We start from the raw sequence: 56,467 nt of genomic DNA, 5'->3' as shown, positions 1-56,467 counted from the left end.
CCGCCGTGTACCCACTTCACCGGCCGAGGCGTCTGCGCACGACGCCCGCCATGCGCCGCCTGGTCAGCGAGACCGAGGTGCGCCCGAGGCAGCTCGTGCTGCCGATGTTCGTCAAGGAAGGCCTGGCCGAGCCCGCGGAGATCGCGAGCATGCCCGGCGTCCTGCAGCACACCCGTGAGTCGCTGCGCAAGGCCGCGGTCGAGGCCGTGCAGGCCGGTGTCGGCGGCATCATGCTGTTCGGCGTCCCCGCCGAGCGCGACGCCGTCGGTTCCGGTGCGACCGACCCGGACGGCATCCTCAACGCCGCGCTGGGCGACCTCCGCGCCGAGCTGGGCGACAGCACCGTGCTGATGTCGGACTGCTGCCTCGACGAGTTCACCGACCACGGCCACTGCGGTGTGCTCGCCGCTGACGGCACCGTGGACAACGACGCGACGTTGGAGGTCTACGGCGAGATGGCCGTGGCCCAGGCGCGCGCCGGTGCTCACGTGGTCGGCCCCAGCGGCATGATGGACGGTCAGATCGGCTTCATCCGCAACGCGCTGGACGAGGCGGGCCTGCAGGACACCGGCATCCTCGCCTACTCGGTCAAGTACGCCTCCGCGTTCTACGGCCCGTTCCGCGACGCCGTCGAGTCGCAGCTCTCCGGCGACCGCAAGACCTACCAGCAGGACTCCGCGAACGGCCGTGAGGCTCTGCGGGAGGTGCAGCTGGACCTCGCCGAGGGCGCGGACATGGTCATGGTCAAGCCGGCGCTGCTGTACCTGGACGTGCTGCGCTCGGTCGCCGAGGTCTCGGACGTTCCCGTTGCGGCGTACCAGATCTCCGGCGAGTACGCGATGATCGAGGCCGCCGCCCAGAACGGCTGGATCGACCGCGAGCGCTCGATCCTGGAGTCGCTCACGTCCATCCGGCGGGCCGGCGCGGACATCGTGCTCACCTATTGGGCCGTGGAAGCGGCGCGGTGGCTCGACCGGTAACCACCACCGCTGTTCCGAAGCTGATCAACGTCGCGCGCTGGTTGTGGATCACCAGCGCGTGCGTCGGCATGGCGCGGTTCGTCGCGGAGCTCTTCGACCGCGAGATGCTGGTGGCGGAGGCGCGCCGGCAGAACCCGGCGCTCGGCCAGGACCAGATCGACGCGGGCGTGAACGGTGGAATCCTGTTCGGACTGCTGATCGCGATCGCGGTTCTGGTGCTGTACACGCGGCTGGCGAACACGATGGCGCGCGGCCGCAACTGGGCCAGGGTCGTGCTGACGGTGCTCGGTGCCGCGTCCGTCGGGTTCGGACTGTTCCGCCTCGTGCTGTTCGGCAGCGGCATCGCGGCGCGGTTCGGCGTGGAGATGCGGCCGGTCGATCTCGCCGTCACGTTCGTCACGCTGGTGCTGGAAAGCACGGCGATCGTGCTGATGTACCGGGTGTCGTCGCATTTCAGGACGCGCGTCACGGTGGACAGCGACATCCCGCGGTCCTAAGTTCCGACCGTGACGTCTCCTGAGGAATCGGGCACTCCTGGCACTCCGCGCACGATCACCGCGGGCTACTGGCTCGTCGTGGCCGGTTCCGCCCTCGGCGTGCTGGCCGCGCTGTACGTGCTGCTCAACAAACAGCAGCTGGTCGACGCGGCCGTGCAGGGCAACAAGGACCCGAAGATCACGCCGGACATGGTCGCCTCGACGGTCAACGGCCTGCTGGTCGTCTCGCTCGTCGTGACGGTCGTGCTCGCCGCGCTCGGCATCTGGTTCGCGGGCAAGGTGAAGGCCGGTCTGCGCAAGAGCCGCACCGGCCTGACGATCGCGCTGCCGATCGGCCTGTTCTTCCAGATGATCACGAACACGCTCGGCGTGGTGGCCGCGCTGATCGCCATCGCGGGCCTGGTGCTGTTCTACTTCCGCCAGTCGAGCGACTACCTGGCCGAGCACGAGCAGACGTCGTGAACGACGCTCCGAAGCAGGTCCGGATCGCGGCCGGGTTGTGGTTCGCGATCGCGGTGTTCGTGTTGTTCACCGCCATCGGCCTGTGGTTCCAGCGCGGCGAGATCGAGCGGTTGAGCGGCAGGGCGTCCGGTGAGGTGACGACGTTCCTGGTGGCGCTCACCGTCATCGCGGTGCTCTTCTCCGTGCTCTACGCCTGGCTCACCCGCACGTTCCTGCGGCGCAGGGCCTGGGCGCGGATCTCGCTGTCGTTCGTCGCGATCGGGCACATGCTGTGGTTGCTGGTCGTCGGCATCAGCGCGGCCAACCTGGTCACCCTGCTGCTCATCTGCGCCGCGGTGATCTTCACGTGGCAGCCGGCTGCGGCACAGTGGTTGGCGGAGGTGCGTGAGCAGTGACAGATCCCCAGAATCCGGCGCAGAATCCGGCGCAGAACCCGCCGCAGGACCCGTGGGCGAGCCCGGACCAGAACGTGCAGTGGCAGAACCCCGCGGGCGCCTACCCGGCGTACCCGGCGACGGGGCAGTACCAGGTGAGCCACGTCGGTCAGGCGAGCTTCGCGATGGCACCGCTCGCGCCCGCGCTGCTGCAGGAGCTGGCGCCGGCGCGGCCGGCCACGATCACCGCCGCGATGTGGATCTGGATCGCCGGCGCGGTGCTCTCCGTCGCGGTGATCCCGGTGATGTTGCTGAGCAACACCGACTACTTCCTCAACCTCGACGGCTCGATCGTCAGCGCGGAGGACCGCAAGGCCAGTGAGTTCGGCGTGCAGGCCATGGCGCTGATGTTCGGTTTCGGGATGCTCGTGGCCGCCGCGCCGTACGTGGCGTTCGCGATCGTGCTGCGCAACGGCCAGAACTGGGCGCGGATCCTGCTCACGATCCTCGGCGTGCTCGGGTTCCTCACGATGATCGCGGTCCTGCTGATCGCGTTGGCGGCGCAGGTGTGGCAGCCGGCGGTGACGATCAGCATCGTCGTGATGGGGCTGATCGTCGCGGCCGTGGTGCTGCAGTTCCTGCCCGCCTCTAACGAGTTCGTGCGGTAGTGCTGTACCGGGAGTCCGGCAGCAGCTGGTGGCCGCTTCTGTGGGGACCGGCGTTCGCGGTCGCGGGCTACCTGGTCGAGCTCACCACCGGACCGGCGTCCGCGGGCCTGTGGACGATCGTGGGGCTCGGGCTGACGCTCGGCGCGGTCCTGTGGGTGTACGGCAGGGTCAAGACCGGCAGCGTCGCGCTCACGGCCGAGGAGGCCGTGTTCGGGCGGGAGAAGCTGCCGGTGGCGATGATCGAGGCCTGCCGGGACGTCGGGGCGCCGACGGGCGCGCGGGTGCTCGGTGGTGGGTGGTCGGTGCCGAAGGGGACGACGGCGGTGCCGCTGCGCCTGCTCGACGGCACCGTGGTGCTGGCGTGGGCACGCGATCCGGAAGCCTTGCTCGCCGCTCTGCGCCGGGTCGTGAGAGGGTGAGCAACGTGACAGAGGCCGTGACTGAGCCGGAGACCGCGGTGGAGGAGTCCGAGACGGCGCCACCCGCCGGTGCGAGCCTGCACCAGCCCAAGCGGTGGCTCATCGCCGCGGGCGAGGTCGTCGCGATCGTCCTGCTGGCGTGGCTCGCCGTGTGGTGCTGGAACCGCGGTGTGGTCAAGCTCGCCTACCCGCTCCTCGAAGGCCACGAGCCGTTCATCTCCACGCGCTACCACGGCAACTGGATCGGCACGTCGGCCGGCGCGCTCACGCTGGCCGTGATCCTCGCGCTCGACGCGGTGCGGCAGGTCGTGCTGGCCCTGCGCACCCGGCCGCAGAAAGCCGTCGAAGCCGACGTGTGAGACTGGGGTACGTGACTGCGAGTCGATCCCAGGCCCTGTTCGAGCGCGCGTCGACGCTGACCCCCGGCGGGGTCAACTCTCCGGTGCGGGCGTTCCACTCCGTCGGCGGCACCCCGCGCTTCATGGTGCGCGGCGAGGGCCCGCACCTGTGGGACGCGGACGGCAACCGGTACGTCGACCTGGTGGCCTCGTGGGGGCCGATGATCCTCGGGCACGCCCATCCGTCCGTTGTGGAGGCGGTGCAGAAGGCGGCCGCGTCGGGACTGTCGTTCGGCACGCCGACCGAGGGTGAGATCGAGCTCGCCGCCGAGCTGGTCGACCGGGTCGAGCCGGTCCGCCAGGTCCGCCTGGTCAACTCGGGCACCGAGGCCACGATGAGCGCGATCCGCCTCGCGCGCGGCTTCACCGAGCGCCGCAAGATCATCAAGTTCGCCGGCTGCTACCACGGCCACGTCGACGCGCTCCTGGCGCAGGCGGGCTCCGGCGTCGCGACCCTGGGCCTGCCGACCTCGCCCGGCGTCACGGGCGCGCAGGCCGCCGACACGCTCGTGCTGCCGTACAACGACATCGAGGCCGTGCGGAAGGCGTTCGCGGAGAACCCCGACGAGATCGCCTGCGTCATCACCGAGGCCGCGGCGGGCAACATGGGCGCCGTCGCGCCCGGTCCGGACTTCAACGCCGCACTGCGCGAGATCTGCGATGCCTCCGGCGCGTTGCTGATCATGGATGAGGTCATGACCGGCTTTCGCGTCTCGCGGGCCGGTTGGTTCGGCCTGGAGCGCGTGCGCGGCGACCTCTACACGTTCGGCAAGGTCATGTCGGGTGGCCTGCCCGCGGCGGCGTTCGGCGGCCGCGCGGACGTGATGGCCCGGCTCGCGCCGTCCGGCCCGGTGTACCAGGCGGGCACGCTGTCCGGTAACCCCGTCGCGGTGGCCGCGGGCCTCGCGACCCTGCGCGCGGCCGACGACGAGGTCTACACGGCGTTGGACCGCAACGCTTCCAGGCTGGGCGCGCTGTTCACCGCCGCCCTCACCGAGGCCGGCGTCGAGCACCGCGTGCAGTTCGCCGGGAACCTGGTGAGCGTGTTCTTCGGTGCTGCCGAGGTGAAGGACTACGCGGGCGCGCAGGCGTCCGAGACGTGGCGCTTCCCGCCGTTCTTCCACGCTCTGCTGGAACGAGGCGTCTACGCGCCGCCCTCGGCCTACGAGGCGTGGTTCGTCAACGCCGCCATGGGGGAAGAGGAGTTCGCCGTGATCGCCGACGCGCTGCCGCACGCGGCCCGCGCCGCCAAGGAGGCCCGCCAGTGACCCGCACCGTCGTCCACCTGCTCCGCCACGGTGAGGTGCACAACCCGACCGGTATCCTGTACGGCCGCATCCCCGGCTTCCGGCTGTCCGAGCGCGGCCAGAAGCAGGCCCTGACCGTCGCCGAGCACCTCGCGGACCACGACATCGTGCACGTGGTCGCCTCGCCGTTGGAACGCGCCCAGCAGACCGCGGCACCGATCGCCGACTCGCACCGGCTGGAGCTCGCCACCGACGAGCGGCTGATCGAGGCCGACAACCAGTTCGAGGGCCTGAAGGTGGCGGTCGGCGACGGCGCGCTGCGCTCCCCTCAGCACTGGGGCAAGCTCGTCAACCCGTTCAAGCCGTCGTGGGGCGAGCCCTACATCGACATCGCCCACCGGATGCTCGGCGCCGTGCAGAAGGCCAGGTCCGAGGCCGAGGGGCACGAGGCGGTCTGCGTCTCGCACCAGCTGCCCATCTGGACCGTCCGCCGGTTCCTGGAGGGCAAGCGGATGTGGCACGACCCTCGTCGCCGGGAGTGCTCGCTCGCCTCCTTGACGTCGTTGATCTTCGAGGGTGAGCAGTTGGTGCGGATCGCTTACTCGGAGCCGGTCGGTGCGACCAATCCTCGGGTGACCGGGGCATGAAGCGTTTCCTGGTTCTGCTGTTGCTCGTTTCCGGGTGTTCGGTCGGGAAGGACGCCACTCAGGTCGGTGGCGGGGACTTCTACCTCGTGGCGCCGGGTGGGCAGGTCAAGATCCGGTACTCCGGGGCTGATCGCAAGCCGCTGACGGGGCTCGAAGGGGAGTCCCTCATGGAGGACGGCAAGACCGTTCGGCTGTCCGACTACGCCGGCAAGCCCGTGGTGATCAACATCTGGGGGGCCTGGTGCGGGCCCTGCCGGACCGAGGCTCCCGAGATGCAGAAGCTGTTCGCTGCTGGGCATCAGGTGCTCGGGGTTGACGTCAAGGAGACGGAGAAGGACCATCCTCGGGACTTCATGAAGGATCGGTCTCTTACTTATCCGTCCATTTATGACGCTTCTTCTCGTAGCTTTGTGAACGTGTTCAAGGGGGTTCCGGCCAACGTCGTGCCTTCCACCTTCGTGGTCGACAAGAACCACAAGGTGGCCGCGGTCTTCCTGGTGCCGGTGCTGGCTTCCGACGTCCAGCCGGTGCTGGACGACCTCGCCAAGGAGTAACCCACACGGGTGCTTCTAGAGCCACGCGGGGAGCTTTCGTACTCTCCTGGCGCACGGAAGGTCCCCGCGTGCGGGTCAGTGAGCGGCGGCGGGCGGGGTGGCGGCGGGCGGGGTGGCTGCTGTGGCTGGGGGCTGGACCTTCGCCTTGAAGGCCTTGATCATGGCGTCCCTGCCGATCAGGTTGTACTCCCTGCCCAGCGTGCGCATGATCGAGTTGCCGGTCGGGCGGTACAGGCCGTTCTTGTAGTAGCGGGCGCCTTCCACCGGGGCGATCACGCCGCCGTCCGGTGAGTCCTGGCCCAGGTAGGAGCCCCATTTGGCGCCGGTCGGGTCTGCGGTGACGTTGATTTCTCGCGGTTCGGCGCCGGTGTAGGTGGCGTACGGGTATTCGTACTCGTCGGCGAGGCCGCCGATGGAGTGTCCGAGTTCGTGGACCGCGATTTGGCCCGACTGGGCGTTGGAGCCCGCTGCGGTGGCCACCGAGCCGCCTGCGCCGCCGTACTTCGAGGTGTTGCCGAGGGCGATCACCTGGTCGGCTTCCGGGGCCAGGGCGGCGTAGGTCTTGGCCTTGGTCTCGTCCACGCAGAGAAGGCGTTCGGTGTTGGGGTCACGGCCCTGGCACCAGAATCCCATGTCCAGCGCGGTGTCCTTGAGGATGCCCATGGTCGGGTCGTGGTCCACACCGGACTGGTTGGAGACGACGTCCACTCGCCAAACCTTGAAGAGGTACTTGTACTCGCGGAAGGGTTCCACGGCGGAGAGTTCGTCCCACTTGCTCTGGACGTTGGCGGCGTAGGTCTCGAGGTCGTTCGCGGTGTAGCCGTCGCCCACGAAGACGAGGTCGAAGCGTTCGGAGGAGGGGCGGTCGTCGCCCGCGATCTGGGTGACATTGGCGGCGGCCAGGGATCTCAGGCCGGTTGTTCTTCTTTCGGCTGGTGCTTTCGGGGTGAGCGCCTGGGTGATGGAGCCGTCTTCGTTGAAGACCTCGCGCCACTCCATCGCCGGGGCCGCGCCACCGGTCGGTACCTGCGCGAACAGGGCCAGCGTGGTCACGGTGAGCGCAGGGAGGATCAGCCGGGAACGTTGCATGCGCTGACGCTAAGCAAGCGCCTGATCACCCACAAGGCGGCAATGGTCGGTACTTCGGAGGAGGTGTGGCGGACGCAAAAGGTGACACCGGTGGGCGCGTGATGTGGGCAACTACCTACTCTGAGGTGTGTGAACCCCACCGATCTGGCGATCTCCGGGCCGTTGTTGCTGGCCACCGGGGTTGCTCTGCTCGCTGGTTTCATCTCCTTCGCCTCACCGTGCGTGGTTCCGCTGGTGCCCGGCTATCTGGCCTACCTGGCCGGGCTGGTGGGGGCCGAGGCGCCCCGGGTCGAGGCGAACGAACCCGCCAAGCGGGGGCGGTGGCGCGTGGCCGGGGCCTCGCTGCTGTTCGTGCTCGGGTTCACGGTGGTCTTCGTCCTGGCCTCGATGACCATCCTCGGGGCCTCGGACGCGTTGCTGCTCAACGCTGATCTGTTCCAGCGCATCGGCGGCGTCGTCACGATCCTGATGGGACTCGTGTTCATCGGGCTCGTTCCCGCGCTGCAGAAGGACGTCCGGTTCCACACCAAGCCGAAGGCCGGGCTGGTCGGGGCGCCGTTGCTCGGGGCGGTGTTCGCGCTCGGGTGGACGCCGTGTCTCGGGCCGACGCTCGCCGGGGTGCTGGCGGTCGCGCGCAGCACGGAGATCGGGTCGTCCACGGCGCGCGCGGCCGTGCTGGTGCTCGCCTACTGCCTGGGGCTCGGGTTGCCGTTCGTGGTGCTCGCGCTCGGCGCGCGGTGGGCGCTGGGCGTGACCAAGTGGCTGCGCTCGCACGCGCGGCAGGTGCAGATCTTCGGTGGCGTGCTGCTGATCGGTGTCGGGATCGCGCTGGTCACCGGGCTGTGGGCCGAGTTCGTCGGGTGGCTGCGCTACTCGTTCGTCGACGTCGTGGAGTTGCCGCTCTAGTGATCGCCTTCCTCCGCAACACGTGGCGCGGGCTCACCTCGATGAGGACCGCGCTGACCCTGCTGTTCCTGCTCGCGCTGGCGGCCATGCCGGGCGCGCTGCTGCCGCAGCTGTCGTTGAACGCGGCCAAGGTCGACGAGTACGTCGCCCAGCACGGCTGGTGGGGCGAGCTGCTGCGCAAGCTCGGGTTCTTCGAGGTCTACGCGACGCCGTGGTTCGCCGCGATCTACCTGATGCTGTTCACCTCGCTCGTGGGCTGCCTGCTGCCGCGCACGTGGGAGTACTTCAAGCAGATGCGCGCGCGGCCGGTGCTGACGCCGCGCAACCTGTCGCGGCTGCCGCACCACGCGCAGGCCGTGCTCGACGTGACGCCGGAAGAGGCGGTCGGGCGGGCGGAGAAGGCCATGCGCGGCTGGCGGATGGACACCGGCGACGGCACGGTCAGCGCCGAGCGCGGCTACCTGCGCGAGACCGGCAACCTGGTCTTCCACTTCGCGTTGCTCGGGCTGCTGGTGTCGTTCGCGCTGGGCAAGATGTTCAGCTACGAGGGCCAGGTCATCGTCCAGGCCAACGGCGGCCAGTTCTGCAACGGCGGCATCTTCAACTACGACCAGTTCCGGCCGGGGCTGCGCGTCGACGGCACGGACCTCACGCCGTTCTGCGTCGAGATCGGCAAGTTCACGGCCGACTACCTCGACAACGGCCAGCCCGTCGGCTACCGGGCCGACATCCGCTACCAGTCGGGCGCCGATCTCGACACCAACACCTGGCGGCCCTTCAACCTGCAGGTCAACCACCCGTTGCGGACCGACGGCGACCGGCTCTACCTGCTCGGCCACGGCTACACGCCGACGTTCACGGTGACGTTCCCGAACGGCGAGAAGCGCACGCAGGGCATCCAGTGGCTGCCGACCGACCAGCTGACGCTCGCCTCGGAGGGCGCGACCAAGTTCGACCCGCCGGGCGTGACGGACTCGGAGCAGCGCCGCAAGGGCCAGATCGCGGTGACCGGCCTGCTGGCGCCGACACCGTTGCTGCACGGCAGCATCCTGAGCTCGAAGTTCCCCGCGCTGAACAACCCGATGGTCGCCGTCGACGTGTACCGCGGCGACTTGGGCGTGGACGACGGCCGCGGTCAGTCGATCTTCTCGATCGATCAGAAGATGGTCGAGCAGGGTCGATTGCAGAAGGTCGCGCGCAAGAACCTCGCGCTGGGCGAGGAGCTGACGCTCGACGACGGCACCAAGGTGCGCTTCGACGCCGTGAGCGACTGGGTGTCGTTGCAGGTCTCGCACGACCCCACCCAGGGGTACGTGCTGGTGTTCGCCATCCTGATCATCCTGGGCCTGGGGGTCTCGCTCACCGTCAAGCGCCGGCGGGTGTGGGTGCGTGCGACCGGTCAGGACGACGGGCGTACGTTGGTCGAGGTCGGTGGCCTGGCCCGCACCGACCAGGCGGGATACGGCGAGGAGTTCACGCGGCTCGCCCGTGCGGTGCTGAGCAGTGCGGAAAGTGACAGGGAGAAGTCCTGATGCCGGTCAACGAGACGCTCGCGACCTTCAGCGACTGGCTGTACCGCAGCGCGCTGGGCGTCTACCTCTTCGCGATCATGCTGTACGCGGTGGAGCAGGCCTTCGCCCGTGCCCCGCGCAAGGCCGCCGCCGAAGCGCTGGTCGGGGCCGGTGCCCCGGTGCCGGGTCTGCTGACGGAAGAGCCGCGGAGCGAGCTGTCGAAGCCTGAGCGGATCGGCCGCATGGGCGCCGCGCTGACGGTGCTCGGCGCGTTGCTGCACCTGAGCTCGCTCGTCATGCGCGGACTGTCCGCCGGGCGCGCGCCCTGGGGCAACATGTACGAGTACATGTCGCTGCTGTGCCTCGCCGCGGTGGTGACGTGGATCGTGCTGATGTCGAAGTTCCCGATCCGCCGCCTCGGCGCGTTCGTGCTCACGCCGATCCTGATCCTGCTGTTCCTCGGCGGCACCGTCCTGTACGCCAAGTCCGCGCCCGTCCAGCCGGCGCTGCGGTCGTACTGGCTGGTGATCCACGTCTCGGTGATCTCGATCTCGTCCGGCGTGCTGCTGATCCCCGGTGTGACGTCGATGCTCTACCTGCTCAAGGACACCAACGCGGACCGCTTCCCCAAGCTGCCGTCCGCCGACGTGCTCGACCGCATGTCGTACCGGACGACCGTGCTGGCGTTCCCGCTGTTCACCGCGGGCATCATCTGCGGCGCGATCTGGGCGGAGGCCGCCTGGGGCCGGTTCTGGGGCTGGGACCCCAAGGAGACGGTGGCGTTCGTCTCGTGGGTGGTCTACGCGGCGTATCTGCACGCGCGCGCGACGGCTGGTTGGCGTGGTCGTGGGGCCGCTTGGATCAACGTCGTGGGCTTCGCGCTGAACGTCTTCAACCTGTTCTTCATCAACTTGGTCACTAGCGGGTTGCATTCCTACGCGGGTCTCTAACGAGTTAGCCCCCAGGTCGATGGAACCGGCGTCGGTTGCGTACCGTCGCAACCTGGGGGTCGGGGAAGGCTCGATCCTCCTTGCTCAGGGAGGGCCACAGCGGTGAATTGGCAACCACCGGGTGAGGAACAGGGCTCCGGCCCGCAGCACGTCGACCCGCAAGCGGCGGCCTACCTCGACCCGCAGCAGTCCGGTCCGCAGCACGTGAGCGGCGGCCAATCAGGCCCGTACAACGTGAACGGTCCCCAGTCCGGCCCGTACCAGGTGCCCGGGCACGCTTCCGGCCCCTACCAGCTGCCCGGTTCGCAGTCCGGCGCGTACTCGGTCGACGGCTCGGGGCCGTACCAGGTGGGCGGCGGCCAATCGGGTGCTTACTCGGTCGGCGGTGGTCAGTCCGGACCGCACAACACGCCCCAGAGCACGGCCCAGTACGGCCAGTTCGCCGGTTCTCAGTACCCGAACAACTTCCCGCAGCAGCCGTACCGCTCGCAGGCGCAGGAAGTGTCGTCGCAGCAGCTGATCAAGAAGGAGAAGCGGCCGCCTGCCTCCGGCTGGCGCAAGTCGCTGCACGCGGTCACCGGTGGCGTGGTCAACCTCGGCGAGAGCCCGGCCGACGTCCGGCGCCGTGAGCTGATCGCGCGGATCAACCAGCCGCTGCGCGGGTGCTACAAGATCGCGATGCTGTCCCTCAAGGGCGGTGTCGGCAAGACCACGACCACGACCACGCTGGGCTCGACGTTCTCGTCGCTGCGCGGTGACCGAGTGATCGCGGTCGACGCGAACCCCGACCGCGGCACGCTGGCGTTGAAGATCCCGCGGGAGACCACGGCGACCGTGCGGCACCTGCTGCGCGACGCCCCGCGGATCACCAAGTACAGCGACGTGCGCGCGTACACCTCGCAGTCGCCGGCCCGCCTGGAGGTCCTGGCGTCCGAGCAGGACCCGGCCGTGTCGGAGGCGTTCAGCGAGGACGACTACCGCCGCACCGTGGCGTTGCTGGAGCACTTCTACAACATCGTGCTCACCGACTGCGGCACCGGCCTGATGCACTCAGCGATGAAGGGCGTGCTGGACGAGGCGGACCAGCTGGTGCTGGTGTCGTCCGGCTCGGTCGACGGCGCGCAGACGTCCGCGGCGACGCTGGACTGGCTGGAGGCGCACGGCTACCGCGACCTGGTCGCGAAGTCCGTGTGCGTGATCAACTCGGTGCGCCCGAAGTCGGGCAAGGTCGACCTCGACAAGCTCGCCGCGCACTTCCAGCAGCGGTGCCGCGCGGTGGTGCGGCTGCCGTTCGACGAGCACCTCGAAGAAGGCGCGGAGATCGCGCTGGACCGGCTCGCGCCGGAGACCCGGCTCGCGTTGCTGGAACTCGGCGCGGTCGTCGCGGACGAGTTCCCCAACTCCTAGCCGGGGTGTTCGCGCTGCTCACGTGAGGAAAGGGGCCCTGAGGCCAGGGCCCCTTCTTCCGTCACTCGCCGCGCTTGCGCCGCTCGTCGAGCTTGCGCAGGAACTCCGGGTCGTCGTCGGGTGCGATCACTTTGCGGCCCGGGGTGTACTCCGAATGCTGTGGGGCGAAGGCTCGCCACACCAGCACAGCCACGGTGAGCGCGCCGATCACCGCCAGCAGGTAGATCATCTGGTCGCCACCTCCCTTTGCCACGAGATTACCCGCGGCACAGGGGTAACTACGGTTTCAGTGGCGGACGGGTTCAGTCGCCTCGGTCGTCAGCTCCGAAAGCAGAGCCTTCACCTCGGTCTCACGGAACCTGCGATGTCCTCCTGGCGTGCGAATCGAACCGATGCGACCGGCGGTGGCCCATCGGGTCACGGTCTTCGGGTCGACCCGGAACAGATTGGCGACTTCCCCAGGCGTCAAGAGCCGCTCGGTGGCTGCAGTCACTCGTCCTCCTCAGATCAGACGTTCCGGTCTGATCGTGGCATCTGACCCATCAGGTACTCGAACGCTTGTTTTTTGGTAAAGAGGTAGTAAGGGACGACCGGGGCGAACCGGACATGTGACCGGGACAACGTGAGTGCACGCGTGGGGCATAGGGTTACGCGGGTGGATGCTCTTGATCGCCAGATCATCGCCGCACTGCGCGCCAACGGCCGGGCCACGTACGCCGAGCTCGGCAGGCAGGTCGGCCTGTCCGCCTCCGCCGTGCACGAACGCGTCGGCAAGCTCGAGTCCAGCGGCGTCATCGTGGGCTACCACGCGGTCGTCGACCCGAGCGCGGTCGGTCTGGGCGTCACGGCGCTGATCGGCATCCATCCCACGGACATCGCGGACGACAACGAGGTCGCGGACGCGTTGAGCGAGCTCATCGAGGTCGAGTCCTGCTACCGGGTGGCGGGCGACGAGTCGTTCATCGTCAAGGTCCGGGTGGCCACCGTGGACGATCTGGAGCGCTCTCTGGGGCGGTTGCGGCGCATCCCCGGCGTGGCCCGCACGCGCACGACCGTGGTGCTGTCCACGCGCTTCGAGGGGCGGCCGAACACCGGTGACGAGGAGGGCGACGTAACCTGAACGGGTGCTCGCCAGAGATGTGACGCTCTACGTCCTCGCCCGCCTCGGTCTCGTCGCGGTGGTGGCGGGCGCGCTCATGCTGTTCAAGGTTCCTCTGCTCCCGGCGCTGGCCGTCGGCGTGGTCGTGGCGTTGCCGGCGTCGTTGTTCCTGTTCAAGGGCCTGCGCCAGCGGGTGGCGGTCGGGTTGAACGAACGGCAGGCGGTGCGGCAGGCCGAGCGGGCCAAGCTGCGCGCCGAGCTTCGTGGTGACGAAGGTCCTCTTACCCAGGGGTAGCCTTCACCTGCGGTTATCGTGCCGCTGTGAGTACTTCTCTTGACCGTTGTTGCAGCAGGACCAGGCACTGGGTGTGCGAGGCCGTCGGGATCATCGAGGCGGACGCGAACCGCAGTGCCGACACCCACCTGCTGCGCTATCCGCTCCCGCTCGACTGGGGCATCGACCTCTACCTCAAGGACGAGTCGACGCACCCCACGGGTTCGTTGAAGCACCGGCTGGCCCGGTCGTTGTTCCTCTACGCGATATGCAACGGCTGGATCACCGGCGGCACCCCCGTGATCGAGGCGTCGTCCGGGTCCACGGCGGTCTCCGAGGCGTACTTCGCGCGGCTGCTGGGGCTGCCGTTCATCGCCGTGATGCCGCGGTCGACGTCCGCGGAGAAGGTCGCGCTGATCGAGCGGCAGGGCGGCCGGTGCCACTTCGTCGACGAGCCGTCGGCGATCTACGACGAGTCGCGGCGGCTGGCGAGCGAGCTCGGCGGTCACTTCATGGACCAGTTCACGCACGCCGAGCGCGCGACGGACTGGCGCGGCAACAACAACATCGCCGAATCGATCTTCGACCAGATGAAGCTCGAACCGTCGCCGGAGCCGGACTGGATCGTGGTCGGGGCCGGCACGGGCGGCACGTCGGCGACCATCGGCCGGTACATCCACTACCAGAAGCTGGGCACGCGCCTGGCCGTGGTGGATCCCGAGTTCTCGGTGTTCTTCGACGCGTGGCGGGACAGCGCGCCGGAGCTGGTGGGCACGCGCGGCTCGCGGATCGAGGGCATCGGGCGGCCGCGGGTGGAGCCGTCGTTCATCGGCCAGGTGATCGACCGGATGATCAAGGTGCCGGACGCGGCGTCCGTGGCGACGATCCGGTACGTGGAGGACCTGCTCGGCCGGAGGGTCGGCGGTTCGACCGGAACGAACCTCTGGGGGGCCTTCCAGATCGTGGCCGAGATGAGGCAGTCTCGCACGCGCGGGAGCGTGGTGACTCTGTTGTGCGACGGTGGCGAGCGTTACGCGAACACCTACTACGACGACTCATGGGTAGCTGCACAGGACATGGATCTCGACCCGTGTCTTGACCGCCTGAACAACTTCCACCGCACGGGGAACTGGTGACGAGCGTCCTGCGTCACAGCGTGACCTGAGCACCTGAGTCCGCAGGGGGACCCGTGTCGTCGCTGTTCACCGACGCCGCCGAGCTGCGCGCGTACGCCGACTATCTGCGCACCGAGGCGCAGGAGTTCGAGACGATCCGCAAGTACGTCCACGCCACGGCGTGCGACAAGGCGGGCTTCACCGGCCTGCTGACGTTGCTCCAGCCGGGCGTGGACGTCGTGCGCGCGCTCTTCGACGAGACGCTCGACTTCGGCAAGTCCAAGCTGGAGGGCACGGCGTCGGCGGTGGACGCGACGGCACACGTCTACGAGGCCGTCGAGCAGGCCCACGTCGCGATGTTCAACGGACTCCTGAAGTGACCGCGACCTCCTACCGGGACCCGCGCCCGGTCGCCGCGTCCCTGAAGCAGCCAGAGGTCGACAGAGCCTCCCTGAACGACGTCCTGGCCGACCAGGGCTGGGGCGTCCAGGCGGTCAACTGGGTCTTCGAGGCCGTCACCGGCGAGTCCCTGGTCGCCACGATCATCACGCCGATCACCGGTGACTGGACGAAGATCCGCGCCGACGGCGACGCGTGGCGCATGGTCGGCAACGCGATGAACGACGTTTCGTACAACCTCACCGACGCCGTCGGCAAGGTGCGCGCGCACTGGGACGGCGACGCCGCCCGTGCCCACGAGAAGTACATCGCCCTCGGCTGGAAGGCCGCCCTGTTCGCCGAGATGGGCGTCACCCAGCTCATCGCGAAGGGCTTCGACACGGTCGCGTCCGGCGCGGAAGCCCTGGGCAAGCAGGCCGCGCGCCTGCTGGACTACCTGGTCAACAAGCTGCTCGAAGCCGCGGCCACCGTCTGGATCCCCCTGGCCGGCTGGATCAAGGCCGCCGAGATGGTCTGGAACGCCTACCAGATCTACCGCCGCGTCATGGACATCATCGACACGGTCCACAAGCTCATCGCCGACGTGAAGTCCCTCTTCGACGCCGTGGGCCGCGTCTTCTCGGCCATCGGCAAGCTGAAGGACGCCAACTCCCTCGCCGAGGCCATGAACGCCACCCAGGAGGTGGCCGAGGCGGGCCGCGACGTCCGCAACGCCGTCAGCGACATCCGCGACGACATGACGTCCATCAAGGACTCGGCGACCGAGATCGCCGACCGCGGCCACGACATCGGCTCGAAGGTCCGCGAGGTCTACACCCCACCGGGCAACGCCGACGAGACCAAGCCGGCGGCCGTCACGTCCGTCGCACCGGGCGGCGCACCCGTGTCGGCCCCGCCCGTCGTGCACGGCGCCGACGCTCCCGCCACCCACGCCGCGGCGGCCACCGGCCCCTCGGTGTCCGCGCCCCCGACGCTGGGCTCGGGTTCCGGCTCGGGCTCGGGCGCTGTTCCTGCCGCCGTGCACAGCGGTTCTGGTGGCGTGCCAGCCGGTCCGGGCGGCGTGCACGGCGGTCCGGGCGTCCCGGCCACCACTCCGCACCTCGACACCACCCACGCGGCGAGCGCGGCCCCCGCAGCCGCCCCGCCGTCGCACCAGTCGGCCCCGGTCGTCGGCGCGATGCCGATGGGCGCGCCTCCGATGGCAGGCGGCGGTGGCGACTCCGCGCGCAGCTCGGGCTCCCGCCCCGGCTCCTCCGCCGGCTCGGCGTGGCCGACCGGCTCGTCCGGCACCACGTCGGGCCAGGCGAAGCCGGCCAGCGGCCTGCCTTCGCCGCCCGGACACGGCGGTGCGGGTTCGGGCTTGCCGACGCCGCCCGGCCACGCGCCTTCCGGCGCTGGAGGTTCGCGCCCTGGCGGTTCGGGCCTGCCCACGCCGCCGTCCGGTTCCGGCTCTGCGGGCACCCACTCGACCTCGGGTTCGGGCGGTACGCACCCGGCTCCCGGTTCGGGCGGTACGCACCCCGCCCCAGGCTCGGCCGGCACGCACTCGACTCCGGGTTCGGGCGGTACGCATTCGGCTCCAGGCTCGGCGGGCACGCATCCGGCGCCCGGCTCGGGGAACGGCCTGCCGACGCCTCCGAACTCGGGCAGCCACCCGGCGCCAGGCGGTTCCGGCAACGGCCTGCCCACCCCTCCCGGTCACCCGAGCGCCAGCTCCGGCACGGCAACGGCCCCGGCCCCGCACTCCGGCGGTGGCCTGCCGTCCCCGCCCGGCCACCCGACGCCGTCGACTCCCGGACACGCGGACCCGAGCAGCGGCGGTGGCCTGCCGTCGCCTCCTGGCCACCCGACCCCGAGCAGCGGCGGTGGCCTGCCGTCGCCTCCGGGACACCCCAGCCCGAGCGCGGGCGGCGGTCTGCCGTCGCCTCCGGGACACCCGAGTCCCAGCGCGGTTCCGGACCACACCACTCCCAACGGCTCGGGCGGCACGTCGCCGCACGACCCGTCCGCCTCGCATCCGCACGACCCCAAGCCTCACGACGCCACCCCGCACGACGGTGGCCACCACGACACCGACACCAAGCCCCACGACGACGGCAAGCCGCACGACGACGGCAAGTCGCACGACGGCAAAGACCACGACACGAGCCCCAGCGACGCCAAGCACCACGAAGACCACCCGGACCCCACCCCGTCCGACCACGCCGCGGACCCCAAGCACGACCAGCCCCAGGACGCCCACACCGACCACACCAGCCGCGAAACCCACGACGGCCAGGACGGGCACGACGGTGGGCAGGGCGACGACACCCCGCGCTCCCCGAAGGGGCACGACCTCACGCCCGCCTTCGACCACGCGGCCATGGCGGCGTCGGGCGACGGCTACCACCACCAGCTCGAGCAGATCTACCCGAACCAGGCGGACCGCGACCGGTACGTCGAGCTGAGCAAGCGGCTGTCCACCGACCTGAGCCCGAGCGAGGCGCAGGAGGTGGCCCACGTCCGCAACCAGATCAAGGTCGAGTCCGGTGATCTCGTCACCAAGGTGCTGCACCAGAACGCGGTCGACGGGTACCTGAAGCAGCACGAGGACCCCACCACCGACGCGGCACGGCGGCAGGGGATGGTGGCCGGGTCGATCGCCAGGGCCGAGGACGTGCACGACATCAACAAGCCGATGGCGTTGCGCGAGGGGCTGGCGCTGGACGACAAGGGCGAGGGCTGGACGCCGATCAAGGACAAGGCCGAGTCCGCGATGCAGCTGCGCTACCACCTCACCGACGACCAGGCCGCGAAGGCCACGATCCCCTTCGGCGGGCCGGAGAAGTCGGATCGCGACTTCAGCCAGCCGCCCACGGCCGGCCAGGAGCACCGCGAGTACCAGTCGCCGCAGGAGAAGGCGCACTACGACGCGTCGGCGAAGCAGATGGCCGATGCCGGTGGGGCGGCCGAACCGAAGCGCGGCCGGGATCCGTTCACGGGCACCGGGTACACCGGCGGCGGGGTGCCGGAGTGGGTCGCCAAGCCCGCCGACCTGCCGGACCGCGCGGAGATCTGGGAGGTCCGGGACGGCAAGGAGCGACTGCACGCCGTGTACGAGAAGGGCCTCGGCTGGTACCAGCTCAAGGAGGATGAGGCGTCGTGGTCCGGCACACCGGTGAAGTGATCGAGTACCGCGGCGAGACGTACTTCGCGGGTGCCCAGGAGCAGGGGAAGATCTGGATCGTCCAGATCCCCGGCGAGACTTACGCGCACGACGAGGGTTTCGAGCAGCGGGAGGAGATCCGGCGGAAGCTGGTGCCGATCAGCGAGCTCGACGCCTGGTACCGCGACGAGATGACGGCGAAGTGGCGCGGCCAGCCGTTCGTCGTGCACGCCAACCGCGACGGCACGATGGGGGCGGACTACGTCGGGGCGTCGCAGGTGTGGGCCGAGGACAACGGTCTGGACGGCGACCCGTACAACGGCTACCACAAGGTTCTCGACCCGGACGAGCTCGAGGACGTGCAGGTCGACCGCACCGACTACCTGGCGCGGTGGAAGGAGAAGAACCCGGGATGAGCACCCCACAGGCCGTGCAGAAGGCGGCCGGCATCGGGCCGGAGACGATCCTGCAGAAGATCGTGCACCCCGCCGTCGCGCAGCTCTACCTGGGCAACGTCGTGGTTCCCGGCCGGTTCGAACCGCACCGCACCGCCGGGTTCGTCACGCGCGGGCAGGACTTCCCGCAGGGGACCGCCGACCAGTTCGCCGAGACGTTCGGCGTCGACAAGGTCGAGGGCTGGCCCAAGGGCACGCAGTACGTGCTGCGGTTCCTCGCGCACACCACGCAGCTCTTCGACACCAGCTTCGGTGGCCCCACGCTCGAAGGCGCGCAGAAGATGGGCACCACCCGCGTCTACCCCGTGCCCTTCACCGGCACCGGTTACACGCCGAGCGCCCAGCCGATTCCCGAGTACGTCATGGAGCTCGCCGAGCTGCCCGCGGGCACCGAGCTGTGGCGGTTCGAGCCGAACGGTGACGGGCGCAGCGTCGGCAAGTACATCCACCGCCAGATCGGCTGGTACCCGATCGGCGACGTGGGCTTCGGGCCGGGGAGGTACTGGCCGGCCCCGGTCGCGCTGCGGCCGACCGTCCGGCGTGGACTGGTCGCGACGTTCCGCGGCCAGAGCTTCGACGTCGACTTCGGGCAACGGGCCGGCGTCCTGGTGCTGCACCCGCTCGCCGGTCAGCCGGCGCCGCAGGACTTCGTCGAGGGTGTGCTGGAGGTGCCGGACGCCGCTGTCGAGGAGCTCGGGCACCTGCGCAAGCTCTGCACGTTCCGCGGTGCGGAGTTCGAGGTCATCGGCATCATGGGCGACCAGGCGGTCCTGCACTTCCTGGGCGAGAACTACGAGATCGCGCAGCAGCTCGGACTGACCGAAGTGGACTTCCGGCAGTGGCGCGCGGTCGTGCCGCGGGGTGAGCTCGCGGACGTCCGCGACGAGATCCGGCCGATCCGGCGCGGGCTCTTCGGGTCGAACTGATGGAGAAACGATGACCACGCCGAACGACAGCTGGAAGACGCCGGAGCTGCGCGCGGCCGAGGCGCAGGTCGACGCGCGTTTCAAGGAGGCGCAGGACCTCGCCAACCGGCTCAAGGACACGCCGCTGCCGCCGATCCCGCCGGTGGACTTCAAGGCGATCGCCCAGCAGGTCGAGCGGGCCGCGCAGGAACGGGACGCGCCCGAGCAGCTGAAGGCGTTGAAGCGCAAGGTCGACGCGGGTGAGTTCACGTGGGAGGACGTCGTCTCCGGCAAGGCGGCGGACGACCCGGACGTGCAGGCCATGCAGCAGGAGAACGTCAAGAAGATGAAGCAGGCGTTCCAGATGCTGCAGGAGGGCATGACCGCCGAGGAGATCATGAACGCGCAGGGCCCGCGCAGAGGCCGGGGTGACGACGGCGACGAGAACGACCCCGACGTGTTCGCGGAGGACAAGTGGTGATGACGGCCTGGCGGACACCGGACGTCCTGGCCGCGGAGGACTTCCTGACGAGTGCCGTCGCCGAGGCGGATCGCGCGATGCGGTCCGCCCAGCAGGGCCTCCGCGGCAAGGAACCGTCCACTGAGGACGTTCGCAGGGTGATGCAGTTCGCCAGGTCGAGCGACGCCTCACCGGCGATGCGTCAGCTGGCCGACCGCATCGCCCGCGGCGCCGGGCTCAGCTGGCGTCAGGTCCTCACCGGCGAGGCGAGCCACGATCCCCTTGTGCGCCAGGCACTCGACGCCGACCGCGCCAGGCTCGACGAGCTGATCAAGGGCGAGACGGCCCCTCCGCCGCCGCCTCGCAGGCCCTCACGGCAGGACGACGAACCGCCGACCCAGTTCACCGAGGACGCCTGGTAGCCGCGGTCAGTCGAGGACCAGCGCGACGCTGACGAGCACCGACCACGCCAGCATCGCGATCCCGGTGAACTGCAGCACCGGGATCAGGTCGCGGCCACCGCGGCCGGCCGCCACCCGGCGCACGGCGGGCAGCAGCACCGGCGCCGCGAGGAACCCGAGCAACGCGTACGGCACCCGCACGGTCATCCCCAGCGCGATCACGAACGGCACGGCCACCAGCGCGAGGTAGAGCCTGCGGGTGTCCTTGTCGCCCAGCACGACGGCCAGCGTCCGCTTGCCCGCCACCGCGTCCGTCGGGATGTCGCGCAGGTTGTTCGCCACCAGCACGGCCGCCGAGATCGACCCCATCGCGATCGAGGCGCCGATGCCGATTCCGGTGACCTCGCTCGTCTGCACGTACATCGTGCCCAGCACGGCGGCCGGGCCGAAGAACAGGAACACCGCGATCTCGCCGAGCCCCGCGTAGCCGTACGGACGCTTGCCGCCGGTGTAGAACCACGCCCCGGCAATGCACACGGCACCGAACGCGATCATCCACCAGTGCCCGGACAGCGCCACCAGCGCGATCCCGGCCAGCGCGCCGACCCCGAGCGAGACGAACGCCGCCAGCCGCACCGAGGCGGGCGTCGCGGCACCGGAACCGGTGAGCCGGAACGGTCCCACCCGGTTGTCGTCGGTGCCGCGAATGCCGTCGGAGTAGTCGTTGGCGTAGTTCACACCGATCTGCAGCGCCACCGAGACCACCAGCGCCAGCACGGTGTAGAGCGCGTTGAACTCGTCGATGTGGTGCGCTGCCGCCGCACCGACGACGACGGGCGCGATCGAGTTCGGCAGCGTGCGGGGGCGGGTCCCCTGGATCCACTGGACGGCTGAGGCCATGCCTCCATCCTCCGTCATGGCCGCTGAGGACCCGCCGACGGGTGTATCAGCAGCTAGTCGCTCCGCTGACGCCGGCGACGTACGCCTTGGCGATGTGCTTGCCGGACGCGATGCGGTACCAGACGTTCGACGTGCCCTGGGTGCCGGAGACGGGCTCGCCCGTCAGCTGGCACATCACCCTGACCTGGGCGTGGTTCGCGGCCAGACCGACCTGAGAGGAGTCTGAGTTCGCGGCGCTGCGGACGTTCACCGTGCCGTTGGCCGCGGACGTGTGGACCGTCCCGACAGGACCGGAGCCGGTCCACAGGTACGTCACGATCACCCACGAGTTCGTGGTCAGCTTGAGGCCGTCCAGGAACGTGCCGTCGGCGAGGTCGACGCCCGCCGGGTTCGCGACCCTGCGGCCGGACTGGTCCTTGCCGCCGTTGTAGTTGTCCTCGTACGCGGCCTGCGCCTCGGGCTTGCCCTGCGGCAGGTCCTTCCACATCTCCCGCGTCGAGGACGGGTTCCAGTAGTCGTCCTTGGTGTTCCACGGGCCGACGTCCCACACCGGCGCCCACTCGCAACGGCCGTTCGACGCGCACAGCTGCACGCTGTAGCTGCCGGAGTTGTTGGGTGCCAAGCCACGCCGTGACGGCAGCGCGACGAAGTGGTCGCGCGAACGGATCGTGTGGCCGTTCGCCGTCGTGCTGCCGACAAGGCCCTCACGCGTCGCGTACACGCGGTACGCACGTCCAGCGGCGGCAACGGAGACGTCGGCCGCGGCCGGAGTGCTGGTGGCGGTCAGCTGCACGCGTTCTGCCTTGCCACTGCTCAGCACCACGCGCGTCTGCACGGTCGAGGTGGTCACCGGCAACGTGGCCGGCGCCTCCATCCACTCCGTCCACTGGCCGTCCGGGCGCAGACCGCGCACGTCGGCGACGCCATCGCCGGTCACCACCGCCGTGACCGTGTTGGCGGGTCGGGCGAGCGCGTGCGGTTCCAGCTCGATCAGACCCATCCGCGGGGACCCGCCCCACGAGATGGACTTGTGGTGCAGGTCGGCGGACCACTCGTTGCCGGATGCCGCCTGGGCGGGAGACGCCGGTCCGGCCACCAGAGCGGCTCCGACGACCAGCGGTAACAGGTAGCGCATGAGAAAACCCCCATCGCCAACGCGCACGGCTGGGTCCGCGCGCTTCGCGGGGAGAGTTGTCCTCAGCGGTAAAGGTTCACCTAAAAGAGTCGAGAACTGCTGTTCTGTCGACTTTGCCCGGTCCGCGCAACGGCAGCTCGTGCACGAACCGCACCAGCTTCGGCACCGCGGCCCTGCCCACGGTGTCGGCGACCGCCGCCTTCAGCTCGTCCAGCGAGGGTTGGTCACCACGGGCGACCACCGCCGCCGCGACGACCTGACCCCACTCGTCGTCCGGCACGCCGACGACACACGCCTCCAGCACGCCCCCAACGGTCGCCAGGGCCCGTTCGACCAGCACTGGAGGCACTTTCTCGCCACCCGTGACGATCACGTCGTCGGCGCGTCCCAGCACCTCCAGCCGTCCGTCGCGCAGCCGTCCGAGATCGCCGGTGCGGAACCACTCGCCGAACGGTTCCGCGCTGCCGCGATAGCCCAGCGCCAGCACCGGTCCGCTGATCTCGATCACGTCGTCGGCGCGCACCGAGACGTCCCGCAGCGGCTCACCGTCGTACACACACCCACCGGCCGTCTCGCTCATGCCGTACGTCGTGACGACCTGCACGCCGAGCGCGCGCGCCTGCTCCAGCAGCTTCGGCGGGGTGGCGGCCCCGCCGATGAGCACGCCGTCGAACTGCCGCAGCGCCGCGAGCCCCGGCCCCTCGCCCACGACGAGCCGGGACAGCTGCGTCGGCACCAGCGCGGTGTAGTGGCGTCCCGGCCGGTCCAGCACCGGCCGTGCGGCCTGCGCGAACCCCATGGCGCGGAAGCCCTTGGACAGGTCGAGCTCACCGGGTGTGGTGCCGGCGACGATCGACCGCACGAGCACCTGGATCCCGGCGATGTGGCCGGTGGGCAGCGCCAGCAGCCACGTGCCGGGCCCGCCGAGCCGCTCGTGGGTGGCCTCGGCCGACGTCGTCAGCGCGGCGGCGTCGAGCAGCACCGTCTTCGGCTCGCCCGTCGACCCGGAGGTGGGCACGCCGAGCACCGCTCGCTTCTCCCAGCCGTCGAGCGGGCCGTCCACCAGCGGTTCGCCACCGCCGAGCGCCGCGCGCAGTTCGTCGAGCATCTCGCGGCCGATCAGAAGTAGTACGGGTAGTTCGACCAGTCGGGGTCGCGCTTCTCCAGGAACGCGTCACGGCCCTCGACGGCCTCGTCGGTCATGTACGCGAGCCGGGTCGTCTCGCCGGCGAACAGCTGCTGCCCCACCAGACCGTCATCGATCAGGTTGAACGCGTACTTGAGCATCCGCTGGGCGGTCGGCGACTTGCCGTTGATCTCGCGTGCCCACTGCAACGCCGTGGTCTCCAGCTCGGCGTGCGGCACGACGGCGTTGACGGCACCCATCTTGTGCATCTCCTCGGCGGAGTACGTGCGGCCGAGGAAGAAGATCTCCCGCGCGAACTTCTGCCCGACCTGCCGCGCCAGGTACGCCGAGCCGTAGCCGCCGTCGAACGAGCCGACGTCCGCGTCGGTCTGCTTGAACTTGCCGTGCTCCTCGCTCGCGATGGTGAGATCGCACACCACGTGCAGGCTGTGGCCACCGCCGGCCGCCCAGCCGTTCACGACCGCGATGACGACTTTCGGCATGAACCTGATCAGGCGCTGGCACTCCAGGATGTGCAGCCGGCCCGCGCGTGCCGGGTCGACCGTGTCCGCCGTCTCACCGGAGGCGTACTGGTAGCCGCTCCGGCCCCGAATCCGCTGGTCACCGCCACTGCAGAAGGCCCAGCCACCGTCTTTGGGGCTGGGGCCGTTGCCGGTCAGCAACACGCAACCGACGTCGGACGACATCCGCGCGTGGTCGAGCGCCCGGTACAGCTCGTCCACGGTGTGCGGCCGGAACGCGTTGCGCACCTCCGGCCGGTTGAACGCGATGCGGACCGTGCCCTGGTCGAGCGCCCGGTGGTAGGTGATGTCGGTGAAGTCGAAGCCTTCAATCGGCTTCCACAGCGACGGGTCGAAGAGCTCCTGATCTGCCACGGTCTGAGACTCTAGGCGCATGAATCCGTCCACGGCGCAGGCGAGGGTGATCGTCGACGAACTGGTCCGCAACGGCGTCCGCCACGTCGTGCTGTGCCCCGGTTCGCGCAACGCCCCGCTGTCGTTCGCACTGCATCAGGCCGAGCAGAAAGGCCTGCTCACGCTGCACGTGCGGATCGACGAGCGCAGCGGGGGGTTCCTCGCGCTCGGCCTGGCCAAGACCGGCACGCCCGCCGTCGTCACCTGCACGAGCGGCACGGCCGTGGTGAACCTGCACCCCGCCGTGGTCGAGGCGCAGCTGACCGGCGTGCCGCTGATCGCGCTGACCGCCGACCGCCCGGTCGACCTCTACCGCACCGGCGCCAGCCAGACGATCGACCAGTACGACGTGCTCGGCCTCCCCACCCTGCACCTGCCGGAGGCCTCCGACGAGCCGACGACGCGTTCGTTGATCTGCCGCGCGATCGCGACGCACGGCCCGACGCACGTCAACGTGCCGTTCCGGCCGCCGCTCACCCCGGACGACTCCTCCTGGCCGGACTCCGGCCGCACCCCGTGGACCGCCACGGACCGCACGTTCACCGTCGAGACGCGGCCGTCGGACCTCCCGCCCCGCACGCTCGTGCTGCTCGGCGACGACCGTCCGGAACGGCTGCGCGAAGCCTCCGGGCTCGGCTGGCCGGTGATCGCCGAACCGACCGCTCCCGGTGGCCTGCGGCACGGATCGTTGCTGCTCAACGCCGGTCTCCCCGCGCACCTGCAGCCGGACGCGGTGCTCGTCGTCGGCCGGGTGACGCTGTCGCGCGGCCAGCAGGCGTTGCTGAAAGGCGCGCAGATCGTGCACGCCGTCGGTGACCAGGCGCAGTGGCCGGACGTGCCGTTCACCGCGACGCGGGCATCTACCTGGCTGCCGGAACCCGCCGAGCACGACGGGGAGTGGTTGCAGGCGTGGCAGAGCGCGGTGAAGAACGTCAGCGTGGCCGTCGACGAACTCCTGGACGCCGAACCGTGGCCCAGCGGGCTGCACGTGGCGCGTGACCTCACGCAGGCGATGCCTCCCGGCGCGCTGCTGTTCGTCGGCTCGTCCAACCCGATCCGCGACGTGGACTTCGCGGGCGAGCGCCGTTCGGACCTCACGATCCACGCGAATCGGGGCGCCGCGGGCATCGACGGCAGCGTGTCCACGGCCATCGGTCTCGCCGTGTACCACCAGGGGCCCGCATACGCGCTGATGGGCGACCTGACGTTCCTGCACGACAGCAACGGCCTGCTGGCCGACCACCGGCCGGACCTCACGATCGTCGTCCTCAACGACGACGGCGGAGGGATCTTTTCGTTGCTGGAACAAGGCGCACCCGAGTACGGCGGCAGTTTCGAAAGGATTTTCGGCACGCCGCACGGGGCGGATCTGACCGCTTTGTGCGCGGGCTACCGAATTCCGCACTCCACAGTGGACGACCAGGAGGAGTTCCGTAGCGCACTTGCGCTGCCAAAAGGCCTCCGAGTGGTGGAAGTGCAGGCAAAACGAGACCAGCTGCGCGGGTTGCACCAACGTCTCAAGTCGACTGTGTCAAACGTTTTCAGCAGATAGGAAACATACGTAAGTCGGTGGTTCGGTCCGCAAAAGTGTGGATAGCGTCGCGCGCATGTCGATCAGATCCAAGGCGACGGCCGCGGTCGCGTCCGTGGCCGCGATGACCCTCTTCGCGGGGACGGCGCAAGCGGCGTCCCCTGGTGCACCGGGCGCCGGTGACCCGTACTTCCCGAAGTACGGCAACGGCGGCTACGACGTCTCCCACTACGACATCAGGCTCAACTACAACCCGGACGGCGACCAGCTGTCGGGCACCACGACGATCCTGGCCAAGGCCACCGAGGACCTCACGCAGTTCGACCTGGACTTCCTGCTCAAGGTGAAGTCGGTCCGGGTGAACAACGTGCCGACCTCGTTCGTCTCCGACGACGGCGAACTGATCCTCACGCCCCGCGGAGGCGTGCGGAAGGGTCAGGACCTGACCATCGTCGTCACCTACGCGGACTCGCCCTCGACGGTGAAGGACCGCAACGGTTTCACGGCGTGGACGAAGACCCCCGACGGCGCGCTGGCGATCGGTGAGCCGGAGATCGCCTCCTGGTGGTTCCCGTCCAACGACCACCCGACCGACAAGGCCACCTTCGACGTCAACGTCGCCGTCCCGAACGGCGTCGAGGCGATCTCGAACGGCACCTTCGTCGGCCAGACCCGCCAGATCAACGGCTGGACGCGCTGGAACTGGCGCAGCACCAAGCCGCAGGCGACCTACCTGACGTTCCTCACGATCGGCCAGTTCGAGATCCGTCAGGGCACCACGCCCTCCGGCCAGCCGTACGTCAACGCGTACTCCGAGCGCCTCGGCGACAACGCGGATGCCGCCAAGGCCAGCATCGAGCGCACGCCCGAGGTCATCGAGTTCCTGTCGCAGAACGTGGGCCCGTACCCGTTCGAGGCGCAGGGCGGCATCGCCACGCCGGGCCTCGGCTACGCGCTGGAGAACCAGACGCGCCCGAACTACGACACGGCGTTCTTCCGCCGCGGCGCCAACACCTACGTCATCGCCCACGAGCTCGGCCACCAGTGGTTCGGCGACTCGGTGTCGGTGCACCACTGGCGCGACATCTGGCTGAACGAGGGCTTCGCGTCCTACCTGGAGTGGCTGTGGTCCGAGCACGTCGGTGAGGGCACGGCGCAGGAGAACTCCGACTACACCTACGACCTGTACCCGGCCGATGACCCGTTCTGGCAGGTCCTGCCCGGCGACCCGGGTTCGGACAAGGTGTTCGACAACGCCGTCTACGACCGCGGTGCGCTGACCCTGCACGCCCTGCGCGTGGCCGTCGGTGACGACAAGTTCTTCGAGATCCTGAAGACCTGGACCGCGGAGAAGAAGTACTCGGACGCCACGATCGAGGAGTTCATCGCGGTGGCGGAGCGGGTGTCGGGACAGCAGCTCGACCAGCTGTTCCAGACGTGGCTGTTCACCAAGGGCAAGCCGGCTCAGGCTCCCGGCCGCACCGCGGACGCGGCGGCCAAGTCGCTGTCCGTCGCATCGGCTCCGGCCAAGGCGGCTGAGCCCAAGTCGCGCGCCAAGATCGAGCTGACGCACGAGCTGCTGGGCGCGCACAAGAGCTGATCGTCAGACCGGCTGAGCACGTATGACGCAGGGGTTCCCGACTCGGGGATCCCTGCGTCAGCGTGTTCCGGCCTGGCCGCGCACTCCGCAACGTTCGTTGCGAGCGTGCTAAAGCCCCTCCAGGGCCTCACGCATCGGCCGCATCTTGGCGTGCGCCTCCTGCACCTCGATGTCCGGATCCGAGTCGGCCACCAGCCCGCACCCGGCGAACAACCGAGCCGTCGAGCCGGAGATCTGTGCGCACCGCAACGCGATCCCGAGCTCCCCGTCGCCGTTCCCGTCGATCCACCCGACCGGCCCGGCGTACCGGCCGCGGTCCATCCCCTCCAGCTGCGAGATCAACGTGGTGGCGTCCAGCCGGGGCGTCCCGCCCACCGCCGCCGTCGGATGCACGGCCTCGCCGAGGTGCAGCAGCGACACCGAGGACTCGAGCGTCCCGATCACATCGCTGGACAGGTGCGACACGTTGGGCAGCCGCAGAACCGAGGGCCCCTCCACCGACATCGTGGTGCAGAAGGGCCGAAGCGTGTCCGCGAGAGAAGTGATGGCGTAATCGTGTTCTTCGAGGTTCTTCTCCGACGCCATCAACGCCGAAGCGAGCTCCTCATCGGAAACCCCGTCGTGCGGCCAGGTCGTGCCGGCCAGCACGCGCGAGTCCACGACCGACCCGGTGCGCCGAAGCAGCAGTTCGGGTGTCGCGCCGACCAGACCGTCCACCGCGTACGCCCAGCACTCCGGGTACCGGCGGGCCAGGCCCTGCAGCACGAAGCGCTGGTCGAGGCGGCGGTCGGTGGAGGCCACGAGGTCGTGGGCGAGCACCACCTTGTCCAGCTCGCCGGAACGCATGCGCGCCACGGCCGAGCGCACGGCCTCGCGGTACTGCGTGACCGGCAGCTGGCCGTTCGAGTAGCGGACGGTCGACGGGCGGGACAGCGGTGCCACGTCGGGGGCGGTGTCCGCGGCGCCGATGGTGGTGATCCACTGCCGGCCGTTGCGCCTGCCGACCACGACCTCGGGGACGATCAGCACCGAGTCGCCCGGCGAGTCCGCGAAGGCCATCGAGACGAACGCCACGGGGCCGCTGCCCGGTACGCCCAGTTCGTCGTCGACGTCGAGGCTCGCGACGAACTCCTGCCACCACTTGTCGGCCTGCGCGAAGCGGTCGGGGCCGCTGACCTCCAGCCGTGCGGCCTCGCCCCAGCCGACCAGGCCGGACCCGTCGCGCACCCAGGCGAGTGCGTGCTCCGGGTCTGGCAGCAGTCCGAGCAGGTCACCGGCGGTGTCCCGCCTCGAACGGACGCGGATCCGCTGCCCTGCTCGCGATGTCGGTGCTGAGGTCACGCTCCGACTGTATGGACCTGAACCTGAAAGCGCGGCACCCGCCCGGCTCTAGACTTCTCAGTTGTGGTGGACGACGCAGTGACCAAGCCGGCGCTCGGGGTGCGTGTCCGCCGTGCGGTGAGTCGTGTTCTGCTGGTGGTCGGCGGGGTGGTCACACTCGTTTGCGTGCTGTTGCCGATCGCGTGCTGGCGCGACGACGTGGCCATCGAGCGGCACCTGGGGCAGGCGGTCGCGCAGGTCGACTCCATCGCTTTCAACAGGACGGTTGTGCGGTACGCCACACCGGACGGTCGCGTGATCATCCCGTCGCAGGGCGTCCTGTACCCGTCGGGCCTCAACGTCGGCGACAACGTGCGGGTCGAGTACGACCAGACCAACCCGGAGCTGACGCGCGTGGCCGGGCGCAGCGCGGTGCTCAGCCTGTTGCCCGTCGGCACCTTCCTCGCGGCCGTCTGGCTCGTCATCGCCGCCGTTGTGACAGTTCTACGCAGATTCGGCACCCAGGTGTAACATCGGTGCATGGCGGATGACCTGGAGCTGCGCTTCGAGCGCACGGTGCAGGCCGACTCGCGCATCGAGCCGCGCGACTGGATGCCCGACGGCTACCGCAAGACCCTGATCAGGCAGATCGCCCAGCACGCGCACTCCGAGATCATCGGCATGCAGCCGGAGGGCAACTGGATCTCCCGCGCGCCCTCGCTGCGGCGCAAGGCGATCCTGCTGGCGAAGGTGCAGGACGAGGCCGGGCACGGTCTGTACCTGTACTCGGCGACCGAGACGCTCGGTGCCGACCGCGAGGACCTGACGACCAAGCTCATCGAGGGCCGCCAGAAGTACTCCTCGATCTTCAACTACCCGACGCTGACGTTCGCCGACGTCGGCGTGATCGGCTGGCTCGTCGACGGCGCCGCGATCTGCAACCAGGTGCCGCTGTGCCGCACGTCGTACGGGCCGTACGCGCGCGCCATGATCCGCATCTGCAAGGAAGAGTCGTTCCACCAGCGTCAGGGCTACGAGCTGCTCATGACGATGATGCGCGGCACGCAGCAGCAGCGCGACATGGTGCAGGACTCGGTGAACCGCTGGTGGTGGCCGGCGCTGATGATGTTCGGCCCGCCGGACTCGGAGTCCACGAACACCGAGCAGTCCATGGCGTGGCGGATCAAGCGCGACACGAACGACGAGCTGCGGCAGAAGTTCGTGAACATGAGCGTGCCGCAGGCCGAGGCGCTCGGCGTGACGTTCCCCGACCCCGAGCTCAGGTGGAACCCCGAGCGCGGGCAGTACGACTTCGGCTCGCCCGACTGGGACGAGTTCTGGCAGGTCGTCAAGGGTGGCGGTGTCTGCAACGCGCAGCGCATCGCGCACCGCCGCAAGGCCCATGAGGACGGCGCCTGGGTCCGCGAGGCCGCGGCCGCGCACGCTGCCAAGCAGGCCGTGTCGAAGGAAGGTGCCGCGTGAGCACGTCTTGGCCGCTGTGGGAAGTGTTCGTGCGGGGCAAGCGGGGCCTGAACCACGTGCACGTCGGTTCGCTGCACGCGCCGGACGCCGAGATGGCGCTGCGCAACGCCCGTGACGTCTACACGCGCCGCAACGAGGGCGTGTCGATCTGGGTGGTGCCCGCGGCCGCGATCACGGCGTCCTCACCGGACGAGAAGGACCCGTTCTTCGCGCCGTCCGGCGACAAGGTCTACCGGCACCCGACGTTCTACGCGATTCCAGAGGACGTGCCGCACCTATGAGCTTCGACAACGCATACGAGTCGTTGCTCGGCCACGAGGACTCGCACTGGGCGTTCGGGACGGGCTTCTCGGAGGCTCTCGCCGGCGTGAACCGCGAGTTCCCGGCGGGCGTCGACACCGCTGATCTGGCGGCGTACTGCCTGATGCTCGGCGACGACGCGTTGATCTTCTCTCAGCGGCTTTCGGAGTGGTGCTCGCGCGCGCCGGAGCTCGAAGAGGACATCGCGCTCGCCAACATCGCGCTGGACCTGCTCGGCCAGGCGCGCATGCTGCTGACCCGCGCGGGTGAGGTGCTCGGTCGTGACGAGGACTCGCTGGCGTACCTGCGCGACGAACGCGAGTTCCGCAACGTGCACCTGGCCGAGATCGACTGCGGTCCCGGACCCGGTGGCGACTTCGGCACGACGATCGCGCGGCTGCTGGTGTTCTCGTCGTGGCGCCTGGCTCTGTTCTCGCGTTTGCGCGGCTCCGCCGACCCGGTGCTCGCCGCCGTGGCCGAGAAGGGCCTGAAGGAGCTGGCGTACCACCGCGACCACGCCGCGCAGTGGACCGTCCGGCTCGGCGACGGCACCGACGAGTCGCACCGCCGCATGCAGGCCGGGCTGGAGCGCGTGTGGCCGTTCGTGGACGAGCTGTTCGCCACGCACGCCGTCGAAGCGCGGCTGATCGGTGTCGCCGTCGACCCCGCTTCCGTCCGGTCCGAAGTGGACGGAGTGCTCGATGCGGTGCTGTCCGCCGCGGGACTGTCGCGTCCGGCCGACACGCGCGCGGCCCGGGTCGCGGGCATGGCGGGCCGCGACGGCGTGCACACCGAGGCCATGGGCTACCTGCTCGCCGAGATGCAGCACCTGCACCGCTCACTGCCGGGAGCGGTGTGGTGACGACGGCACTGGAGGTCGCGTCGGCCGTGCGGGACCCGGAGCTCCCGGTCCTCACGCTGGCCGACCTCGGCGTGCTCCGCGATGTGTCCGAAGAGGATGGTCGCGTCGTCGTCACCATCACCCCGACCTACTCGGGTTGCCCCGCGATCGACGAGATGGGCGCCGACCTGCGCCGTTCGCTGCGCGCCGCGGGCTTCGCCGAGGTCGAGGTGCGGCTGTCGCTGTCCCCGGCCTGGACCACGGACTGGATCAGCTCAGAAGGCCGCGCGAAGCTGGCGGCCGCGGGCATCGCGCCTCCCGCGCGGATCGGCCCGGTCGCTGTCGGCCCGGTGCCGCTGAACCTGGTGCCGCCGTCACGTCAGGTGGCGTGCCCGCAGTGCGGTTCGCCCAACACCTCGGAGATCTCGCGGTTCGGTTCGACCGCCTGCAAGGCCCTGCGCCGCTGCAACGCCTGCGCCGAACCCTTCGAGCACGTCAAGGAGATCTGAGTGGCCCGCCGCGCTGCCTTCCACAAGCTGACGGTCTCCCGCGTCGACCGCCTCTGCGACGACGCCGTGGCCGTCACGTTCGACGTGCCCGCCGACCTGGCCGACGAGTTCGCCTTCGCCGCCGGCCAGTACCTGACCCTGCGCCAGGGCGATGAACGCCGTTCGTACTCGATCTGCGCCCCGGCGGGTGCCGCACCGCGCATCGGCGTGCGCCGCGTCGACGGCGGCCAGTTCTCCACCTGGCTCGTCGACCGCGTGTCCTCTGGTGACGTGATCGAAGTGCTGCCGCCGCTGGGCAGGTTCACGCCGTCCGGGACGGGCACCCACCACGGCCTGGTGGTCGCCGGCTCCGGCATCACCCCGGCCCTGTCGATCGCGGCCACGGTCCTCGCCACCGGCGCCCGCGTAACGCTCCTGTACGGCAACCGCAGCACGAACACGGTGATGTTCGCCGACGAGCTCGCCGACCTGAAGGACCGCTACCCGGCCACGTTCCAGCTGATCCACGTGCTGTCCCGCGAACCCCGCGACGTGGAGCTGTTCTCCGGCCGTCTGGACGCCGCGAAGCTCTCCGCGCTGTTCGACACCGTCGTCCCGTTCGACGGCATCGACGAGTGGTGGCTGTGCGGTCCGTACGAGATGGTGCAGGACGCCACCGCCGTGCTGCGCGATCGCGGCGTGCCCACCGACCGCGTGCACCACGAACTCTTCTACGTGGACGAGCCACCGCCCCCGCCGCGGCGCCAGGAAGCCGTGGTGAACGCCGCCGCGTCGGTCACCGTCGTGCTGGACGGCAAGTCCACGACCCTGCCGCTGCCGGCCGACGAGCCGATCCTGGACGCCGCTCAGCGCGTGCGCGCGGATCTGCCGTTCGCGTGCAAGGGCGGGGTGTGCGGCACGTGCCGGGCGTTGGTCACGGACGGGACGGTCGAGATGCGTCGCAACTACGCGCTCGACGAGTCCGAGGTGGCGGCCGGGTTCGTGCTGACGTGTCAGGCGTTGCCGACCAGCGAGTGCGTGACGGTCGACTTCGACGCTTGAGTTCCGCCGACCAACACGCGGCGAAAGTGGCACGATCACCAGTCATGGGTGTCGTCGCTCGTTCAGTGCTCTGGGGATCCGGGATCGGCTTCGTGCTGATGGGTGGCTTCATGACCATCGGCGCGACCGCCGCACCGGGCAACACCTACAACGACTCCGTACCCCTGACCGTCGTGGTGATCATCATCTCCGGTCTGCTGCTGGGCGGAATCCCCGGTTCGGTGATCGGCTTGATCGTCGGCCTCATTCGTCGCGCGATCAAGCGCTCCGGTCCGCCGGTGCCCGCGTTCCCAATGGTTCCGCAGCACCCCTACGACATGTGGTCTGAGCAGGTCGAACGGTGTGCGGAGTCGGCACGCCGGGTCAACGCGGCCGTGCAGACCGTGCCCGCGTCGGCGGCCAAGGACTGGCTGCAGCGGATCAGTGAGCAGCTGACCAAGGAGCTCGACGACGTCAGGGGCATCGCGCAGTTGGGCAGGGCGCTCGGCGCCGTCGACTCGCAGCACCCCGTCTACCAGCGGCTGCTCAAGGCCGCCCACGACTTCAAGCAGTTCGAGAACGAGGTCGGTCGGGTCGCGCTGCAGATGTTCGACCACCCCGAGCTGGACGAGGCCCGCACGCACCTCGAACTGCTCGAGAAGCAGCTGCCTCAGCTCTCGGCCTGAAGCGCGGACTGCCACCAACCCAGTACCTCGTCCGCCGCGTCGGGTGCGGCCACCAGAAGCCCGTCCGCGGGCAGTTGGGCGCCGGCGCCGCGTCTGTCCAGCACGACCGCACCGGATTCCACGGCCAGAGAGACCGCACCGGCGACATCCCACTCGTGGTAGCCGTGCAGCACGGCGGCGGCCACGTGACCAAGGGCCACCTGGGCGACCGCCAGGCACTTCGAACCGAGGACGCGCACGCCCGTGCCCGCGATGGCGGCGGTCGAGATGAACTCGCCCATGCCGGGCCACGGACCGGTCCGGGTCATCTCGGTGCACACGACCAGCGAGTCGCCCTGGCGTTCGGTCAGGCGGACCGGGGTGCCGTTCGCGCGCATGCCGCGGCCTCGGGCGGCGGCGTAGATCTGGGAGCGGTACGGGTCGGCGACCACGCCCACGACCGGGCCCCAGCGGTCCACCAGGGCGAGGCTGTAGGCGCACCACGGCATGCCCGCGGTGTAGTTGGCGGTCCCGTCGACCGGGTCGACCACCCAGCGGAACTCGGAACCGCCGGGCACGTCCGCGTCGGAGTTCTCGCAGAAGACCGGGATCGACGGGAACTCCGCGGTCAGGACGCGCCGGGTGTGGCGTTCGAGGGTGCGGTCGGTGTCGGTGACCCAGTCGAACGGCGACTCGTCGGAGTCGGGACGCACGCCGCGGCCGGCGGTGGCCATGATGACGTCCGAGGCGTCGTTCGCCAGGCGACCGGCCACTTCCAGCGCTATCGACACCAGTCCGGGGTCGACCGGGTGCGCGGGGCGGGACGACAAGACGGTCATGCTGGCCTAGTCTCACCGCGCCTGGTGACCGGCAACCGACGCGAAGATGACGAAACGACGATCACCTGGCCACGACGTGAGGTGTTCTGACCGCGTCAAATTGCGTGTCACGCGGACTTCACGCGCGCACTCCAGGGTGTCCCCTGTGCGCGTAGCGATCGTGACCGAGAGCTTCCTGCCCCAGGTGAACGGCGTGACCAACTCCGTTCTCCGCGTGCTGGAGCACCTGAGGCGGGGCGGCCACCAGGCGATGGTGGTCGCGCCGGGTGCCGGCGCCGACGAACACCACGGCACGCCCGTCGTCAGAGTCTCCGCCGTCGACGTGCCCATGGTGACCAGCCTGCCGATCGGGGTACCGAGCCCCAGAGTGCTGCACGAGCTGGCCGGCTTCCGGCCCGACGTCGTGCACCTGGCGTCGCCGTTCGTGCTGGGCGCGTACGGCCTCAGGGCCGCGCGCAAGATCGACGTGCCGACGGTCGCGGTCTACCAGACCGACGTCGCCGGGTTCGCCGGCAACTACGGCCTCGGGCTGACCAAACGGGCGGCCTGGCGGTGGACGAAGCGGCTGCACACGCTGGCCGACCGCACGCTGGCGCCGTCGAGCTCGGCCGTCGAGGCGTTGGAACGGCACGGGGTGCCGCGCGTGCACCGGTGGGGCCGCGGTGTCGACATCGACCTCTTCCACCCGCGCCACAAGCACAACGACGAGCTCACCGTGGGTTACGTCGGCCGCCTTGCGCCGGAGAAGCAGGTGCACCGGCTGCGCGAGCTGCACGACCTGCCAGGCGTGAAGCTGCGGATCGTCGGTGACGGTCCTGATCGCGAGCAGCTGGAACGGGACCTGCCGCGGGCCGAGTTCCTCGGGTTCCGCACCGGTGAGGCGCTCGCCGAGGCCTACGCGTCGTTGGACGTCTTCATCCACACTGGACCGCACGAGACGTTCTGCCAGGCCGTGCAGGAGGCGCTCGCGACCGGCCTGCCGGTGCTCGCGCCGAACGCCGGCGGCCCGCGCGACCTGGTCGCGCACGGCCGGACCGGGTACCTCTTCGAGGACGACATCGCGCAGTACCTGGAACTGCTGCGGGACCCGTTGCGGCGCAAGCGGTTCGGGCTCGCAGCCCGCAAGTCGGTGCTGACCCGCACCTGGTCCGCGGTCTGCGACGAGCTGATGGGCCACTACGCTGCGGTGATCGGACTCACTCACCAGGCGGCCGCTTGAGGATCGTCCAGCTGGCCAACTTCTACGGACCGAAGTCGGGCGGGCTCCGCACGGCACTGCACCACCTCGGCACCGGCTACGTGCAGGCAGGCCACGAGGTGGTGCTCGTCGTGCCCGGCGACCGCCGTGCCGACGAGGTCCTGCCGGGCGGCGTCCGGCGCGTCACCCTGCCCGCGGTGAAGATCCCGTACACCGGCGGGTACCGCGTGGTGGACCCGTGGCGGGTCAAGTCCTTGATGGAGCATTTGCGACCGGATCGGCTGGAGGTGTCGGACCGGCTGACGTTGCGCGGCATGGGCGCCTGGGCGAGCGAGCGCGACATCCCGAACGTCGTGATCTCCCACGAACGTCTCGACCGCCTGCTGCGGTTCGTGCTGCCTGCCGGCCCGGCCGAGCTCGGCGCGGACTGGGCCAACCGCCGCATGGCGGCGTCGTACGACACGGTGGTCTGCACGACGGCCTTCGCGCGCGAGGAGTTCGACCGCATCGGTGCCCGCAACGTCACCCAGGTGCCGCTCGGCGTCGACCTCACCACGTTCACCCCGCGCCGCCACTCGGCCGAACTGCGGCAGGACCTGTTGCAGGGCAAGGAGAACCTGCTCATCCACTGTGGACGGCTCTCGCCGGAGAAGCACGTGGAACGCTCCGTCGACACGCTGGCCGAGCTGCACGAGCAGGGCCACTCCGCGCGCCTGGTGATCGCCGGCGACGGCCCGCGCCGCTCGTTCCTGGAGAAGCGCGCGGCCGGCCTGCCGGTGACGTTCCTCGGCTTCGTGAAGTCGCGTCTGGACGTCGCCTCACTGCTGGCGTCGGCCGACCTGTCGCTCGCACCAGGCCCGCACGAGACGTTCGGACTGGCCGCCCTGGAGGCGCTGGCGAGCGGCACGCCGGTCGTCGTCAGCCGGAGCAGCGCCCTGAAGGAGATCGTCCAGCCGTCGTGCGGCGCGGCGGTCGACGACCACGCCGCGGCCTTCGCCACGGCCGCCCAGCGCCTGCTCGCTTCGGGCTCCCGCGAGGCCGCCAGGGCGAGGGCGGAGGAGTACCCCTGGCAGGCCGCCGTGGACGGCATGCTGACGGCGCTGAAGGTGCCCTGAAGACGGTCCCTGAAGATGATCTCAGCGTCGCTGACCTAGTCTCATGGCATGTCGCGAGCCGGTTTGGACAAGAACCCCCGCGAGGTCGCCGAGATGTTCGACGGCGTGGCCAAGGGCTACGACCGCACGAACTCGGTCATGACGCTGGGCTTCGACCGCCGCTGGCGGGAGTGGAGCAGGCGCGTCCTCGACGCCCGCCCCGGCGAGAAGGTCCTCGACCTCGCCGCGGGCACCGCCGTCTCCACCGTCGAGTACGCCGCGTCCGGCGCCTGGTGCGTGGCGGCCGACTTCTCCGTGGGCATGCTGGCCTCCGGCGCCCACCGCCGGGTCCCGAAGGTGGCCGCCGACGCGCTGCGCCTGCCGTTCCGGGACAACTCCTTCGACGCCGTGACGGTGTCCTTCGGCATCCGCAACTTCAACGACACGGTCGTGGCCCTGCGGGAGATGGCCCGCGTCACCAAGCCGGGTGGCCGGATGGTGATCTGCGAGGTCTCCACGCCGGTCTGGAAGCCGTTCCGCTTCGTCTACATGCGGTACCTGCTCAAGCTGCTGCCGTTCATCGCGAAGTTCGTGTCGTCGAACCCGGCCGCCTACTCCTACCTGGCCGAATCGATGGCCACCTGGCCCGACCAGCGCGCGCTCGGCGAGCTCATCGCCAAGGCCGGCTGGGAGGACGTGGCCTGGTTCAACCTGACCGGCGGCATGGTGGCCCTGCACCGCGCCACCAAGCCCGCCCAAAAGGCGGAAGGGGCCACCCCCTCCACCCCAACCACCTGACCCCGCCTCTGTGCCCATGCCGCACGCGGGGCCCCTTCGTACTCTTCTGGAGTACGAAAGCTCCCCGCGTGCCCTCAAATCGGACGCCACAGCGCTGCTGACACACAAGGCCGGGGGCGCTGAGCGGCAGCTCGGTAGGCACCGCGCAGCTCGTCGATGACTCCGGCCGGATCGCGCTTGAGTCGTGAGGGGATGGTGTGGACGGTCATCACGCCATTGGCCAAGAGAGCCGAATGCTGCGCCATCGTCCGTGCATAGTCCTCTGGCGCCAGGTGGAACTCCAGCGAATCGATCTGCCAGGCGAGTCCGACTTCATCCCACCAGCCGTCCACAACGGCAAGTTGCTCACCCGTCGACGACCTGATCATCACGTTCCACTGTGGTGTCGGCAATGAAGAACGGTGGATCAACGAGCGGGACCACGCTTCAGCAGCAGAGCGGACACCATCGCTGACCTCGTCCAACACGCGCCGCGGAAGGTGCGTTCCCGCTAGCCGAAGATCTTTGAGCTCCTCGGCGAGCGCCTCCGGTGAACACAGCTGCCGCTGGACCGCGTCCGCGATCAGCGCTCGTACCACGTCGAGACTCCCTTCCCTGCGAGCTGCGTCGATGAGTGCCCGTGCGACCGTGACCACCGGAAATCCGTCGATCACTGTTCCTGTCCAGGGTCGATTCGTTCGCTCGACGAGCATGGGGCCCTGGCTCGCGACGCGACGGCCGTGCGGAACGAGGACGTGAATGCGCGGGTCGGCGGGGAGTCGGCGGACCCCGTACCTGCGCGCCGCTTCGAAGCCGGTGAGAAAGGTCAGCGGTCCGGCTCTGAGCAGTGCGCCCCTGACGAGTTGTCGTCGGCTGGGCGCGCCTCCAGCGAGCAGGTAGACACCCAGGAACAGCCGAGTCCAGCCACCTCCAGGGCGGCATTTCTTCGCCAGTGTGTTCCCGCTGAAGCCCAGCTGGAGCAAGTGGCGGCGAGCAGCCACGCCGTCCTCGAAGACCTCAGCGAGCAGTCCGTAGTCGATCGATCGTTTGTTGTGCACTCGGCCAATCATCGGCACATCGCGTTCGCAATCAACCAGCGTTTGATCGACTTGTGGACAACTTGCGATCTTCAAGGGCACGCGGGGAGCTTTCGTACTCTCCTGCAGGACGGGAGGGCCCCGCGTGCCGTCCGGCAAGCGGGGGTGTGGCGGGCGGGGTGGGTCTCAGGAGGGGGCGGTTAGAGTCGGCGGGGAGTGACCGGTACACGTAGGGAGTCTGGATGAGCAGGCGCGGGATCAACGAGGACGCCGACGTCATCGTGGTGGGGGCGGGACCGGCGGGCTCGACCGCGGCGACCTACCTCGCCAGGGCGGGCCTCGACGTGCTGCTGCTGGAGAAGAGCTCCTTCCCGAGGGAGAAGGTCTGCGGCGACGGGCTCACGCCGCGCGGCGTCAAGCAGCTGATCGACCTGGGCATCGACACCCGCGAGGAGAACGGCTGGCTGCACAACAAGGGGCTGCGGGTCGTCGGCGGTGGCGTCACGCTGGAGCTCGACTGGCCCGAGCTGGCCACGTTCCCCAACTACGGCGTGGTGCGGCCGCGCATGGACTTCGACGAGATGCTCGCGAACACGGCCAAGGCCGCCGGTGCGCGCATGCACGAGAACACCACGGTCACCAAGGCCATCATCGAGAACGGCCGGGTCGTCGGCGTCGAGGCCAAGCAGGGACCGGAGAAGAACCCGGTCACCTACAAGGCACCCATCACCATCGCGTGCGACGGCGTGTCGGCGCGACTCGCGCTCTCCGCGGGGCTGCAGAAGGACGACAACAAGCCCATGGGCGTCGCGGTCCGCCGCTACTACGCGAGCCCGCGCACCAAGGACGACTACCTGGAGTCGCACCTGGAGCTGTGGGCGCCGGACGGCCAGCTGCTGCCCGGTTACGGCTGGATCTTCGGCATGGGCGACGGCAGCGTGAACGTCGGCCTCGGCATCCTCAGCACGAGCAAGGCCTACGGCACCACGGACTACCGGGCGCTCCTCAGGTCGTGGCTCGACGGCACGCCGGAGGAGTGGGGCTTCCGGGAGGAGAACGCGACCAGCCGCATCGGCGGGGCCGCGCTGCCGATGGGGCTCAACCGCAAGCCGCACTACAAGAGCGGGCTCGTGCTCGTCGGCGACGCCGGCGGCATGGTCAACCCGTTCAACGGCGAGGGCATCGGCTACGCCATGGAGTCGGCCAGGATCGCGTCCGAAAGCGTCGTCCAAGCGCTTGCGCGGACCGGCGTCAACCGTGAACGCGCGCTGCACGGTTACCCCGTTCGGATCGAACAGGCGCTCGGCAGTTACTACCGGCTCGGGAACGTCTTCTCGAAGCTCATCGGGAACCCGGCGGTCATGCGGACCGCAACGAAGTACGGAATGCCGCGAAAGCGTCTGATGAAACTCGTGCTCAAGCTACTTGCGGGCCTCTACGACCCCAAGGACGGCGACGCAATGGACCGCCTGATCGTGGCCGCTACGAAGCTAGCCCCAACGGCGTAAATTACTCCGAATAGGTGACGGCACCGGCTCAATACGAGCCGGTGCCGTTTCGTTTGTGTCCGGCAAGTTAAAGCCCCAGGTCAGACCCTGTGACCTAGGTCATTTACAGGCGGTTTACACTGGCGATCGACCTTGTGAATCAGTTCACAACAGTCTGCACAGGCTTGTGAACTGTTTCACAAGCGTTTGTTAGGTCCGCCTAACAAACGGGCAGGAGAAGTACACCCATAGGGTGCGCCTCGACCGCGAGGAAAGGACGACGGAGCGTGCTTGACCCTTACCTCCCCCTCGTATTGATGTTCGCGCTCGCCGGGGCGTTCGCGCTGTTCTCGGTGACCGCAGCGCCCTACATCGGACCCCGCCGCTACAACCGGGCCAAGCTCGACGCGTACGAGTGCGGCATCGAGCCGAGCCCGCAGCCGGTCGTGGGTGGTGGGCGCATGCCCGTCGCCTACTACCTGACGGCGATGCTCTTCATCTTGTTCGACATCGAAATGGTCTTCCTCTACCCGTTCGCCGTCGCTGCCGACAAGCTCGGGCTGTTCGGGCTGGTGGAGATCGTCCTGTTCGTCGCCACGCTCGGCTTCGCGTACGTCTACGTGTGGCGTCGCGGCGGCCTCGACTGGAACTGAGGAAGTCATGGGTCTCGAGGAGAAGCTCCCGAACGGCATCCTGCTGACCAGCGTCGAGAAGCTGGTCAACTGGACCCGCAAGTCCTCGCTGTGGCCTGCCACCTTCGGCCTGGCCTGCTGCGCCATCGAGATGATGACGACGGGTGGTCCGCGCTACGACCTCGCCCGCTTCGGCATGGAGGTCTTCCGCGCGTCACCGCGCCAGGCCGACCTGATGATCGTCGCGGGCCGTGTCACCAACAAGATGGCGCCGGTGCTGCGGCAGATCTACGACCAGATGCCCGAACCGCGCTGGGTGCTGGCGATGGGCGTGTGCGCCAGCAGCGGCGGCATGTTCAACAACTACGCGGTGGTGCAGGGCGTCGACCACGTCGTGCCCGTCGACATGTACCTGCCGGGCTGCCCGCCGCGGCCGGAGATGCTGATGGACGCGATCCTCAAGATCCACGCCAAGATCATGGACGAGCCGCTGAACGCCGTGCGCGCCAAGGCACTCGCCGACTCGGGCTACCGCACCGATCTCATCCCGTCGTCCGAGCGTTTTGCGAGGAAGAAGTGACCGAGCCAGGGGGAGAGCACTCCAGCGCCGACCGCGCGGGGGAGGGCCTCGAAAAGACCAACGGCGCCGAAGCGAAAGCGCCGATCTTCGCCGGCAAGGAGCGCAAGGGCCTCTTCGGCGTCACCGGCTCCGGTGACACGTCCGGCTTCGGTGGCCTGCGCCTGCCCGCCCACGTGGCCGCTCCGTCCGAGCGCCCGTTCGGCGGCTGGTTCGACGAGGTCGCCGACGAGCTGTTCGCCGCGATCAGCGACAAGGGCCTGCCCGCGGACACGGTGCAGCAGGTGACCGTCGACCGCGGTGAGATCACCTTCTACCTCAAGCCGGAGACGTTGCTGGAGGTCGCGCGCATCTGCCGCGACACGCCGTCGCTGCGCTTCGAGCTCTGCAGCTCGGTGTCCGGTGTGGACTACGGCGCCGACGTGCCGCAGCGCCTGCACTCGGTCACCCACCTCACGTCGATGACCTACCGCCGCCGCATCCGGCTGGAGGTCGCGGTCGACGTCGAGCACCCGCACGTGCCGAGCCTCGTCGAGGTCTACCCGACGGCGGACTGGCAGGAGCGCGAGACCTGGGACATGTTCGGGATCATCTACGACGGTCACCCCGGACTGACCCGAATCCTCATGCCGGACGACTGGGACGGTCACCCGCAGCGCAAGGACTACCCGCTGGGCGGCATCCCCGTCGAGTACAAGGGCGCGGAGATTCCTCCGCCGGACCAGAGGCGGTCGTACTCATGACCGAGCGGCTTTCCGACGTCACCACCGGGACCGACACCAGCGCGACCGGCAGCGACAGCACGGACGACGTCAACGCCCCGGAGATTCGCCCAGAAGAAGTGGCACAGTCCCGGAAAACCACCGAGGGCACCGTCTACACGGTGACCGGCGGCGACTGGGACGAGGTGCTCGCGGACGCCGTTCACGACGAGCGCATCGTCATGAACCTCGGCCCGCAGCACCCGTCGACGCACGGCGTGCTCCGCCTGGTGCTGGAGCTCGAGGGCGAGACCGTCACGCACGCCCGCAGCGTCATCGGCTACCTGCACACGGGTATCGAGAAGAACTGCGAGTACCGCACCTGGGTCCAGGGCGTCACGTTCATCACGCGCACCGACTACCTGGCGCCGCTGCACCACGAAGCGGCGTACTGCATGGGCGTCGAGAAGCTCCTCGGCATCACGGTCCCGGACAAGGCGCAGGCCATCCGCGTGCTGCTGATGGAGCTCAACCGGATCAGCTCGCACCTCGTCGCGCTCGCCACCGGCGGCATGGAGCTCGGCGCGCTGACCGGCATGACCTCCGGCTTCCGCGAGCGCGAGGAAGTGCTGCACCTGCTGGAGCACCTCACCGGCCTGCGCATGAACCACGCGTTCATCCGCCCCGGCGGTCTCGCGCAGGACCTGCCGACCGACGCGATCGAGAAGATCAACGCGTTCGTCAAGATCATGGAAAAGCGGCTGCCGGACTACGACAAGCTGCTCACCGGTCAGCCGATCTGGCGCAACCGCCTCGCGAACGTGGGCTACCTGCCCGTCGACGCGTGCCTCGCGCTCGGCATCACCGGCCCGATCCTGCGGTCCGCCGGTCTCGCCTGGGACCTGCGCAAGATCGACCCGTACAGCGGCTACGAGAACTACGAGTTCGACGTGCCGACCTCGAACACGGCGGACTGCTTCGCGCGGTACCTGCTGCGTCTTGAGGAGATGCACCAGTCACTGAAGATCATCAAGCAGGTCGTGAAGAGCCTGCCGACGGGTCCGGTGATGGTCGAGGACGCCAAGATCGCGTGGCCGGCTCAGCTCACGATCGGCAGCGACGGCATGGGCAACTCGCTGGAGCACGTCCGCAAGATCATGGGCCAGTCCATGGAGTCCCTGATCCACCACTTCAAGCTGGTGACCGAGGGCTTCAAGGTTCCGGCGGGCCAGGTGTACGTGCCGGTCGAGTCGCCGCGCGGCGAGCTGGGCTACCACCTCGTCTCCGACGGCGGCACGAGGCCGATGCGCGTGCACGTCCGCGAACCAAGCTTCGTGAACCTCCAGTCGATGCCCGCGATGTGCGAGGGCGGCATGGTCGCCGACGTGATCGCCGCCGTCGCCTCGATCGACCCGGTGATGGGTGGTTGCGACCGATGACTCAGGCTGCTGAGAACACCACTTTCGACCAGTCCACTGTGGACAGGGCGCAGGCGATCATCGCCCGCTACCCGCAGTCCCGCAGTGCGCTGCTGCCGATGCTGCACCTCGTGCAGTCGGTCGAGGGCCACGTGAGCCAGGACGGCATCCGGTTCTGCGCCGGTCAGCTCGACCTGACCGAGGCCGAGGTCAGCGCGGTCGCGACGTTCTACACGATGTACAAGCGCCGCCCGTGCGGTGAGCACCTCGTGAGCGTCTGCACGAACACGCTGTGCGCGGCACTGGGCGGCGACGAGATCTACTCGACGCTCAAGAGCCACCTCGGCGTGGGCCACGAGGAGACCGCGGGCGAGCCGGGCACGCCGGGCTCGATCACGCTGGAGCACGCCGAGTGCCTCGCCGCGTGCGACCTCGGTCCGGTTCTCCAGGTGAACTACGAGTTCTACGACAACCAGACGCCGGAGAAGGCGCTGGGCCTGGTGAAGGCGCTGCAGAACGGGGAGAGGCCGGCCCCGACCCGCGGTGCCCCGCTGACCGACTTCAAGCAGGCCGAGCTCCAGCTCGCCGGGTTCTTCGAGGGGCGCGACGCCGACCTCGACGGCCCGTCGGCGGCGCCGGAGACGTTGCGCGGAGCCAAGATCGCGCAGGAACGCGGCTGGGACGCACCGCAGGTGCCCGCCAGCGTCGAGTTCCCTGCCCTGCCGGAAAAGAAGTAGGGGGACACGAACGTGGTTGACCCGCTGACTCCCGTTCTCACCAAGCGCTGGACCGAGCCCAGGTCCTGGACGATGGAGACCTATGAGCGCACCGGTGGCTACACCGCCCTGCCCAAGGCGCTGAAGGCCCACCCGGACCAGCTCATCCAGCAGTGCAAGGACTCCGGGCTGCGCGGCCGCGGCGGCGCGGGCTTCCCAACCGGCATGAAGTGGGGCTTCATCCCGCAGGGCGACGGCAAGCCGCACTACCTCGTCATCAACGCCGACGAGGGCGAACCGGGCACCTGCAAGGACATCCCGCTGATGATGGCGGACCCGCACTCGCTGATCGAGGGCGTGATCATCACGTCGTACGCGATCCGCGCGAACTTCGCGGCGATCTACGTCCGCGGCGAGGTCCTGCACTGCATCCGCCGCCTCAACGCGGCCGTGCGCGAGGCGTACGCCAAGGGCTACCTGGGCAAGGACATCCTCGGCAGCGGGTTCGACCTCGACGTCGTGGTGCACGCCGGCGCCGGCGCGTACATCTGCGGTGAGGAGACTGCGCTGCTCGACTCGCTGGAGGGCCGTCGCGGCCAGCCGCGGCTCAAGCCGCCGTTCCCCGCGACCTCGGGCCTCTACGCGTCGCCGACCGTGGTGAACAACGTCGAGACGATCGCGTCCGTGCCGTTCATCGTGAACGGCGGCTCGGACTGGTTCCGCGAGATGGGCCGCGACCGCTCGCCGGGCCCGAAGATCTACTCGCTGTCCGGTCACGTCACGAACCCCGGCCAGTACGAGGCGCCGATGGGCACCACGCTGCGGCAGCTGCTGGACATGGCCGGTGGCATGAAGGACGGCATCCCGCTGAAGTTCTGGACGCCGGGTGGTTCGTCCACGCCGCTGTTCACCGCGGAGCACCTCGACGTGCCGCTGGACTTCGAGGGTGCCGCCGAGGCCGGGTCGATGCTCGGCACGACGGCGCTGCAGATCTTCAACGAGACCGTGTCCGTGCCGTGGGCCGTCATGAAGTGGACGGAGTTCTACAAGCACGAGTCGTGCGGCAAGTGCACCCCGTGCCGCGAGGGCACGTACTGGCTCGTGCAGATCCTGCAGCGGATGGTGGCGGGCAACGGCACGGCGAGCGACATCGACACGTTGCTCGACGTCTGCGACAACATCCTCGGCCGCTCGTTCTGCGCGCTCGGTGACGGGGCGGTCAGCCCGATCACCAGTGGCATCAAGTACTTCAAGGACGAGTTCCTCGCCCTGTGCGACCAGAACTCCAAGGTCCTGGCTGGAGCGAACGCATGACCATCGCCCCTGACAAGAACTCCACCGAGCTGGTGGTGCCCGAGGGTCACGTCAAGCTCGTCATCGACGGCGTGGAAGTGGTCGCGCCCAAGGGCGAGCTGCTGATCCGCACGGCCGAGCGCCTCGGCACGGTCATCCCGCGCTTCTGCGACCACCCGCTGCTGGAGCCCGCGGGCGCCTGCCGCCAGTGCCTCGTCGAGGTCGAGATGGGCGGCCGGCCGATGCCGAAGCCGCAGGCCTCCTGCACGATGACGGTCGCCGACGGCATGGTCGTGAAGACCCAGCTGACCTCGCCGGTCGCGGACAAGGCCCAGCAGGGTGTGATGGAGCTGCTGCTCATCAACCACCCGCTGGACTGCCCGATCTGCGACAAGGGCGGTGAGTGCCCGCTGCAGAACCAGGCGATCGCGCACGGCCGCAGCGACTCCCGCTTCCACGAGCACAAGCGGACGTTCCCGAAGCCGATCAACATCTCCACGCAGGTGCTGCTCGACCGCGAACGCTGCGTGCTCTGCCAGCGCTGCACCCGGTTCTCCGCGCAGATCGCCGGCGACCCGTTCATCGAGCTGCTGGAGCGCGGTGCGCAGCAGCAGATCGGTGTGGCGAAGGAGAAGCCGTTCCAGTCGTACTTCTCCGGCAACACCATCCAGATCTGCCCGGTCGGTGCTCTCACCAGTGCCGCCTACCGGTTCCGCGCCAGGCCGTTCGACCTCGTCTCGACGCCGAGCATCTGCGAGCACTGCTCGTCGGGCTGCGCCGAGCGCACCGACTGGCGGCGCGGCAAGGTGCAGCGCAAGCTCGCCGGCGACGACCCGCAGGTCAACGAGGAGTGGATCTGCGACAAGGGCCGGTTCGCCTTCCGCTACGCCACGGCCGACGACCGCATCACGCGGCCGTTGGTCCGTGACAAGGAATCCGGTGAGCTGCGCGAGTCCTCGTGGACCGAGGCGCTGCAGTTCGCCGCGGAGGGGCTGGCGGCAGCGCGGGACGCGAACGGCGTCGGTGTGCTGACCGGTGGCCGGCTGACCGTCGAGGACGCCTACGCGTACTCGAAGTTCGCCCGGATCGCGTTGCGCACCAACGACATCGACTTCCGCGCCCGGCCGCACAGCGCCGAGGAGCTGGAGTTCCTGTCCGGCACCGCGGTGTTCACGAACCCGGACAACGGCGTCACCTTCCAGGGCATCGAGTCCGCGCCGGCCGCACTGCTGGTCGCGTTCGAGCCGGAGGAGGAAGCGCCGATCGTCTTCCTGCGCCTGCGCAAGGCCGCGCGCAAGGGCACCACGAAGGTCTTCCACCTCGGCCAGTTCACCACCCCGGCCGTGGAGAAGACGTTCGGCACGCTGCTCGCCTGCGTGCCCGGTGCCGAGGCGAACGCGCTGAACGCGTTGCCGGAGCACGCTTCCGACGTCGTCGAGCTGCTGAGCAAGCCCGGTGCGGTGATCCTCGTCGGCGAGCGCGCCGCCGAGATCCCCGGCGCGTTCACCGCGGTCGCGAAGCTGGCCGAGCGCACCGGCGCCAAGGTCGCGTGGATTCCCCGCCGTGCCGGTGAGCGCGGTGCGCTCGCGGTCGGTGCGGTGCCGAACCTGCTGCCTGGGGGCCGGCACGTCGCGAACGCCGCGGCGCGCACCGAGGTCGAGCGCACGTGGGGTGTCGAGGAGGGCTCGCTGCCCGCGACGCCGGGCCGCGACACCAACGGAATCCTCATCGCGGCCGCCAGCGGTGGCCTGTCCGGCCTGGTGATCGGTGGCGTCGACCCGTTCGACCTGCCGGACCCCGCGCTCGCGGAACGGGCGCTGGGCATGGCCGGTTTCGTGGTGAGCCTGGAGCTGCGGCCGAGCGCGGTCACCGCGCACGCCGACGTCGTGCTCCCGATCGCCCCCGCGGTCGAGAAGTCCGGCAGCTACCTCAACTGGGAGGGCCGCCGCCGCGAGTTCGGCACCACGCTGGAGGGCACCGGCGCGCTGCCGGACTGCCGCGTGCTCGACACCCTCGCGGTGGAGATGGACGCGGACCTCTTCACGCAGACGCCCGCCGCCGCGGCCGCCGACCTGGCCCGCCTCGGTGAGGGCGCGCCGAGCGGTTCCTCGCTCAACGTCGCCGCTCCGCTGCAGTCCCCGGCCGGCCCGGGCAAGGCCGTGCTCGCCACGTGGCACCGCCTGATCGGCAACGGCTCGCTGCAGGTCGACGAACCGCACCTGGCCGGCACGGCCCGCCCGGTCGTGGCGAAGGTCGCGGAGGCCACCGCTCAGCAGTTCGGCCTGGAGACCGGCGGCTACGTGACGGTCTCCACCGACCGCGGCGCGATCACGCTCCCGGTCGAGACCGACGACCTGCCCGAGGGCGTCATCTGGCTGCCCACCAACTCGGGTGACGTGACCGTCCGGGCCACGCTCGGCGCGGGCCACGGCTCGATCGTCTCCGTCAGCGGAGGGAAGTCATGACGAAGAACTTCGCGGCGGAGATCGGCGACACCGCCAAGCTCCTGGCGGACGACCCGATCTGGCTGGTCCTGATCAAGGTCGTCGGGATCTTCGCCTTCCTCGTGGTCATGACCCTGTTCATGATCAACTGGGAGCGCAAGGTCGTCGCGCGCATGCAGCACCGTCCCGGCCCCAACCGCGTGGGCCCCAACGGCTGGCTGCAGTCGCTGGCGGACGGTCTGAAGCTCGCGTTCAAGGAGGACATCCGCCCGGTCCTCGCGGACAAGTGGGTGTTCTTCCTCGCGCCGGTGATCTCCTGCATCCCCGCGTTCCTCGCGTTCTCGGTGATCCCGCTCGCCGGCGAGGTCAACCTGTTCGGCCAGCAGACCGCGCTGCAGCTCGTCGACCTCCCGGTCGGCGTGCTGGTGGTGCTGGCCTGCTCGTCGCTCGGCGTCTACGGCATCGTGCTGTCCGGCTGGGCCTCCGGCTCGCCGTACCCGCTGCTGGGTGCGCTGCGCAGCGCCGCGCAGGTGATCTCCTACGAGATCGCGATGGGCCTGTCGATCGTCGCGGTGATCATGTTCACCGGCTCGATGTCGACCGGTGACATCGTCAACGCGCAGGCGAGCACGGTTCTCGGTGCGTTCCCCGGCTGGTTCGGCCTGCTGCTGTTCCCCAGCTTCGTGATCTACGTGGTGTCGATGGTCGGCGAGACCAACCGCGCGCCGTTCGACCTCCCCGAGGCCGAGTCGGAGCTGGTCGGTGGTTTCCACACCGAGTACAGCTCGCTGAAGTTCGCGCTGTTCTTCCTCGCCGAGTACGTCAACATGGTCACCGTCTCGGCGCTCGCGACCACGCTCTTCCTCGGCGGCTACCACGCCCCGTGGAGCGGCGAGTTCATGAACACCGGCTGGTGGGGCCTGCTCTGGTTCATCCTCAAGACGCTGGCGTTCCTCTTCCTCTTCATCTGGCTGCGCGGCACGCTTCCCCGCCTGCGCTACGACCAGTTCATGAAGCTCGGCTGGAAGGTGCTGGTCCCGACCAGCCTCGTGTGGATCATGGCCGTCGCGGTCATCCGCACCGGTGCGATCCAGCAGCTGTCCACCGCGCAGCGCCTCATCGCGCTGGGCGTGGTCGTCGGCCTCGTCCTGCTGGTCTCGTTCCTGCTGCCGGACAAGAAGGTCCAGGACAGCAAGGGCGTCCCGCTCGCGGGTTCCGGCTTCCCGGTGCCGCCGCTCGACCTCGCGGTCCCCAAGTCAGCGCCCAAGCGCAAGGTCAAGGTCGCCAACATCCCCAAGGACAAGGCAGCCGTCACCACCGGTAAGGAGGCTGAGTAGGGATGTTCGAGTCCCTCAAAGGCTTCGGCGTCACCTTCGGCACCATGTTCAAGAAGGTGGTGACGGAGGAGTACCCCGAGGTCAAGAAGGTGACCGCGCCGCGGTTCCACGGCCGTCACCAGCTGAACCGGCACCCGGACGGGCTGGAGAAGTGCGTCGGCTGCGAGCTGTGCGCGTGGGCCTGCCCGGCGGACGCGATCTTCGTCGAGGGTGGCGACAACACCGAGGACGAGCGCTACTCGCCCGGTGAGCGCTACGGCAAGGACTACCAGATCAACTACCTGCGGTGCATCGGCTGCGGCCTGTGCATCGAGGCGTGCCCGACCCGTTCGCTCACGATGACGAACGAGTACGAGCTCGCCGACGACAACCGCCAGGACCTCATCTTCACCAAGGAGGACCTGCTGGCGCCGCTGCTGCCCGGCATGGAGCAGCCGCCGCACCCGATGCGGTTGGGCGACAACGAGCAGGACTACTACGTGAACGGCCCGCAGCTCGCGAAGGAGGCCGGACAGTGAGCCTCCTCGTCAGCCTCCTGGCCCAGCAGCCCGAGCCCGTGCAGCAGGTGGTCGACAAGGTCACCACCGGCGAGGCCATCGCGTTCTGGGTGCTCGGCCCGCTCGCGCTGGCCGGCGCGCTCGGCATGCTCTTCGCGCGCAACGCGGTCCACTCCGCGCTGTGGCTCGTGGTGACGATGCTCAGCCTCGGTGTGCTGTACATGGTCCAGCAGGCGCCGTTCCTCGGCTTCGTGCAGATCATCGTCTACACCGGCGCGATCATGATGCTGTTCCTGTTCGTGCTCATGATGGTCGGCCGCGACAGTTCCGACTCCGTGGTCGAAGTCCTCCGCGGACAACGGCTCGCGGCCACGTTGCTCGGCATCGGGTTCGCCGTGCTGATCGTCGGTTCGGTGGCCCGCGCGCTCACCTCGGTCGACGCCATCGGTCTGCAGGAGGCGAACACCACCAACGGCGGCAACGTCGGCAACATCGGCCAGAAGCTCTTCACGGACTACCTGTTCCCGTTCGAGCTCACCTCGGCGCTGCTGATCACCGCGGCGCTCGGCGCGATGATCCTGGCGTTCGTCGGCCGCGACGGGAAGCCCGCGCGCAAGACGCAGAAGGAACTCGTCGAGGAGCGCTTCCAGTCCGGCACGCGGGTCGGGTCCATCCCCGGTCCCGGTGTCTTCGCCACCGCGAACTCGGTGGCCACCCCCGCACTGCTGCCCGACGGCAGCGTGTCGGAGGAGTCGCTGTTCGAGCTCATCGAGGCGACCGACAAGTCGACCCTGTCGGACGACGTCGCCGAGGTCGCGGGCACCGGGCACCAGCCGGACCCGCACGCGCTCAAGGGAAGTGAGTCGTGACTCCCACGTACTACCTGCTGCTGTCGGCACTGCTGTTCAGCATCGGCGCCGTCGGTGTGCTCGTGCGCCGCAACGCCATCGTGGTCTTCATGTGCGTCGAGCTCATGCTCAACGCGGTCAACCTGAGCCTCGTGACGTTCGCGCGGATCAACGGCTCGCTCGACGGTCAGGTGATGGCGTTCTTCGTGATGGTCGTCGCCGCGGCGGAGGTCGTCGTCGGCCTCGCGATCATCATGTCCATCTTCCGGACGCGTCGCTCGGCCTCGGTCGACGACTCGAACCTGCTGAAGTACTGAGGGGTCACCGGTGACGGAACCTGTTGTCGCCAGCGGGGTCGCGAGCTTCGCCTGGTTGCTGTTGGCGCTGCCCGCGTTCGGCGCGGCGGTGCTGCTGATCGGTGGGAAGCGCACCGACAAGTGGGGCCATCTGCTGGGCTGCGCCACGATCCTCGGCGCGTTCGCGTACGGCCTCGCGTTGTTCTTCTCCACGGTCGGCATCGAGAACCCGGAACAGCGCGTGCAGAACCTGCACCTGTTCGACTGGGTGCACATCAACGCGCTGACCGTCGACTTCGGACTGCGGCTCGACCCGCTGTCGCTCACGTTCGTGCTGCTGATCACCGGTGTGGGTTCACTGATCCACATCTACTCGATCGGCTACATGGCGCACGAGGAAGGCAGGCGGAAGTTCTTCGCCTACCTGAACCTCTTCGTCGCCGCGATGCTCCTGCTGGTGCTGGGCAACGGTTTCGTGACCCTGTACTTCGGCTGGGAGGGCGTCGGTCTCGCCTCGTACCTGCTGATCGGCTGGTACCAGTACAAGCCGGAAGCGGCGTCGGCGGCCAAGAAGGCCTTCCTGATGAACCGCGTCGGTGACCTCGGGCTCGCGATCGCGATCTTCCTGATGTTCAACCGGCTCGGGACCACGCAGTACACCGAGGTCTTCAGCCGGGTGAAGGAGTTCTCCAGCGCCGAGATCCTCGCGATCACGCTGCTGCTGCTCCTCGGCGCCTGCGGCAAGTCCGGTCAGTTCCCGCTCCAGGCCTGGTTGCCGGACGCGATGGCCGGCCCGACCCCGGTGTCCGCCCTGATCCACGCGGCGACGATGGTCACCGCGGGCGTGTACCTGATCGCCCGCTCGAACCCGATCTACGACCTGTCCGCGGACGGGCGTCTGGTCGTGATGATCATCGGTGGCGTCACGCTGCTGATCGGTTGCATCATCGGTTGCGCCTACGACGACTTCAAGAAGGTCCTGGCGTACTCGACGGTCTCGCAGATCGGTTACATGATCCTGGCGGTGGGCCTCGGCCCGGTCGGTTACGCGCTCGGCATCATGCACCTGCTGACGCACGGCTTCTTCAAGGCGGGGCTCTTCCTCGGTGCCGGTTCGGTCATGCACGGCATGAACGACGAGGGCAACATCCGCCGGATGGGCGGCCTGGCGAAGTACCTGCCGATCACGTTCGTCACCTGGACGCTCGGCTACCTCGCGCTGATCGGCATCCCGCCGTTCGCCGGCTACTTCTCCAAGGACGCCATCATCGCGGCGGCGTTCACCGGCGAGGGCTGGCGCGGGTACGTCTTCGGCGGGGTGGCGCTGCTCGGTGCCGCGCTGACCGCGTTCTACATGACCCGCCTGCTGATCCTCGTGTTCCTCGGCGAGGCGCGCTGGAAGGACCTGAAGTCCGAGGACGGTCGCGAGTACCACCCGCACGAGTCCCCGCTGACGATGACCATCCCGATGATCATCCTCGCGGTCGGCTCGGTCGGCGGTGGCTGGTTCCTCTCCTCCGGCGGGCGGCTGGCCGGTTGGCTGGAGCCCTCGCTGGGCGAGCTCAAGGAAGAGCACGGCGTGATCTCGCACGGCATGGTCGGAATCCTGACCGTCGTGCTCGCGGTGCTCGGCGCGGCCGTCGCGTTCCTGCTCTTCGGCCGCGGCAAGCAGCCGGTCGAGCGGCCGGAGCGGGTGTCGTTCCCGGTGCGCGCGGCCCGTGCGGACCTCTACGGCAACGCACTGAACGAGGCCCTCTTCGCGCGGCCGGGCACCTGGCTCACCCGCGCGCTGGTGTTCCTCGACCTGAAGGGCGTCGACGGGCTGGTGAACGGCACCGCGGCGCTGCTCGGCGGTAGCTCCGGCCGGTTGCGCAGGCTGCAGACCGGGTTCGTCCGCTCCTACGCACTGTCCATGCTGCTGGGCTCGATCTTCGTGCTCGGGGCGCTCCTGGTGGTGAGGTTCTCGTGACCTGGGTTCTGATCGCGCTGCTGGTCGTGCCGCTCGTCGGCGCGCTGGTGGTGTCGTTCCTGCGCAAGGACGACTCGAAGGCCAAGCTCGTCGCACTGGCGTTCTCGCTCGTCGAGCTCGTGCTCGCGGTGCTGCTGTGGACCGCGTACAAGCCGGGCGGCGACCGCATCCAGCTCGCCGCGAGCGTGGACTGGATCGCCGCGTTCGGCGTGCACCTGTCGTTCGGCATCGACGGCATCGCGCTGGTGATGATCGCGGTGATCGCGCTGCTGATCCCGCTGGTGATCGGGGCCGGCTGGACGGAGAAGCTGCCCGCCGGCCGTTCCCAGGGCGGGTACCTCGCGCTGATCCTGGTGCAGGAGGCCGTGACGGTCGCGGTGTTCGCCGCCACCGACGTCTTCCTGTTCTACGTGCTGTTCGAGGTCATGCTGATCCCGATGTACTTCCTGATCGGCGGCTACGGCGGCGCGCGCAGGCAGTACGCGGCGGTCAAGTTCTTCCTCTACTCGTTCCTCGGCGGCCTGATCATGCTGGCCTCCGCGATCGGCGCCTACGCGATGGCGTCGGACGAGCTGGGCAAGGGCACGTTCGACTGGGCGACGCTGGTGAAGGTGGTCAGCGACGCCGACGCGACGACGCAGACCTGGCTGTTCCTCGGCTTCTTCCTGGCGTTCGCGATCAAGGCGCCGCTCGTGCCGTTCCACACCTGGCTGCCCGACGCGGCCGCCGAGGCGCCCATCGGCGTCACGGTGATCGTCGTCGGCATCCTGGACAAGGTCGGCACGTTCGGCATGCTGCGCTACCTGCTGCCGATGTTCCCGACGGCGTCGAAGAACCTCGCGCCGCTGGTGCTCGTGCTCGCGGTCGCCGGTGTCCTTTACGGATCGTTGCTCGCCACGGGCCAGCGGGACATGAAGCGGTTCCTCGCCTACGTGTCGATCGCCCACTTCGGCTTCATCGCGCTCGGCATCTTCTCGTTCACGTCGCAGGCCGCCGTGGGCTCGGTGTCGTACATGCTCAACCACTCGATCTCGACCGGCATGCTGATCCTGGTGATCGGCATGGTGATCGCCCGCGGTGGTTCCTCGCAGATCTCCGACTACGGCGGCATGTCGAAGGTGGCGCCGCTGCTCGCCGGCATGCTGCTGATCTCCGGTCTGACCACGCTGTCGCTGCCGGGCACGAACTCGTTCGTCTCGGAGTTCCTGGTGCTGATCGGGTCGTTCCCGCGGCAGCCGGTCTACACGATCCTCGCGACGGTCGGCATGGTGCTCGCGGCGCTCTACGTGCTGTGGCTGTACCAGCGGATGATGACCGGCCCGCTGCGCGGTGACGCTCTCGTGGGCGCCGCCGCTGGTCCGGGCGCCGTCGGCGACCCGGAGCGCAAGACGGCCATCGGCGACCTCAGCAAGCGCGAGATCGCAGTGCTGGCGCCGCTCGTTGCCATCGTGCTGGCACTCGGGTTCTTCCCGCAGCCGGTGCTCGACGTCATCACCCCGACTGTCGGGGCGACGCTGACCGAGGTCGGCGTGACCGACCCGGTCTCCGTGCAGGAAGGCAAGTGACGTGAACCTTCTCGTCGCTCAGGCGCAGCAGATCCAGGCGCCGGAGATCCACTACGACGCCATCGCGCCGTTGCTGATCGTGCTCGGCGCGGCGTGCGTCAGCGTCCTGCTGGAAGCGTTGCTGCCCAAGCACCAGCGGTGGGCCGTGCAGCTCGTGCTGTCGCTCGTGACGCTGGTCGGGGCTTCCGGCGCGTTGATCCTCTACGCGGTCTCGGACAGCCGGCAGAAGCCGGGCATCGCGACGCTGGCGGGTGCGATCGCGGTCGACTCGCCGTCGCTGTTCCTGTGGGCCACGTTGCTGGTGCTCGGGTTCGGCTCGATCCTGCTGATCGCCGACCGCTCGGTGGAACCGGGCGGAGTGTTCGTGGCTCACGCCGCGATCCGTCCCGGCACCGTCCAGGACCGGGCGCAGGCCACGAAGACCGGCATGCAGACCGAGGTCTTCCCGCTCACGCTGTTCGCGCTCGGCGGCATGATGACGTTCGTCGCGTCGAACGACCTGCTGACCATGTTCATCGCGCTGGAAGTCCTGTCGCTGCCGCTGTACCTGCTGTGCGGCCTGGCTCGCCGTCGCCGCCTGCTCTCGCAGGAAGCGGCCGTGAAGTACTTCCTGCTCGGCGCGTTCGCCTCGGCGTTCTTCCTGTACGGCGTGGCGCTGCTGTACGGCTACGCGGGCTCGGTGAAGCTCTCGGCCATCGCTTCCGCGGCGGCCGGCACGGACCGTTCGGACACGCTGCTGTTCGCGGGCTTCGGCCTGCTCGTGGTGGGTCTGCTGTTCAAGGCGGCGGTCGGCCCGTTCCACGCCTGGACCCCGGACGTGTACCAGGGCGCGCCGACGCCGGTGACGGCGTTCATGGCCGCGTGCACCAAGGTCGCCGCGTTCGGCGGCATCCTGCGCGTGATCACGGTGGCGTTCGAGAACACGCAGTGGGAGTGGCGCGGCGTGCTCTACGGCGTCGCGGTCGTGTCGATGGTGATCGGTGCCGTGCTCGGCCTCACCCAGACCGACGTGAAGCGCATGATCGCGTACTCGTCGGTGGCGCACGCGGGCTTCCTGCTCATCGGTTCGATCGCGCTGGTGCCGGACGGCACGGGCGTGAGCGCGACCATGTTCTACCTGCTGGCGTACGGCTTCACCACGATCGCCGCGTTCGGCATCGTGTCGCTGGTCCGCAACTCGGACGGCGAGGCGACGCACCTGTCGCAGTGGGCGGGCCTCGCGAAGCGGTCCCCGATCGTGGCGGGCGTCTTCACGTTCCTGCTGCTGGCGCTCGCCGGAATTCCGCTGACGTCCGGCTTCATCGGCAAGTTCGTCGTGTTCAGCGCGGCCATCCAGGCGGGGCTCACCCCGCTCGTGGTGATCGCGCTGGTGGCCTCGGCCGTCGCGGCGTTCTTCTACCTCCGGGTGATCGTGCTGATGTACTTCAGCGAACCGGCGCCGGACGGCCCGACCGTGAGCGTGCCGGGTGCCTTCACCACGATCGCGATCACGTTGGGTGCTGTGGTGACCCTGGTGCTGGGGTTGTGGCCCACGTTCGTGCTCGATTGGGCGGGTACCGGCACCTTCCTCAGCTAGGTGTACGTAGTCTGCTGATGTGACCAGTAGCGAGCATGAGGGACCGGGGTTCGCGTTGGTGGACCCCGTGCTCACCGAGCTAGTCCAGGACGGCCTGGCCGAGGTGGAGCGCACCCTGCACGACGTCGTGCAGAGCGAGTTCCACCCGGTGACGGAAACCTCGCTTCACCTTGTGGAGGCGGGCGGAAAGCGGATCCGCCCGCTCTTCACACTGCTGGCCTCCCAGTTCGGCGCCGAGTGGGACCGCGAGAAGGTCATCAAGGCCGCCACTGTGGTCGAGCTCACGCACCTCGCGACGCTCTACCACGACGACGTCATGGACGAGGCGACCATGCGGCGTGGCGCGGTGTCAGCGAACGTCAAGTGGGACAACAGCATCGCGATCCTGACGGGCGACTTCCTGTTCGCCCACGCGTCCCGGCTCACCGCCGATCTGGGGA

The 56,467-nt window shown here is 69.3% G+C and carries 61 protein-coding genes (1 of these 61 cut by a window edge); 51 read left to right on the top strand and 10 right to left on the bottom strand.

Annotated elements, in window-relative coordinates; genetic code table 11:
- Positions 1-5 precede the first annotated feature (5 nt).
- From hemB to ACWEIJ_RS03615, 10 genes are read left to right on the top strand one after another with little or no spacing between them, the layout of a single operon-like run.
- Positions 6-980, top strand: a complete 975-nt coding sequence (gene hemB, locus ACWEIJ_RS03660; RefSeq protein WP_449835601.1) for a porphobilinogen synthase — start codon at positions 6-8, stop codon at positions 978-980.
- Positions 965-1,477 carry a hypothetical protein gene (locus tag ACWEIJ_RS03655; protein ID WP_449835600.1) on the top strand — a complete coding sequence of 171 codons (513 nt, stop codon included), beginning with the start codon at positions 965-967 and terminating at the stop codon, positions 1,475-1,477. The genes hemB and ACWEIJ_RS03655 overlap by 16 nt, the downstream gene beginning before the upstream one ends.
- 9 nt (positions 1,478-1,486) lie before the next feature.
- Positions 1,487-1,939 (top strand): hypothetical protein, encoded by a 453-nt coding sequence (locus ACWEIJ_RS03650; protein ID WP_449835599.1) that lies wholly within the window; start codon positions 1,487-1,489, stop codon positions 1,937-1,939.
- Positions 1,936-2,334 (top strand): hypothetical protein, encoded by a 399-nt coding sequence (locus tag ACWEIJ_RS03645; RefSeq protein WP_449835598.1) that lies wholly within the window; start codon positions 1,936-1,938, stop codon positions 2,332-2,334. Before ACWEIJ_RS03650 ends, ACWEIJ_RS03645 begins: the two co-directional genes overlap by 4 nt.
- On the top strand, positions 2,331-2,981 hold the full coding sequence (locus ACWEIJ_RS03640; protein WP_449835597.1) for a hypothetical protein: 651 nt from the start codon (positions 2,331-2,333) through the stop codon (positions 2,979-2,981). Before ACWEIJ_RS03645 ends, ACWEIJ_RS03640 begins: the two co-directional genes overlap by 4 nt.
- Positions 2,981-3,400: a hypothetical protein gene (locus tag ACWEIJ_RS03635; RefSeq protein ID WP_449835596.1), complete on the top strand. Its 420-nt coding sequence runs from the start codon at positions 2,981-2,983 to the stop codon at positions 3,398-3,400. The genes ACWEIJ_RS03640 and ACWEIJ_RS03635 overlap by 1 nt, the downstream gene beginning before the upstream one ends.
- Positions 3,401-3,405: 5 nt before the next feature.
- Positions 3,406-3,759, top strand: coding sequence for a hypothetical protein (locus tag ACWEIJ_RS03630; RefSeq protein WP_449835595.1), 354 nt, complete (start codon positions 3,406-3,408; stop codon positions 3,757-3,759).
- An 11-nt stretch (positions 3,760-3,770) separates the two neighbouring features.
- Positions 3,771-5,066 carry a glutamate-1-semialdehyde 2,1-aminomutase gene (hemL, locus tag ACWEIJ_RS03625; protein WP_449835594.1) on the top strand — a complete coding sequence of 432 codons (1,296 nt, stop codon included), beginning with the start codon at positions 3,771-3,773 and terminating at the stop codon, positions 5,064-5,066.
- The gene (locus ACWEIJ_RS03620; RefSeq protein WP_449835593.1) at positions 5,063-5,692 is read left to right on the top strand and encodes a histidine phosphatase family protein; all 630 of its coding nucleotides are present in this window, start codon (positions 5,063-5,065) and stop codon (positions 5,690-5,692) included. Before hemL ends, ACWEIJ_RS03620 begins: the two co-directional genes overlap by 4 nt.
- A complete protein-coding gene (locus tag ACWEIJ_RS03615) occupies positions 5,689-6,246 on the top strand; it encodes a TlpA family protein disulfide reductase (RefSeq protein WP_449835592.1) in 558 nt (185 codons plus the stop codon). Before ACWEIJ_RS03620 ends, ACWEIJ_RS03615 begins: the two co-directional genes overlap by 4 nt.
- 75 nt (positions 6,247-6,321) lie before the next feature.
- Here ACWEIJ_RS03615 and ACWEIJ_RS03610 read toward each other — a convergent pair whose 3' ends face one another.
- Complete coding sequence (locus ACWEIJ_RS03610) at positions 6,322-7,335, bottom strand: M64 family metallopeptidase (RefSeq protein WP_449835591.1); 1,014 nt, start codon at positions 7,333-7,335, stop codon at positions 6,322-6,324.
- Between the two features lie 129 nt (positions 7,336-7,464).
- On the opposite strand from ACWEIJ_RS03610, the gene ACWEIJ_RS03605 reads away from it, so the two are divergent.
- From ACWEIJ_RS03605 to ACWEIJ_RS03590, 4 genes are all read left to right on the top strand, one after another.
- Positions 7,465-8,241, top strand: a complete 777-nt coding sequence (locus tag ACWEIJ_RS03605) for a cytochrome c biogenesis CcdA family protein (RefSeq protein ID WP_449835590.1) — start codon at positions 7,465-7,467, stop codon at positions 8,239-8,241.
- A 41-nt stretch (positions 8,242-8,282) separates the two neighbouring features.
- On the top strand, positions 8,283-9,773 hold the full coding sequence (gene resB / locus ACWEIJ_RS03600) for a cytochrome c biogenesis protein ResB (protein ID WP_449835742.1): 1,491 nt from the start codon (positions 8,283-8,285) through the stop codon (positions 9,771-9,773).
- Entirely contained in the window at positions 9,773-10,702 is a 930-nt protein-coding gene (gene ccsB / locus ACWEIJ_RS03595) for a c-type cytochrome biogenesis protein CcsB (protein ID WP_449835589.1), read from the top strand. The genes resB and ccsB overlap by 1 nt, the downstream gene beginning before the upstream one ends.
- A 102-nt stretch (positions 10,703-10,804) precedes the next feature.
- The gene (locus tag ACWEIJ_RS03590) at positions 10,805-12,109 is read left to right on the top strand and encodes a MinD/ParA family ATP-binding protein (RefSeq protein WP_449835588.1); all 1,305 of its coding nucleotides are present in this window, start codon (positions 10,805-10,807) and stop codon (positions 12,107-12,109) included.
- 61 nt (positions 12,110-12,170) lie between these two features.
- Here ACWEIJ_RS03590 and ACWEIJ_RS03585 read toward each other — a convergent pair whose 3' ends face one another.
- Positions 12,171-12,338: a hypothetical protein gene (locus ACWEIJ_RS03585; protein WP_355440968.1), complete on the bottom strand. Its 168-nt coding sequence runs from the start codon at positions 12,336-12,338 to the stop codon at positions 12,171-12,173.
- A gap of 57 nt (positions 12,339-12,395) precedes the next feature.
- Entirely contained in the window at positions 12,396-12,602 is a 207-nt protein-coding gene (locus ACWEIJ_RS03580) for a BldC family transcriptional regulator (protein ID WP_030473853.1), read from the bottom strand.
- Positions 12,603-12,764: 162 nt separating this feature from the next.
- Between ACWEIJ_RS03580 and ACWEIJ_RS03575 the strand changes: the two genes are divergently transcribed.
- Genes ACWEIJ_RS03575 through ACWEIJ_RS03535 form a run of 9 tightly spaced genes read left to right on the top strand, consistent with a single transcriptional unit; the run spans position 12,765 to position 20,383 of the window.
- Entirely contained in the window at positions 12,765-13,229 is a 465-nt protein-coding gene (locus ACWEIJ_RS03575; protein ID WP_449835587.1) for an Lrp/AsnC family transcriptional regulator, read from the top strand.
- 4 nt (positions 13,230-13,233) lie between these two features.
- Entirely contained in the window at positions 13,234-13,503 is a 270-nt protein-coding gene (locus ACWEIJ_RS03570) for a DUF4229 domain-containing protein (RefSeq protein ID WP_355440974.1), read from the top strand.
- 26 nt (positions 13,504-13,529) lie between these two features.
- Positions 13,530-14,618, top strand: a complete 1,089-nt coding sequence (locus tag ACWEIJ_RS03565) for a PLP-dependent cysteine synthase family protein (RefSeq protein WP_449835586.1) — start codon at positions 13,530-13,532, stop codon at positions 14,616-14,618.
- A 53-nt stretch (positions 14,619-14,671) separates the two neighbouring features.
- Positions 14,672-14,977 (top strand): hypothetical protein, encoded by a 306-nt coding sequence (locus tag ACWEIJ_RS03560; RefSeq protein ID WP_449835585.1) that lies wholly within the window; start codon positions 14,672-14,674, stop codon positions 14,975-14,977.
- Positions 14,974-18,162 (top strand): hypothetical protein, encoded by a 3,189-nt coding sequence (locus ACWEIJ_RS03555; RefSeq protein WP_449835584.1) that lies wholly within the window; start codon positions 14,974-14,976, stop codon positions 18,160-18,162. The genes ACWEIJ_RS03560 and ACWEIJ_RS03555 overlap by 4 nt, the downstream gene beginning before the upstream one ends.
- Positions 18,138-18,557: a hypothetical protein gene (locus ACWEIJ_RS03550; RefSeq protein ID WP_449835583.1), complete on the top strand. Its 420-nt coding sequence runs from the start codon at positions 18,138-18,140 to the stop codon at positions 18,555-18,557. The genes ACWEIJ_RS03555 and ACWEIJ_RS03550 overlap by 25 nt, the downstream gene beginning before the upstream one ends.
- The gene (locus tag ACWEIJ_RS03545; protein WP_449835582.1) at positions 18,554-19,522 is read left to right on the top strand and encodes a hypothetical protein; all 969 of its coding nucleotides are present in this window, start codon (positions 18,554-18,556) and stop codon (positions 19,520-19,522) included. The genes ACWEIJ_RS03550 and ACWEIJ_RS03545 overlap by 4 nt, the downstream gene beginning before the upstream one ends.
- A 10-nt stretch (positions 19,523-19,532) precedes the next feature.
- Complete coding sequence (locus ACWEIJ_RS03540; protein ID WP_449835581.1) at positions 19,533-19,982, top strand: hypothetical protein; 450 nt, start codon at positions 19,533-19,535, stop codon at positions 19,980-19,982.
- A complete protein-coding gene (locus tag ACWEIJ_RS03535; protein ID WP_449835580.1) occupies positions 19,982-20,383 on the top strand; it encodes a hypothetical protein in 402 nt (133 codons plus the stop codon). Before ACWEIJ_RS03540 ends, ACWEIJ_RS03535 begins: the two co-directional genes overlap by 1 nt.
- A 6-nt stretch (positions 20,384-20,389) precedes the next feature.
- Here ACWEIJ_RS03535 and ACWEIJ_RS03530 read toward each other — a convergent pair whose 3' ends face one another.
- The 4 genes from ACWEIJ_RS03530 to ACWEIJ_RS03515 all read right to left on the bottom strand — a co-directional run bounded on the left by ACWEIJ_RS03530 (position 20,390) and on the right by ACWEIJ_RS03515 (position 24,440).
- A complete protein-coding gene (locus ACWEIJ_RS03530; RefSeq protein WP_449835579.1) occupies positions 20,390-21,262 on the bottom strand; it encodes a 1,4-dihydroxy-2-naphthoate polyprenyltransferase in 873 nt (290 codons plus the stop codon).
- Between the two features lie 46 nt (positions 21,263-21,308).
- Positions 21,309-22,397 (bottom strand): SH3 domain-containing protein, encoded by a 1,089-nt coding sequence (locus ACWEIJ_RS03525; RefSeq protein WP_449835578.1) that lies wholly within the window; start codon positions 22,395-22,397, stop codon positions 21,309-21,311.
- 76 nt (positions 22,398-22,473) lie between these two features.
- The gene (menE, locus tag ACWEIJ_RS03520; RefSeq protein ID WP_449835577.1) at positions 22,474-23,505 is read right to left on the bottom strand and encodes an o-succinylbenzoate--CoA ligase; all 1,032 of its coding nucleotides are present in this window, start codon (positions 23,503-23,505) and stop codon (positions 22,474-22,476) included.
- An 11-nt stretch (positions 23,506-23,516) separates the two neighbouring features.
- Positions 23,517-24,440, bottom strand: a complete 924-nt coding sequence (locus tag ACWEIJ_RS03515) for a 1,4-dihydroxy-2-naphthoyl-CoA synthase (protein ID WP_449835576.1) — start codon at positions 24,438-24,440, stop codon at positions 23,517-23,519.
- Between ACWEIJ_RS03515 and menD the strand changes: the two genes are divergently transcribed.
- Positions 24,439-26,010, top strand: coding sequence for a 2-succinyl-5-enolpyruvyl-6-hydroxy-3-cyclohexene-1-carboxylic-acid synthase (menD, locus tag ACWEIJ_RS03510; protein ID WP_449835575.1), 1,572 nt, complete (start codon positions 24,439-24,441; stop codon positions 26,008-26,010). The two genes, ACWEIJ_RS03515 and menD, sit on opposite strands and share 2 nt — an antisense overlap.
- A gap of 55 nt (positions 26,011-26,065) precedes the next feature.
- The gene (locus ACWEIJ_RS03505; RefSeq protein WP_449835574.1) at positions 26,066-27,589 is read left to right on the top strand and encodes a M1 family metallopeptidase; all 1,524 of its coding nucleotides are present in this window, start codon (positions 26,066-26,068) and stop codon (positions 27,587-27,589) included.
- A gap of 108 nt (positions 27,590-27,697) precedes the next feature.
- Here ACWEIJ_RS03505 and ACWEIJ_RS03500 read toward each other — a convergent pair whose 3' ends face one another.
- A complete protein-coding gene (locus ACWEIJ_RS03500; RefSeq protein WP_449835573.1) occupies positions 27,698-28,930 on the bottom strand; it encodes an isochorismate synthase in 1,233 nt (410 codons plus the stop codon).
- A 165-nt stretch (positions 28,931-29,095) separates the two neighbouring features.
- Between ACWEIJ_RS03500 and ACWEIJ_RS03495 the strand changes: the two genes are divergently transcribed.
- Genes ACWEIJ_RS03495 through ACWEIJ_RS03465 form a run of 7 tightly spaced genes read left to right on the top strand, consistent with a single transcriptional unit; the run spans position 29,096 to position 33,747 of the window.
- Positions 29,096-29,440 (top strand): DUF3592 domain-containing protein, encoded by a 345-nt coding sequence (locus tag ACWEIJ_RS03495; RefSeq protein WP_449835572.1) that lies wholly within the window; start codon positions 29,096-29,098, stop codon positions 29,438-29,440.
- Positions 29,441-29,449: 9 nt separating this feature from the next.
- On the top strand, positions 29,450-30,391 hold the full coding sequence (gene paaA, locus ACWEIJ_RS03490) for a 1,2-phenylacetyl-CoA epoxidase subunit PaaA (RefSeq protein WP_449835571.1): 942 nt from the start codon (positions 29,450-29,452) through the stop codon (positions 30,389-30,391).
- On the top strand, positions 30,388-30,672 hold the full coding sequence (gene paaB / locus ACWEIJ_RS03485) for a 1,2-phenylacetyl-CoA epoxidase subunit PaaB (RefSeq protein WP_030473230.1): 285 nt from the start codon (positions 30,388-30,390) through the stop codon (positions 30,670-30,672). Before paaA ends, paaB begins: the two co-directional genes overlap by 4 nt.
- Positions 30,669-31,553, top strand: coding sequence for a 1,2-phenylacetyl-CoA epoxidase subunit PaaC (paaC, locus tag ACWEIJ_RS03480; RefSeq protein ID WP_449835570.1), 885 nt, complete (start codon positions 30,669-30,671; stop codon positions 31,551-31,553). The genes paaB and paaC overlap by 4 nt, the downstream gene beginning before the upstream one ends.
- Positions 31,550-32,041: a 1,2-phenylacetyl-CoA epoxidase subunit PaaD gene (gene paaD, locus ACWEIJ_RS03475; protein ID WP_449835569.1), complete on the top strand. Its 492-nt coding sequence runs from the start codon at positions 31,550-31,552 to the stop codon at positions 32,039-32,041. The genes paaC and paaD overlap by 4 nt, the downstream gene beginning before the upstream one ends.
- Positions 32,042-33,082, top strand: coding sequence for a 1,2-phenylacetyl-CoA epoxidase subunit PaaE (paaE, locus tag ACWEIJ_RS03470; RefSeq protein WP_449835568.1), 1,041 nt, complete (start codon positions 32,042-32,044; stop codon positions 33,080-33,082).
- A 44-nt stretch (positions 33,083-33,126) separates the two neighbouring features.
- Positions 33,127-33,747, top strand: a complete 621-nt coding sequence (locus ACWEIJ_RS03465) for a hypothetical protein (protein ID WP_449835567.1) — start codon at positions 33,127-33,129, stop codon at positions 33,745-33,747.
- On the opposite strand, the gene ACWEIJ_RS03460 is transcribed toward ACWEIJ_RS03465, so the two are convergent.
- A complete protein-coding gene (locus ACWEIJ_RS03460) occupies positions 33,732-34,565 on the bottom strand; it encodes an inositol monophosphatase family protein (protein ID WP_449835566.1) in 834 nt (277 codons plus the stop codon). The two genes, ACWEIJ_RS03465 and ACWEIJ_RS03460, sit on opposite strands and share 16 nt — an antisense overlap.
- A 145-nt stretch (positions 34,566-34,710) precedes the next feature.
- Here ACWEIJ_RS03460 and ACWEIJ_RS03455 point away from each other — a divergent pair, with 145 nt between their 5' ends.
- The 3 genes from ACWEIJ_RS03455 to ACWEIJ_RS03445 are packed head-to-tail and all read left to right on the top strand — an operon-like array spanning position 34,711 to position 37,655.
- Positions 34,711-35,784 (top strand): glycosyltransferase family 4 protein, encoded by a 1,074-nt coding sequence (locus ACWEIJ_RS03455; RefSeq protein ID WP_449835565.1) that lies wholly within the window; start codon positions 34,711-34,713, stop codon positions 35,782-35,784.
- Positions 35,781-36,878, top strand: a complete 1,098-nt coding sequence (locus tag ACWEIJ_RS03450) for a glycosyltransferase (protein WP_449835564.1) — start codon at positions 35,781-35,783, stop codon at positions 36,876-36,878. Before ACWEIJ_RS03455 ends, ACWEIJ_RS03450 begins: the two co-directional genes overlap by 4 nt.
- Before the next feature lie 48 nt (positions 36,879-36,926).
- Positions 36,927-37,655: a demethylmenaquinone methyltransferase gene (locus ACWEIJ_RS03445; protein WP_449835563.1), complete on the top strand. Its 729-nt coding sequence runs from the start codon at positions 36,927-36,929 to the stop codon at positions 37,653-37,655.
- Positions 37,656-37,729: 74 nt separating this feature from the next.
- Here the strand turns inward: ACWEIJ_RS03445 and ACWEIJ_RS03440 are convergent, their stop codons facing one another.
- Complete coding sequence (locus ACWEIJ_RS03440; protein ID WP_449835562.1) at positions 37,730-38,773, bottom strand: hypothetical protein; 1,044 nt, start codon at positions 38,771-38,773, stop codon at positions 37,730-37,732.
- A 140-nt stretch (positions 38,774-38,913) separates the two neighbouring features.
- Between ACWEIJ_RS03440 and ACWEIJ_RS03435 the strand changes: the two genes are divergently transcribed.
- The 16 genes from ACWEIJ_RS03435 to ACWEIJ_RS03360 form a co-directional block, all read left to right on the top strand.
- On the top strand, positions 38,914-40,179 hold the full coding sequence (locus ACWEIJ_RS03435) for a geranylgeranyl reductase family protein (protein WP_449835561.1): 1,266 nt from the start codon (positions 38,914-38,916) through the stop codon (positions 40,177-40,179).
- 266 nt (positions 40,180-40,445) lie between these two features.
- Positions 40,446-40,811 (top strand): NADH-quinone oxidoreductase subunit A, encoded by a 366-nt coding sequence (locus ACWEIJ_RS03430; protein WP_045309716.1) that lies wholly within the window; start codon positions 40,446-40,448, stop codon positions 40,809-40,811.
- A 7-nt stretch (positions 40,812-40,818) separates the two neighbouring features.
- Positions 40,819-41,370 (top strand): NuoB/complex I 20 kDa subunit family protein, encoded by a 552-nt coding sequence (locus ACWEIJ_RS03425; protein ID WP_030473218.1) that lies wholly within the window; start codon positions 40,819-40,821, stop codon positions 41,368-41,370.
- Complete coding sequence (locus tag ACWEIJ_RS03420; protein ID WP_449835560.1) at positions 41,367-42,110, top strand: NADH-quinone oxidoreductase subunit C; 744 nt, start codon at positions 41,367-41,369, stop codon at positions 42,108-42,110. Before ACWEIJ_RS03425 ends, ACWEIJ_RS03420 begins: the two co-directional genes overlap by 4 nt.
- A complete protein-coding gene (locus ACWEIJ_RS03415) occupies positions 42,107-43,507 on the top strand; it encodes an NADH-quinone oxidoreductase subunit D (protein WP_449835559.1) in 1,401 nt (466 codons plus the stop codon). Before ACWEIJ_RS03420 ends, ACWEIJ_RS03415 begins: the two co-directional genes overlap by 4 nt.
- Positions 43,504-44,223 (top strand): NADH-quinone oxidoreductase subunit NuoE, encoded by a 720-nt coding sequence (nuoE, locus tag ACWEIJ_RS03410; protein WP_449835558.1) that lies wholly within the window; start codon positions 43,504-43,506, stop codon positions 44,221-44,223. The genes ACWEIJ_RS03415 and nuoE overlap by 4 nt, the downstream gene beginning before the upstream one ends.
- Positions 44,224-44,235: 12 nt before the next feature.
- Positions 44,236-45,516 (top strand): NADH-quinone oxidoreductase subunit NuoF, encoded by a 1,281-nt coding sequence (nuoF, locus tag ACWEIJ_RS03405; RefSeq protein WP_449835557.1) that lies wholly within the window; start codon positions 44,236-44,238, stop codon positions 45,514-45,516.
- Positions 45,513-47,960: an NADH-quinone oxidoreductase subunit G gene (locus tag ACWEIJ_RS03400; protein ID WP_449835556.1), complete on the top strand. Its 2,448-nt coding sequence runs from the start codon at positions 45,513-45,515 to the stop codon at positions 47,958-47,960. The genes nuoF and ACWEIJ_RS03400 overlap by 4 nt, the downstream gene beginning before the upstream one ends.
- A 20-nt stretch (positions 47,961-47,980) precedes the next feature.
- Entirely contained in the window at positions 47,981-49,276 is a 1,296-nt protein-coding gene (gene nuoH / locus ACWEIJ_RS03395) for an NADH-quinone oxidoreductase subunit NuoH (protein ID WP_449835741.1), read from the top strand.
- A 2-nt stretch (positions 49,277-49,278) separates the two neighbouring features.
- A complete protein-coding gene (gene nuoI / locus ACWEIJ_RS03390) occupies positions 49,279-49,794 on the top strand; it encodes an NADH-quinone oxidoreductase subunit NuoI (protein ID WP_449835555.1) in 516 nt (171 codons plus the stop codon).
- Positions 49,791-50,642 (top strand): NADH-quinone oxidoreductase subunit J, encoded by an 852-nt coding sequence (locus ACWEIJ_RS03385; RefSeq protein ID WP_449835554.1) that lies wholly within the window; start codon positions 49,791-49,793, stop codon positions 50,640-50,642. Before nuoI ends, ACWEIJ_RS03385 begins: the two co-directional genes overlap by 4 nt.
- Positions 50,639-50,938, top strand: a complete 300-nt coding sequence (gene nuoK / locus ACWEIJ_RS03380; RefSeq protein WP_030473209.1) for an NADH-quinone oxidoreductase subunit NuoK — start codon at positions 50,639-50,641, stop codon at positions 50,936-50,938. The genes ACWEIJ_RS03385 and nuoK overlap by 4 nt, the downstream gene beginning before the upstream one ends.
- A gap of 10 nt (positions 50,939-50,948) precedes the next feature.
- Positions 50,949-52,886, top strand: a complete 1,938-nt coding sequence (nuoL, locus tag ACWEIJ_RS03375; RefSeq protein ID WP_449835553.1) for an NADH-quinone oxidoreductase subunit L — start codon at positions 50,949-50,951, stop codon at positions 52,884-52,886.
- Positions 52,883-54,451 (top strand): NADH-quinone oxidoreductase subunit M, encoded by a 1,569-nt coding sequence (locus ACWEIJ_RS03370; protein ID WP_449835552.1) that lies wholly within the window; start codon positions 52,883-52,885, stop codon positions 54,449-54,451. Before nuoL ends, ACWEIJ_RS03370 begins: the two co-directional genes overlap by 4 nt.
- A 1-nt stretch (position 54,452) precedes the next feature.
- Positions 54,453-56,027 (top strand): NADH-quinone oxidoreductase subunit NuoN, encoded by a 1,575-nt coding sequence (gene nuoN, locus ACWEIJ_RS03365; RefSeq protein WP_449835551.1) that lies wholly within the window; start codon positions 54,453-54,455, stop codon positions 56,025-56,027.
- Between the two features lie 55 nt (positions 56,028-56,082).
- Positions 56,083-56,467 carry the beginning of a polyprenyl synthetase family protein gene (locus ACWEIJ_RS03360; RefSeq protein ID WP_449835740.1) on the top strand. Its footprint extends 581 nt past the window's final position, so only the first 385 of its 966 coding nucleotides appear in the window; its start codon is at positions 56,083-56,085; its stop codon lies beyond the right edge, outside the window.

The sequence above is a fragment of the Lentzea sp. NPDC004789 genome (assembly GCF_053601075.1).
The sequence above is the reverse complement of the archived record's forward strand: the minus strand, read 5'-3'. Positions and strand labels throughout refer to the sequence as shown.

Coding starts and splice junctions, on each gene's coding strand:
- ACWEIJ_RS03615 (WP_449835592.1), top strand. CDS start 5,689: ATGAAGCGTTTCCTGGTTCTGCTGTTGCTCGTTTCCGGGTGTTCGGTC.
- ACWEIJ_RS03610 (WP_449835591.1), bottom strand. CDS start 7,335: ATGCAACGTTCCCGGCTGATCCTCCCTGCGCTCACCGTGACCACGCTG.
- resB (WP_449835742.1), top strand. CDS start 8,283: ATGAGGACCGCGCTGACCCTGCTGTTCCTGCTCGCGCTGGCGGCCATG.
- ccsB (WP_449835589.1), top strand. CDS start 9,773: ATGCCGGTCAACGAGACGCTCGCGACCTTCAGCGACTGGCTGTACCGC.
- ACWEIJ_RS03585 (WP_355440968.1), bottom strand. CDS start 12,338: ATGATCTACCTGCTGGCGGTGATCGGCGCGCTCACCGTGGCTGTGCTG.
- ACWEIJ_RS03545 (WP_449835582.1), top strand. CDS start 18,554: ATGAGCACCCCACAGGCCGTGCAGAAGGCGGCCGGCATCGGGCCGGAG.
- ACWEIJ_RS03540 (WP_449835581.1), top strand. CDS start 19,533: ATGACCACGCCGAACGACAGCTGGAAGACGCCGGAGCTGCGCGCGGCC.
- ACWEIJ_RS03535 (WP_449835580.1), top strand. CDS start 19,982: ATGACGGCCTGGCGGACACCGGACGTCCTGGCCGCGGAGGACTTCCTG.
- ACWEIJ_RS03530 (WP_449835579.1), bottom strand. CDS start 21,262: ATGGCCTCAGCCGTCCAGTGGATCCAGGGGACCCGCCCCCGCACGCTG.
- ACWEIJ_RS03525 (WP_449835578.1), bottom strand. CDS start 22,397: ATGCGCTACCTGTTACCGCTGGTCGTCGGAGCCGCTCTGGTGGCCGGA.
- menE (WP_449835577.1), bottom strand. CDS start 23,505: ATGCTCGACGAACTGCGCGCGGCGCTCGGCGGTGGCGAACCGCTGGTG.
- menD (WP_449835575.1), top strand. CDS start 24,439: ATGAATCCGTCCACGGCGCAGGCGAGGGTGATCGTCGACGAACTGGTC.
- ACWEIJ_RS03515 (WP_449835576.1), bottom strand. CDS start 24,440: ATGCGCCTAGAGTCTCAGACCGTGGCAGATCAGGAGCTCTTCGACCCG.
- ACWEIJ_RS03505 (WP_449835574.1), top strand. CDS start 26,066: ATGTCGATCAGATCCAAGGCGACGGCCGCGGTCGCGTCCGTGGCCGCG.
- paaA (WP_449835571.1), top strand. CDS start 29,450: ATGGCGGATGACCTGGAGCTGCGCTTCGAGCGCACGGTGCAGGCCGAC.
- paaC (WP_449835570.1), top strand. CDS start 30,669: ATGAGCTTCGACAACGCATACGAGTCGTTGCTCGGCCACGAGGACTCG.
- ACWEIJ_RS03465 (WP_449835567.1), top strand. CDS start 33,127: ATGGGTGTCGTCGCTCGTTCAGTGCTCTGGGGATCCGGGATCGGCTTC.
- ACWEIJ_RS03460 (WP_449835566.1), bottom strand. CDS start 34,565: ATGACCGTCTTGTCGTCCCGCCCCGCGCACCCGGTCGACCCCGGACTG.
- ACWEIJ_RS03445 (WP_449835563.1), top strand. CDS start 36,927: ATGTCGCGAGCCGGTTTGGACAAGAACCCCCGCGAGGTCGCCGAGATG.
- ACWEIJ_RS03435 (WP_449835561.1), top strand. CDS start 38,914: ATGAGCAGGCGCGGGATCAACGAGGACGCCGACGTCATCGTGGTGGGG.
- ACWEIJ_RS03425 (WP_030473218.1), top strand. CDS start 40,819: ATGGGTCTCGAGGAGAAGCTCCCGAACGGCATCCTGCTGACCAGCGTC.
- ACWEIJ_RS03415 (WP_449835559.1), top strand. CDS start 42,107: ATGACCGAGCGGCTTTCCGACGTCACCACCGGGACCGACACCAGCGCG.
- nuoE (WP_449835558.1), top strand. CDS start 43,504: ATGACTCAGGCTGCTGAGAACACCACTTTCGACCAGTCCACTGTGGAC.
- ACWEIJ_RS03400 (WP_449835556.1), top strand. CDS start 45,513: ATGACCATCGCCCCTGACAAGAACTCCACCGAGCTGGTGGTGCCCGAG.
- nuoI (WP_449835555.1), top strand. CDS start 49,279: ATGTTCGAGTCCCTCAAAGGCTTCGGCGTCACCTTCGGCACCATGTTC.